General features: G+C 50.2%; 41 protein-coding genes (2 of these 41 cut by a window edge). 22 read left to right on the forward strand and 19 right to left on the reverse strand.

Translation table 11 applies throughout. The features are described from left to right. The 7 genes from ACTJJS_RS31030 to ACTJJS_RS31060 form a co-directional block, all read right to left on the reverse strand. Positions 1–1,207: the 5' portion of a SusD/RagB family nutrient-binding outer membrane lipoprotein gene (locus tag ACTJJS_RS31030; protein WP_440667691.1), read on the reverse strand. The gene continues 197 nt to the left of window position 1, outside the view; the window shows 1,207 of its 1,404 coding nt (coding positions 1–1,207); its start codon is at positions 1,205–1,207; its stop codon lies off the left edge, out of view. A gap of 11 nt (positions 1,208–1,218) precedes the next feature. Further along, positions 1,219–4,374 carry a SusC/RagA family TonB-linked outer membrane protein gene (locus ACTJJS_RS31035; RefSeq protein WP_440667693.1) on the reverse strand — a complete coding sequence of 1,052 codons (3,156 nt, stop codon included), beginning with the start codon at positions 4,372–4,374 and terminating at the stop codon, positions 1,219–1,221. Between the two features lie 327 nt (positions 4,375–4,701). Continuing rightward, positions 4,702–5,112 carry a nuclear transport factor 2 family protein gene (locus ACTJJS_RS31040; protein ID WP_440667695.1) on the reverse strand — a complete coding sequence of 137 codons (411 nt, stop codon included), beginning with the start codon at positions 5,110–5,112 and terminating at the stop codon, positions 4,702–4,704. A 57-nt stretch (positions 5,113–5,169) separates the two neighbouring features. Beyond that, the gene (locus ACTJJS_RS31045) at positions 5,170–5,748 is read right to left on the reverse strand and encodes a TetR/AcrR family transcriptional regulator (RefSeq protein ID WP_440667697.1); all 579 of its coding nucleotides are present in this window, start codon (positions 5,746–5,748) and stop codon (positions 5,170–5,172) included. Positions 5,749–5,938: 190 nt separating this feature from the next. Continuing rightward, on the reverse strand, positions 5,939–6,436 hold the full coding sequence (locus tag ACTJJS_RS31050) for a PH domain-containing protein (protein ID WP_440667699.1): 498 nt from the start codon (positions 6,434–6,436) through the stop codon (positions 5,939–5,941). A 47-nt stretch (positions 6,437–6,483) separates the two neighbouring features. Then, complete coding sequence (locus ACTJJS_RS31055; protein WP_168875058.1) at positions 6,484–6,780, reverse strand: thiamine-binding protein; 297 nt, start codon at positions 6,778–6,780, stop codon at positions 6,484–6,486. 240 nt (positions 6,781–7,020) lie between these two features. Further along, positions 7,021–8,535, reverse strand: a complete 1,515-nt coding sequence (locus ACTJJS_RS31060) for a GNAT family N-acetyltransferase (RefSeq protein WP_440667701.1) — start codon at positions 8,533–8,535, stop codon at positions 7,021–7,023. Between the two features lie 155 nt (positions 8,536–8,690). On the opposite strand from ACTJJS_RS31060, the gene ACTJJS_RS31065 reads away from it, so the two are divergent. Then, positions 8,691–9,896, forward strand: coding sequence for a glycosyltransferase (locus ACTJJS_RS31065; RefSeq protein WP_440667702.1), 1,206 nt, complete (start codon positions 8,691–8,693; stop codon positions 9,894–9,896). Here the strand turns inward: ACTJJS_RS31065 and ACTJJS_RS31070 are convergent. After that, on the reverse strand, positions 9,891–13,463 hold the full coding sequence (locus ACTJJS_RS31070; protein ID WP_440667704.1) for a PKD domain-containing protein: 3,573 nt from the start codon (positions 13,461–13,463) through the stop codon (positions 9,891–9,893). The genes ACTJJS_RS31065 and ACTJJS_RS31070 overlap by 6 nt on opposite strands. A 361-nt stretch (positions 13,464–13,824) precedes the next feature. On the opposite strand from ACTJJS_RS31070, the gene ACTJJS_RS31075 reads away from it, so the two are divergent. Next, positions 13,825–15,162, forward strand: a complete 1,338-nt coding sequence (locus tag ACTJJS_RS31075; protein ID WP_440667706.1) for a lipopolysaccharide biosynthesis protein — start codon at positions 13,825–13,827, stop codon at positions 15,160–15,162. A gap of 6 nt (positions 15,163–15,168) precedes the next feature. Continuing rightward, positions 15,169–16,020 (forward strand): beta-1,6-N-acetylglucosaminyltransferase, encoded by an 852-nt coding sequence (locus ACTJJS_RS31080; RefSeq protein WP_440667708.1) that lies wholly within the window; start codon positions 15,169–15,171, stop codon positions 16,018–16,020. A gap of 57 nt (positions 16,021–16,077) precedes the next feature. On the opposite strand, the gene ACTJJS_RS31085 is transcribed toward ACTJJS_RS31080, so the two are convergent. From ACTJJS_RS31085 to ACTJJS_RS31115, 7 genes are read right to left on the reverse strand one after another with little or no spacing between them, the layout of a single operon-like run. Further along, positions 16,078–16,845 carry a class I SAM-dependent methyltransferase gene (locus ACTJJS_RS31085; protein ID WP_168875052.1) on the reverse strand — a complete coding sequence of 256 codons (768 nt, stop codon included), beginning with the start codon at positions 16,843–16,845 and terminating at the stop codon, positions 16,078–16,080. Positions 16,846–16,851: 6 nt separating this feature from the next. Continuing rightward, entirely contained in the window at positions 16,852–17,979 is a 1,128-nt protein-coding gene (locus ACTJJS_RS31090) for a glycosyltransferase family 4 protein (protein ID WP_440667710.1), read from the reverse strand. A gap of 18 nt (positions 17,980–17,997) precedes the next feature. Beyond that, positions 17,998–19,899 (reverse strand): asparagine synthase (glutamine-hydrolyzing), encoded by a 1,902-nt coding sequence (gene asnB / locus ACTJJS_RS31095; protein ID WP_440667712.1) that lies wholly within the window; start codon positions 19,897–19,899, stop codon positions 17,998–18,000. Further along, on the reverse strand, positions 19,887–20,813 hold the full coding sequence (locus ACTJJS_RS31100; protein ID WP_440667714.1) for a glycosyltransferase family 2 protein: 927 nt from the start codon (positions 20,811–20,813) through the stop codon (positions 19,887–19,889). The genes asnB and ACTJJS_RS31100 overlap by 13 nt, the downstream gene beginning before the upstream one ends. Next, a complete protein-coding gene (locus tag ACTJJS_RS31105; RefSeq protein WP_440667716.1) occupies positions 20,797–22,011 on the reverse strand; it encodes a glycosyltransferase in 1,215 nt (404 codons plus the stop codon). Before ACTJJS_RS31105 ends, ACTJJS_RS31100 begins: the two co-directional genes overlap by 17 nt. Then, the gene (locus ACTJJS_RS31110) at positions 22,011–23,171 is read right to left on the reverse strand and encodes a sugar transferase (protein WP_440667718.1); all 1,161 of its coding nucleotides are present in this window, start codon (positions 23,169–23,171) and stop codon (positions 22,011–22,013) included. Before ACTJJS_RS31110 ends, ACTJJS_RS31105 begins: the two co-directional genes overlap by 1 nt. A gap of 35 nt (positions 23,172–23,206) precedes the next feature. Continuing rightward, positions 23,207–23,605 carry a response regulator gene (locus ACTJJS_RS31115; RefSeq protein WP_168875047.1) on the reverse strand — a complete coding sequence of 133 codons (399 nt, stop codon included), beginning with the start codon at positions 23,603–23,605 and terminating at the stop codon, positions 23,207–23,209. Positions 23,606–24,458: 853 nt separating this feature from the next. On the opposite strand from ACTJJS_RS31115, the gene ACTJJS_RS31120 reads away from it, so the two are divergent. From ACTJJS_RS31120 to ACTJJS_RS31165, 10 genes are all read left to right on the forward strand, one after another. Next, positions 24,459–26,615, forward strand: a complete 2,157-nt coding sequence (locus ACTJJS_RS31120; RefSeq protein ID WP_440667720.1) for an exopolysaccharide transport family protein — start codon at positions 24,459–24,461, stop codon at positions 26,613–26,615. Between the two features lie 23 nt (positions 26,616–26,638). After that, complete coding sequence (locus tag ACTJJS_RS31125) at positions 26,639–27,715, forward strand: acyltransferase family protein (RefSeq protein ID WP_440667721.1); 1,077 nt, start codon at positions 26,639–26,641, stop codon at positions 27,713–27,715. Positions 27,716–27,834: 119 nt separating this feature from the next. After that, positions 27,835–29,277 (forward strand): O-antigen ligase family protein, encoded by a 1,443-nt coding sequence (locus tag ACTJJS_RS31130; protein ID WP_440667723.1) that lies wholly within the window; start codon positions 27,835–27,837, stop codon positions 29,275–29,277. Next, entirely contained in the window at positions 29,274–29,999 is a 726-nt protein-coding gene (locus ACTJJS_RS31135; RefSeq protein ID WP_440667725.1) for a TolC family protein, read from the forward strand. The genes ACTJJS_RS31130 and ACTJJS_RS31135 overlap by 4 nt, the downstream gene beginning before the upstream one ends. 29 nt (positions 30,000–30,028) lie before the next feature. Further along, positions 30,029–30,829 carry a hypothetical protein gene (locus ACTJJS_RS31140; RefSeq protein WP_168875042.1) on the forward strand — a complete coding sequence of 267 codons (801 nt, stop codon included), beginning with the start codon at positions 30,029–30,031 and terminating at the stop codon, positions 30,827–30,829. A gap of 7 nt (positions 30,830–30,836) precedes the next feature. After that, a complete protein-coding gene (locus ACTJJS_RS31145) occupies positions 30,837–31,412 on the forward strand; it encodes a gluconate 2-dehydrogenase subunit 3 family protein (RefSeq protein ID WP_440667727.1) in 576 nt (191 codons plus the stop codon). 17 nt (positions 31,413–31,429) lie between these two features. Further along, positions 31,430–32,614: a glycosyltransferase family 2 protein gene (locus ACTJJS_RS31150; protein ID WP_440667729.1), complete on the forward strand. Its 1,185-nt coding sequence runs from the start codon at positions 31,430–31,432 to the stop codon at positions 32,612–32,614. 12 nt (positions 32,615–32,626) lie between these two features. Continuing rightward, entirely contained in the window at positions 32,627–33,676 is a 1,050-nt protein-coding gene (locus ACTJJS_RS31155) for an acyltransferase family protein (protein ID WP_440667731.1), read from the forward strand. Positions 33,677–34,080: 404 nt separating this feature from the next. Then, complete coding sequence (locus ACTJJS_RS31160; RefSeq protein ID WP_440667733.1) at positions 34,081–40,809, forward strand: fibronectin type III domain-containing protein; 6,729 nt, start codon at positions 34,081–34,083, stop codon at positions 40,807–40,809. Between the two features lie 139 nt (positions 40,810–40,948). Further along, the gene (locus ACTJJS_RS31165) at positions 40,949–42,649 is read left to right on the forward strand and encodes a GMC oxidoreductase (protein ID WP_440667735.1); all 1,701 of its coding nucleotides are present in this window, start codon (positions 40,949–40,951) and stop codon (positions 42,647–42,649) included. Positions 42,650–42,725: 76 nt separating this feature from the next. Here the strand turns inward: ACTJJS_RS31165 and ACTJJS_RS31170 are convergent, their stop codons facing one another. The 4 genes from ACTJJS_RS31170 to ACTJJS_RS31185 form a co-directional block, all read right to left on the reverse strand. Then, a complete protein-coding gene (locus ACTJJS_RS31170) occupies positions 42,726–44,147 on the reverse strand; it encodes a right-handed parallel beta-helix repeat-containing protein (protein WP_247655111.1) in 1,422 nt (473 codons plus the stop codon). Between the two features lie 519 nt (positions 44,148–44,666). Next, positions 44,667–45,923 carry a methionine adenosyltransferase gene (metK, locus tag ACTJJS_RS31175; RefSeq protein WP_440667736.1) on the reverse strand — a complete coding sequence of 419 codons (1,257 nt, stop codon included), beginning with the start codon at positions 45,921–45,923 and terminating at the stop codon, positions 44,667–44,669. 20 nt (positions 45,924–45,943) lie between these two features. Then, the gene (locus tag ACTJJS_RS31180; protein WP_343746518.1) at positions 45,944–47,302 is read right to left on the reverse strand and encodes a DUF4270 family protein; all 1,359 of its coding nucleotides are present in this window, start codon (positions 47,300–47,302) and stop codon (positions 45,944–45,946) included. A 52-nt stretch (positions 47,303–47,354) separates the two neighbouring features. After that, a complete protein-coding gene (locus ACTJJS_RS31185) occupies positions 47,355–48,173 on the reverse strand; it encodes a glycogen/starch synthase (protein ID WP_168875035.1) in 819 nt (272 codons plus the stop codon). 110 nt (positions 48,174–48,283) lie between these two features. Here ACTJJS_RS31185 and panC point away from each other — a divergent pair, with 110 nt between their 5' ends. The 9 genes from panC to amaB form a co-directional block, all read left to right on the forward strand. Continuing rightward, positions 48,284–49,147 carry a pantoate--beta-alanine ligase gene (gene panC, locus ACTJJS_RS31190; protein WP_440667738.1) on the forward strand — a complete coding sequence of 288 codons (864 nt, stop codon included), beginning with the start codon at positions 48,284–48,286 and terminating at the stop codon, positions 49,145–49,147. Between the two features lie 167 nt (positions 49,148–49,314). Continuing rightward, positions 49,315–49,659, forward strand: coding sequence for an aspartate 1-decarboxylase (gene panD, locus ACTJJS_RS31195; protein ID WP_133811105.1), 345 nt, complete (start codon positions 49,315–49,317; stop codon positions 49,657–49,659). A gap of 42 nt (positions 49,660–49,701) precedes the next feature. After that, positions 49,702–50,724 carry a lysylphosphatidylglycerol synthase transmembrane domain-containing protein gene (locus ACTJJS_RS31200; protein ID WP_168875033.1) on the forward strand — a complete coding sequence of 341 codons (1,023 nt, stop codon included), beginning with the start codon at positions 49,702–49,704 and terminating at the stop codon, positions 50,722–50,724. 247 nt (positions 50,725–50,971) lie between these two features. Further along, positions 50,972–53,143 (forward strand): polyphosphate kinase 1, encoded by a 2,172-nt coding sequence (gene ppk1, locus ACTJJS_RS31205; RefSeq protein ID WP_440667740.1) that lies wholly within the window; start codon positions 50,972–50,974, stop codon positions 53,141–53,143. Positions 53,144–53,281: 138 nt separating this feature from the next. Continuing rightward, positions 53,282–54,181 (forward strand): Ppx/GppA phosphatase family protein, encoded by a 900-nt coding sequence (locus tag ACTJJS_RS31210; protein WP_440667742.1) that lies wholly within the window; start codon positions 53,282–53,284, stop codon positions 54,179–54,181. A gap of 78 nt (positions 54,182–54,259) precedes the next feature. Further along, positions 54,260–55,075: a 3-methyl-2-oxobutanoate hydroxymethyltransferase gene (panB, locus tag ACTJJS_RS31215; RefSeq protein WP_168875031.1), complete on the forward strand. Its 816-nt coding sequence runs from the start codon at positions 54,260–54,262 to the stop codon at positions 55,073–55,075. Between the two features lie 557 nt (positions 55,076–55,632). Next, positions 55,633–56,703, forward strand: a complete 1,071-nt coding sequence (locus ACTJJS_RS31220) for a saccharopine dehydrogenase family protein (protein WP_168875030.1) — start codon at positions 55,633–55,635, stop codon at positions 56,701–56,703. Positions 56,704–56,745: 42 nt separating this feature from the next. After that, positions 56,746–57,636, forward strand: a complete 891-nt coding sequence (locus tag ACTJJS_RS31225) for a DUF1338 domain-containing protein (protein ID WP_440667743.1) — start codon at positions 56,746–56,748, stop codon at positions 57,634–57,636. Positions 57,637–57,659: 23 nt separating this feature from the next. After that, positions 57,660–57,671, forward strand: partial view of an L-piperidine-6-carboxylate dehydrogenase gene (amaB, locus tag ACTJJS_RS31230; RefSeq protein WP_168875028.1) — the 5' portion only. The gene runs 1,518 nt beyond the window's last position; only the first 12 of its 1,530 coding nucleotides appear in the window; the start codon lies at positions 57,660–57,662; its stop codon lies beyond the right edge, outside the window.

Below are 57,671 nucleotides of genomic sequence, written 5' to 3' on the forward strand. Positions count from 1 at the left end.
CATATTTCTCTTTTAGTATAAGCGCCAGCGTTAGATTGGCGGCGCCTACGCCTACCGCGGGGTTAGCAAGGTATGCATCCCGGCGGGCAGCGTCCACACCCAGCTTATTCATATTAACGGTGATACCCTGCAGATAAGCCTGATAAGCCTGGGTTTTGTCGCCACTGCGGAAAGCCGCTTCGGCCTGTATGAAACGCGCTTCCGCATTGGTGGCCACCAGCAGCGGGGCGCCGGGTTTGGAATAGAAGCCTTTCTGCGACAGGTAACATTCTTCGCGGTTGGTGCCCGAGCCCACCCTGCCGGCGCCGTTGACGGTGCCGCGGTAGTCACCAAAACGGGTGGTGTCTGTAATGAGCGGGAGCCGCGGATCAAACACGCCGAAGGTATTGCCGTTGAGCGCATTGACGAAATGGGCGCTCAGCCAGCCGTCGAGCAGATTATTGACGTTGTTCACGGCGGCCTGGTTCCACGGACTGAGGGACTGGAACCGTACCAACTGCGCATCATCTGCATTGTCCGTATACCCATTGGCGAGAGCCGCCAGCACAGCTGCCGGGTCATAGTTGGCTTTACGGGTGAGATGATTCAGCAGCCTGGCTTTGATGGTATAGGCCGTTTTGATCCAGGCTGCCGGCTTACCGCTATGGAGCAGGTCTTTAGTGGCGTCCAGCTCATATTTGGAAGTGGTGCTTTTTAAACGGGCAATACCATCGTCCAACAACGCGATACATTGCAGGAACACGCTGTCGTCGGGTGTATACGCCGGTTGCAGGAAACTGGTATTAAAAGCCTGTGTATAAGGCACCGCGCCCCACATGTCATTTAACGATTCCAGATTGATGGCCATCATCACTTCAGCTGCGCCTACGTGGTAGTCGGCGCCGGCACTACGGGCCTGGGCAATCAGGTCATGCAGGTCTGTCATGTTATCGTACAGTGCTTTCCAGGTGCTGGTGTAGTCTGTCACTTCGTAGGTGTCGCTGGCGCCGTTGGCATTGGGCGAGGCCAGGTATTGCACAAAGTACGACGTGGTGTTGCCCGTACGGTACAGGTTATACGCAGTAAAATACGTAGTGGACGCCAGCAGCCCGTTCATAGGAGGCACCACCGCCTGATTGGGGTTGTCATTGATGTCCAGCACTTTTTTGCAACCCGTGGCAAGCAGGGCGAACAACGCTATATATAATATGGTGTGTATACTTTTCATGATCTATCGGTTTAGAAGGTAACATTCAGAGAGGCCATATAACTACGTGTAGTCGGGTACGTGAAACCGGCGAAGGCATCTATATTGCTGCCGGCGTTCAGCGAGCTGGACTCCGGATCGAAGCCGGTGTATTTCGTATGCAACCATAGGTTATTACCGGTGAAAGTGAGGCTGGCCGCCGAAATCAGGTGGGTGCGTGAGAGGAACTTCTGCGGCAGCTGCCACGAAAGGCTCACATTACGCAGCCGTATCCAGGAGGCGTTTTCCACGAAGTTCTCTGTTACCCCGCGATAGATGTTGCGGTAAAAGCCACCGCCATAATTACGGCCATCCGGTCCTTTGGCCTGCTGCAGGTACACCACCTGGCTGTTGGGCGTGCCGTCGGGCAGTACTCCGTTGAAAACCTTGCTGGTGAACCGGTCTGCGGTGACAGCCGATTCTCCGAAGGCCGCCATGAAATTGGCCAGCTGGTTATATTTTTTAGCGCCCTGGCGGGTGTCTATCAATACAGAAAGACTAAGAGGCCCGTAGCTGAAGGTGTTGGTGATGGCGCCAATCCACTTGGGCTGGGAATTGCCCAGGTATTTCTGGCTGGAATTGATCATCGGGAAACCAGCCAGGCTGCCACTGGCCGCGATCTGTATAGGCCGGCTGTAGTCAATCAGGATGCTGTTGTCCGGCTGTCCGCCCATATAACGCTGGTAACTGGTGCCGAAGATGGCCCCTACCGGGTAACCGGGGATGTATTTCATGGTAGCAGTAGAACCGGCATAACCAAACTGGTTGCCTACCACTACTTCGGAAAGCCCTTTACCTAAACTTAATACTTCATTATGGTTAGCGGAGAAGTTAACGCGTACGTCCCACTGGAACTTCGTCTTTTTGATGGGTGTGGCATTAAAAGCTATTTCCACGCCGGTGTTGCGAATGGAACCTGCATTGGTGTAAAAATCTTCATAACCGGTAGCACTGGATAACTTCACAGGGATCAGCAGATCAGTGCTTTTGGAAGTGTACCATGCAAAGTCAACGCCTATACGATCATGCAGGAAACGCAGTTCGGCGCCTGCCTCAAAGGTATTGGTGAATTCCGGTTTCAATTGAGCATCGCCGTAGCGGTTGGCACGGGTCCAGCCGATCACGTTGTTATCGATGGGGCCATCGGTCAGCGGGATGTAGCCGGAGCCGGTATTGTAAGGCAGCGCGTCTTTGCCCACCCTGGCCCATGAGGCGCGCACCTTGCCATAGGAAAGCACGTTCTCCGGTATCTTCAGGTGTTCGGTAAAAAGATAAGACATGCTCACTGACGGATAGAAGAACGCCCTGTGGCCGGCAGGCAGCGAGGAGCTGATGTCTGTACGGCCGGAAAGCGTAAGGTACAGCCAGCGGTCCCACGACAACGTCCAGTCGCCGAATACCCCGATGAGATAATAGTTTTCGAGGTATTGATTGGAAACGATTTTTTTGGCGTTCTGCATGATCAGCAGGTCGGGGATATCGAGGGTGTCCCCTTCTGTGGCCAGGCGTTTGAGATGCCGGTCGAACAGGTCATGTCCCAGTTTCAGGTCAGACGTCAGTTTGGGCGTGATCTTGTTTTTGAAATTCAGGATGAGCGTGGAGCTGAGGGAGCGCTGGTTGGTCATGTATTCGTCCACAAAACCGAACCCATTGTCTGTATTGACCACCTCCCCGGTGATACCTTTTGGACCGGGGCCGGTATGACGGCGGTTATCGGTGTAGAAATCGGTACCGGCACGGTACAGGATATCGAGCCATTTGAATGGTGAATAGGTGAAGTTGATATTTCCGATAAGGCGGTTCACGTTATCTCCATAACGGTTGGTGTACAGCGTATAGATCGGGTTGTCTGTAGCGCCATAGGTCTGTTGGGTGCCGTCGGGTTTGAGATAGTCCCGCATGTTCCAGCGGGGCGACCAGTAGATCATCTGTTCGCCGTAGCGGTCAGCGTTGGCGCGGTTACCGCCGGAGTTGATATAATTGAGGGACACGCCCATTTTCACTTTTTCGCTGAAGCGGATATCTCCGCCCACCCTGGCCGAGTAGTTCTGATAATTGCTGAACGGGATAACGCCGTTCTGGTTAAACTGCGATAACGATGCCGTATATACGACTTTTTCAGTGCCGCCGCTGATGGCCAGTGTATTGCGATATTGAGATCCCGTGTTATAGGCTTGTTTGTAGTTATTGTACAGGGAAGCCGGATGGCTGGGGTCCAGTTTGCGGGCCTCTTCCACTGTGGGCCCCCAGGCGGGCCAGAAGCTCTGGTTATCATACAGACCGTTGTTACCCTGGCTGTATTGTAATTGTACGTCGGGGGTTTTGCCTACCTTATCAAAGCCTGCGGTAGTGGTGAAGCTCACGCGGGTACGGCCGGCTTTGCCGGATTTGGTAGTGATGATCACCGCGCCGCTGGCAGCGCGAAGGCCGTACAAGGCGGTAGCAGCGCCTCCTTTCAATACCGAGATGCTTTCAATGTCATCGGGGTTGATATCAGATGCGCGGTTGCTCATGCCGCGGGTGTCGGCGCCACCGGCGTTGCCAATGTCCGTGTAGGTATTGTTGTCCATAGTGATACCATCGATAACAAAAAGGGGCTGATTATCCCGGGTAGGGTCCAGTGAATTGATGCCGCGGATCAGGATACGTGAGCCCTGGCCGGGCGCGCCGCCGCCGCTGGAGATCTGAACGCCGGCCACTTTGCCCTGCAGGGCGTTGACCACGTTGGACTGTTTGGACTGTGCGAGGTCAGCACCTGAAACGTCCTGGATGGCATAACCGATGGCCCGCTTTTCCTTTTTGATGCCCATGGCGGTAACTACCACCTGGTCCAGGCTGCGGGTATCAGGTTGCAGGATTACATCAATGGTGGACTGGCTGCCGATGGGCACTTCCTGTGTCAGGTACCCTATAAAGCTGAATACGAGGATGCCGGGACCAGCGGATACTTCAATACGGAAACTGCCGTCGGGGCCTGTAGTGGTACCGCGAGCGGCGCCTTTAATCTGGACCGTTACGCCGGGTAAGGCGGTGTTGCTACCGGCAGCTGTCACGTGACCTTTTAGCGTACGGGGTTGGGCGTGCAAATGAGAGCAGGGTAATAACAGGAAAGCGCCCACCACCAACATCAACGTGTGGATTGATCTCATGGTGTTTAGTTTAGACTTTGGTTTTATAAATGTGCAATAAAAGAAAAGATACAGCAAGGAAAATCGAAAGTCAATGCGACTCGCCCGCATTTATGTCTTTTTAAAACATAAAATTTAATGTTAATTATATACTACTGTGGATTAACAATCTATGATTTATTATTGGCAGGCTTTAAGAGAGAAGTATCGTGAAGGGCTAAACGAAATACGAAGGGGGGAGATTAGCGGAGAAAAAATTGCTGTGATGACATGGCCCTGAACAAGAGGGCCATTGTTTACAATACAGGAAGGCTGACCGGTGCTCATTTGCGGCCAGCCTTCGTGAACTTACGCTGTCAATGCTTCCACCAGGTTATAGCTGTCTTCCAGTAAAATGTACCGGGTGATCAGTCCATCTGTCACGGTTACCAGGATGGTGAAAAGGCTGTCGAACAATTTGCCGGTGCTCAGCATGCGGGACACCAGGTGGCCGGTTACGACAGCTTGGTCGCCATCATAGAATTTACCGGTTATTTCGAAGGAAACGCCTTCCACATAGCGGAACAATTCCTCATAGAAACCCACGGCTTCTGCTTTGGTATTGCGGTCCCTGATCCAGGGCGCCTTTGCCTTGTTGCCGGGTATGCGCCATTCCACATTGTCAGCAAACAGGCTGGCATTTGCCTGATAATTTTTGGACGCCATGTTGTTCAAATACGCTTCTACTGTCTCTTTAGTCTTTGTTGTCAGTGATTCCATATATCTGTTTTTTTTGTGATTGTTTTAAACCGATCGTTCCAAAATGAGGCAAAAAAATTATTTACGCAGGGAGCTGATTAAAATATTGATCATTTCGTTGACTTCTTTTTTACTGCCAGTGAGGACGTACCGCATATAGAAGCTGCTGCACGATGTGAGTATATAACTGGCAAGCATATCCGGAGCCGCTTCATTTTTCAGGTCTCCTTCGGCTTTTGCCCTGATGACCAGGTCCCTGAAAATAGACTCCAGCACTTCCGCGTTCTTTTTGATAAACGATGAAATGGCAGGCTCTTCATTGCCGAGTTCAAAGATCGTCCGCACGATCAGGCAGGCCTTTCTGTCCGTCACGGTTTGCTCCACCACATCCCGGATGGTAAACGCCAAAGCCTCAAAAGCGGAGGATGCATTTTTGCCGGCACGGCGGTATTGGGCGGCTTTGAGGGCTGCATAGTTTTCCAGACATTTCAGAAACAATGCCTGTTTGTTTCCATAGGAATTGTATACACTGCTTCTGTTCAGTCCCATCCTGTCCACAATATCGTGGATGGACGTGGCGTGATAGCCCTTTTCCCAGAAGAGGTCCCGGGCTTTCTCCAGTTTCTCTTCGTACTCAAATTCCTTATTCCTTGGCATGCTGCGAAGTTAAATATTTTAAACCGATTGTTCCAAATCAATTTACCGGGAGATAGAACAAGTAGTTTCTGAGAGCGGTCCAGGATGCAGGAGGCTGGCTTTCGGGGCGGGTAGAGGTCTGGCGGAGCGCGGGTTTTTCAGGCAGGGGAACCGGCAGGCCTGAAGACAGGGGCCTTCAGGCCGCGGGCATTTATTTAGCGGTATTGATGATACCGTTCATCGTCTTTACAAAGTCGTCTGCTGCGGAGGGGCTGATCACCCACTTCCGCGATTGTGATTCAATCAGGACAAGGTTTTCGCGGTTGGTGCACCAGCGCTGGTACTTGCCGATTTCGGCAGAGCGGTAGGTGCCCAGGTAACCGAAAATACCGCCGATGCCCAGCATACGGCTGCTGGTGCCCAGTTCTTCCTCCGTGATGCTGCGCAGCCGCACAATGTCATCGAAGAGAATGGTGATGGGAAACAGTGCTCTCTGGATCACCAGGCCCTCGGCCGTAATTTTATAGTACCGGGGGCTCAGGCAGGCCGCCACGAGGATAGCCGGTATCAGTATGATCAACAAAATGCTGGTCTTCACTGCCTCATGGCCTACATCGGTGATCTGCCGGCATAAGATGATCAGGGTAATGATGATGATCAGATTAGTAATGATTTTGGAGTTCCCATCCAATGTTGCGGCATACCTCATAAGTCCTGTCTTTGGTTTGTCAAGAAAGATAATGAAATTTAATTATATCAGGAATCGTACTTCCCGGTTTTTTCTTCGATCGTTACGTCCTGATCTTTTTTTATCTGCATTTTTATATACACTAACAACTGCGATGCACCCGCTTTAAAACATACTTCCTGGGTTTTGCGCACCACCTCCATCAGCTCATCGTAGGTGCCTTCCATTACTGTTTCAAACGGGCATACCCTGTATTTTACACCGGAGTTATGGATCACGGCAATGGCCTCGTCCACCACGGCATATACCTGTTCCGAGGGCACGGAAGGCAGGATCTGAAGCGCTAAATTAATCTTATTATTCATCTTTTATTCTTCATTTTAAAATTGATTATCAATTCATTACAGCAATTAACTATTGTGTGGCTTGAAGCAAAACAAACACTAAGCTAAACAATAATTGGAGGAAGTGCTCAAAAATCTATTGAAAAAACATAAACCATCACTTCAACAAAAAAACATAAATATCTATTTATCAACAAAATACAAAAATAGACATAAAGTGATTATCTAATTAAAATCATGGTAAACCGACTATCATCTCTCCTACTTTTTAACCACCTGATAGAGATCATTTCGTATATCCTTCATCGTTTGTACGCTGCCAAACGTATGTAGTTCTTTCAACAACACCAGGTCAACATCTGCCACTACCACCATCTCGGTATTGGGAGTTGACTCTGCCTTTATTCCCGTTACCGGGAAGTTAAAATCAGAAGGTGTGAATACACAGGATTGTGCATACTGCAGGTCCATATTATTAACTTTTGGCAGATTACCCACACACCCCGCAATAGCCACATAACATTCATTTTCGATGGCCCTGGCCTGCGCACAGAAACGGACACGGTTATACGCATGCTGGGTATCTGTCATAAACGGCACAAACAAAATCTGCATGCCCTGCTCCGCCAGAATCCGGGACGGCTCAGGAAATTCGACATCGTAACAGATCTGGATGCCTATCTTTCCGCAGTCGGTATCAAACACCTTGATTTCGGAGCCGCCCTTCATCCCCCAGGCATACACTTCTCCGGGCGTGGGATGGATCTTGATGTACTGCTCCCAGGTGCCGTCCCGGCGGCAGAGGTAAGATATGTTATGCAGCACCTCATCTATGACGATAGGCATACTGCCGGAAATAATGTTCACATTATAGGACACAGCATGCTCGAGGAACCGGTCACGGATGGTCTCTGTGTACTTCGCCATCCCGCGAATGGCCCCTGCAGGGTCCAGCTGGTTGAACTCCGCCATCAATGGCGCATTGAACAGCTCGGGAAACACCACAAAGTCAGAACCGTAATCACTCACTGCGTCAATGAAAAACTCCACCTGTTGCATGAAGACCTCCAGGTTACCATAGTCCCGCATCTGCCATTGCACCAGTCCAATCCGTACGGTGGACTTATTATACCGAATGGTGTCACTGTCTTTCTCGTAATAAATATTGAACCACTGCAGCAAGGTGGCAAACCCTTTGGACGCCTCATCATTGGGCAGATAGTTTTTCAGTATCTTCTTGACTGTAAAGTCATTGGAAAACTGGAAAGTCAGGGTTGGATCATAAATCTCCTTATCCTGCACTTTCTCAATGTACTCCCTCGGCGTCATCCTGTCAGCATACTTTTCATAGTTGGGAATGCGGCCTCCGGCCACAATCCCTTCCAGGTTCAGCTGCTCACAAAGTGTTTTGCGGGCGTCGTACAGTCGTCGCGCCAGCCGTCTTCCCCTGAAATCAGGATGTACAAATACCTCTATCCCATAAAGAATGTCCCCTTTCGGGTTATGGGTATTAAAGGTATAATAACCGGTGATCTGTTCATAAGTGTGCGTGTCCCCAAACTTGTCATAGTCCACAATGATCGACAAGGCGCAGCCTACTACGCGGCCATTAACGGTAATGGCTATCTGTCCTTCGGGGAACAATTTTATCAGCCGCTGAATGGTGGCCTCCCCCCAATAACTTCCTGCCATATCGGGATAAGCAGATACCATGGATTCCCGAAGATCAAGGTAATCGGCGGCCGTAATATTTCTGATTTCAACTGTTTCTGACATATGTAATGATTATACTTTGTATTAATTTAACCTTTTCAGGCCGGATAAAGTTTATTTGTATGAACGGGCAGATTTCCCTTACTTTGCATTCCATCTAATTTTACCCATCCCTCCTCTGGACGACCTCCCCTTTTTTATTACCTACTGGTATTGTTATGATGTCTGTTTATAACCGCGATATAGTTATTGTGGGCCTGCAACCCTGGTACACAAAAATTGGCAGCAACTGCAAAAGCCTTGCGGCCGAATTCTCCAAACATAACAGGGTGTTGTATGTCAACGCCCCGATAGATCGCCGTACATCCTTCAATCGCCATGCCGGCGAGGAAATCGACCATCATAAAGAGGTCATCCGTGGAAAAGCCCCTTCATTGGTGCAGATCAGTGACAATATGTGGAACCTTTATCCCACCGCTGTTATTGAATCGATCAACTGGCTGCCGTCCACGGCTTTGTTTTCTGCCGTAAACCGCATCAACAACCGCCGCTTTGCGCGTAATATCCGTAAGGCTGTCCGGGAACTGGGTTTTAAGGATATTATCCTTTTCAATGACAATGATATTTTCAGGAGCTTCTACCTGAAAGAACTGCTGCAACCGTCGGTGTATATCTATTACAGCCGGGACAATATCCTGGCGGTGGATTACTGGCGCAAACACGGACAAACGCTGGAGCCGCAACATATCTCCAAGGCGGATATCGGCGTGGCCAATTCACTGTACCTCGCCGAACGGCTTAAAAAATACAACCCCCAGAGCCACTACATCGGCCAGGGCTGCAACCTGGAACTGTTCAATCCCGACAGGCCCATGGACACGCCGGCAGACACCGCCCATGTGAAAGGGCCGGTGATCGGTTATGTAGGCGCGCTCACCAGTTTAAGGCTGGACATCCCCCTGCTGGTCAACCTTGCATCGGAACAAAAAGACTGGAGCTTTGTGCTGGTGGGACATGAAGATGAAGATTTTAAAAAGTCGCCGTTGCATGAACTGCCCAACGTACATTTTACCGGCGGCAAACCCATGACAGAACTTCCGGCCTATGTAAAATCCTTTGATGTATGTATTAACCCACAGACGGTCAATGACCTGACTATTGGCAACTATCCGCTGAAGGTGGATGAGTACCTAGCGATGGGCAAACCGGTGGTCGCCACCCGCACTCCTACCATGAAGATGTTTGAGGATCATGTGTACCTGGCAGATGATCTCACTTCCTGGCTGCTGCAGCTGAAGGCCGCGCTGGAAGGCAACCGTCCCGAACTGGCGGCCGGCCGCAGGGCCTTTGCGCTTACCCATACCTGGGAGAACTCGGCCGCTGCGGTATATGAGGCTATCCAGGCCTATGAAGCCCGTCTATAATTTTATGAAACGTTTCACTGATTTATAGTCAGTGTCTGTACCCCTGATCTCCACAAAGTAGACACCGGTGCCCAACGCACTAAAATCGAGGCTGGTGGTAAAAACAGCGTCCATCAGGAAAGCGAACTGTTTTACGGTGACGCCGTTGCTGCTGTATATCGTGATCCTGCCGGACCGGAGGGAGCTGTGTTTGATTTTCAGCATGGCGCTGCCGCTGCCTGTTATCCTGTTGGGATAAAGGCTTACCGCTTCCGTGCCGTCGTCTGGTATGTCAGGGTCCACCACGGTGACTGTCTTCACAGCACTGGCAGTCAGTCCGCCGTTGTCTGTCACGGTTAACCGGAACGTATATACGCCTTTTTGCAGGCCTGTTGCTGTAGCCTTTACCGCATTGGGGCCGGCGATATTTGCGGCGGCGGGACCGTTCACCTGTTCCCAGCCGTATTTTACAATGGAGCCGTCGGGGTCATAGGAGCTGGAGCCGTCCAGAATTACTACAGACACTACTTTTTCATCCGGGCCGGCGTTGGCCACCGGCGGGCGGTTGTCGCCGGGCTGCGGCAGAACAGTTACGGTTACACGTGCTGAGGCAGTGGCGCCGGCATTGTCAGTGACCGTCAGCTGGAACACGTAAGTGCCAGGTGTGAGGTTGGTGACAGCGGTGATAGCCGTAGCGGGACTGCCGATAGTACCTGCCGCGGGGCCGCTTATTTTCTCCCACTTCCAGGCGGCGATGGAGCCATCCGGGTCCGCGGACGCGCTGCCGTTGAGCGTTACGCCGGCGGCTGGCGCCGTGATGGTCTGATCTGCGCCCGCATTGGCCACAGGCGGTTGATTGGTACCGGAGCTGCCGGTTACCGTCACTGTTACGTTAACGATGGCTTTTGTGCCGGCGTTATTCGTGACGGTTAACTGGAACGTATATACGCCCTGCACCAGTGAGCCGGCGGAGGTATTGCTGGAGATGTTATCTGCCAGTACGCTGGAAGAAGGACCGCTGATCTGTTTCCACTCATAGCCGGCGATAATGCCGTCGGGGTCATAGGAGCTGCTGGCGTCCAGCTGAACGCTGTTGACCGGCAGTTTGACAGAGATGTTCGTATTGGTAACGATGACCGGTTGCCTTGCCGCGGTGGCCAGTACCGTCACTGTCACCAGGTCAGACGCACTGAGGCCGCGGTTGTCTGTTACGGCCAGCTGAAAGACATAAGTGCCTGCCGCCAGGCCAGACACATTGGTAATGGCTTGCCCCGGGGCGGCGATTGTTCCAGCTGCAGGGCCGCTTACTTTTTTCCAGCTGTAGCCGGTAATGGTGCCGTCGGCATCAGAAGAGGCCGAACCGTCGAGTTTTACAGTATTTACCGGCAGGGAAATGAACAGGTCTTTGCCTGCATTGGCAGCAGGGACAATATTATTGGTACCGCTCCTGAACTCATAGGCACCTACGTCATATTTACCGTCCTGGGGGCGGGAGGTGTTTTCCAGGTCGGTAGTCAACCCCAGGTCGGTCATGTCGCGGCCTGCGTCAATAGCTTTGGAGCCAGCCACCAACCGGAAATTGCCGTTCGGCGCGTCCCCTATTCCTGCATCTGCCGGTGTTTTGAAGTTCAGATTGTTGGAGAAGTCAAACTTGATCGGATTGGCGCCTTTGATGTAATAACCTGTCTGCGGATAATCCCACTGGGTGCCGTTGGCGATCACAAGGTTGTTATATACCTTGTGCCCGACAGTAGTTTGGTCCGCATAGATTTTGATGCCATTTACCCCGGTATTGTAGACCGTGTTATTATAGATATATGCGGTGGCTGGTTCAAATACAATTTTATCGATTGCATTGATGCCTTCATAAGTAATGTTGGACACCACGTTATTGTAAACGGTATTAATTCCGGAGCCAAAGATCTGGATACCGGGATTGTAGCCTTTGTCAACGCGGTTATTGTAAATATTGAGCGTGCTGCCGCCACCGCTCATAATGCCATATCCGTGCGCGCTGTTGCGGGCGACGGCATAGTTTACCACACGGTTGTCGTGTATCTTATTGGTGCCCAGGTCGGCCATGGAGATCTGGATACCGTCACTGCCCATGTTCTCCAGGTCGTTATTATAAACTTCAAGGTCCTGGATATGATGGGATTTCATGTTCTGGCAGCTGCCGCTGGAGTACAGATAATGGGTGTTGCCGATATAGAAGCCTTCCCAGGTGGAGTTGCGGCAAAGCAGGTCATGGATTTTAATGTTTTTCATCAGAAAGGAACCCTCCCACCACTCGGGGTGGTCGCAGCTTTGTAACGTCTTTGCCTGTACGAACATACTGGCGTCATGCACGTAGACATGATGCACGTCAAAGTCAGTAGAGCCGTCGCCGAAGAAGAGGCCGAACATTTTTTCCCCGTGCTGGTTGGTACCGTTCACATCGAAGCCGTATGGCAGGTTGGCATCGCCCGTACCTTCCAGTTTAAAATAGCTGCAGGTGGAAAACACAAAGGCCGCAGCGGTGGCAGTACTATTGACGCCTACCCTTACCAGGCCGCCGCAGTTGGTGATCACGACCGGCTTATCGTTGGTGCCTGCCAACTTGCTGAATTGGATATAGTCATAATCGCCTGCCGGAATACAAAGCGTGTCTCCCGGATTGACGTTCAACTGTTTCATAGCGTCCGTATAGTAGATACCGTTACCCCGGTTGGGTTGCACCACAATGCGCTTGTTGGCCGGCGGCGGTGGCGTGGTGGCATTAAGCGAATAGGACAACATCCACTCGTATACGTTCTGCCCGGTGACCGGATCTTTATAAGCAGGGCTGTAGGCCTGTGTCCAGGCGTCATGGCCGCTGACATTGAAGATGGTCATTTTTGCAGGTGGCACGGGGGCAGGCACGGAGCTGTTGATCTTATTGACCCAGTCGATGGTCCATTGCGGGTCCACATTGGGGTCGACTTTATTATGAAATGCCCATACCGGCGTGTGGTTGGCAGCAATGACAGCCGGCAGCTCCGGACGGTCGTTGACGTTATAGGCGCCGCATACTATGGCCGCTGCAGCGTATTGTTTGGCTTTGGTGCTGTTTTCCGAGATAACGCCCCAGGCCACGCCGCCTCCCATACTGATCCCAGTGACATATATTCTGTTAGGGTCTATACGGTATTTGGTTTGCAGGTAAGCCAATAATTTGTGTACATCGTCTGACCCGGGCCATCTGATGAAAAACGGAGAGATGACAATAAAGGAATAGTTCTGGCCATTCACGGAGAAGGATGCAGGAAACTTCCCTTCCTTTATCAGTTTAGGGATACCGTTGTTCGCCACGCCTGAAATAGGCCTGGGAACGGTGGGATTGTTCGCGTCGTACTGCAATTCTCCTACCCCGTGGCAGAAGATGATCAGCGGGTATTTGTTGGTGTTGCTGTTATAGCCCTGCGGTAATGCTTCCAGATAGCCGGCAACGTTATTGACAGTTTGGGCAGGAAGGGTCACCTCCGTTTGTTGAGCGGAGACTGGTAATACAAGGGATAAAAAGAGCAGGCATACAATTGCCTTGCAGAATAGTGTGTAGCGTTTTTTCACCAGACAACGGCTTTTCGTAAAAAATGGTTGCCTATTGCATTTCACGGGGCGATGATTCCATAGTTATCTCGAGCGGAGACCTAGCAATAGTATGGGCGCAAGATAAAAGAAATTGAACAACAAATATAAAAATTATTGTATATCTATTAATTTTAAAATTAAATTATTAATAAACAATTCTTGTAGCAAATTGATTTACAGATAAAACTTTCTTTTTTCGTTGCGCTGCTACTGTTTTATTTAACAAAAAATGTATCTTGCAGCCGAATTACACCATACCCGCGTCGGACATTGTTTCTGACATCTTCACTTTATCTGTATCCTGTTAAGAACCAACATACATTGATTTAATTGTTGATTCATGGGATTTAGTCTATTGGCCACTTTACGTAACCGACATTTTCACTCTCTGCTGGGCAACCTGGTCACCGCATTTTTTAATGTATTGTCTTTTGCCATTCTGGTCAGGGTGCTTTCCCTGAACGCCTTCGGCGAATGGGTACTGTTTATTGCCACCTACAATATAATGGACCAGATACGCACCGGCTTACTGCAGTCCGGTATCATCAAGTTCTACGCCGGCGTAGAGGAAGATACGGCGCGGGGCGTGGCTGGCGCGGCCTGGTATATTTCCCTGGCGCTGACGCTGGGTTATGTATTGTTGTCCGCCATCGTATATGCGGTGGCGTATGACCGGTTCAACGATACCTGGCACCTGTTTATCGGCTGGATCGGCATCCTCACATTGCTGTCACTGCCCTGGAACTTTGCCTCCTGGATATTGCAGGCGGAACACCGGTTTGATAAAATTGTACAGATACGGCTGGTACAAAACGGCTCTTTCCTTGTCCTGTTAGGCATTCTGTTTGGATTGCATCAGATTTCCCTGCCAAATGTATTATATGCCTACGGCCTGAGCATGGCGCTGGCCAGTACCTATTGTTTCCTTTTCAGATGGACCCGCGTGCGCACCATGGTGTTCCGCACCCGTGAGCATAAAACGGCGCTGTTCCGCTTTGGCCGCATGGTGGTGGGCAGCATGGTTTCATCTTCCCTGATCAGTTATTCCGACAACCTGGTCATCCGCACCATGCTCAATCCTGCTGCTGTGGCTATTTACAGCATCCCGCAGAAATTCATGGAAGTGATCGAGATCATTCTGCGCAGCTTTGTGGCCACCTCCCAGCCTACGCTTTCCGCTGCGGCCAACAGAAAGGACTATGCCGGCGTAGCCCGCGCCTTTTGCCGTTATACCGGCACCGTCAGCATCCTGATCATTCCTTTTATCATTGTGCTGATCGTGCTGACGCAGCCACTGATCATCATCCTGGCAGACAAAGCCTATCTCGGCGCCACCGATATAGTACGCATATTCCTGTTGTCAGCCATCTTGTGGCCGATAGACCGCTTCATAGGCGTCACGCTGGACATGATCAATCTGCCGGACATCAACTTCTACAAGAATTTTCTGAAACTGCTGCTCAACATTATATGTGACGTAGCATTTGTGTACTTCTTTGCCGATGTAAGGTCTGTGGCGCTCTCCTCTTTGCTCAACGTAGTATTTGCAGCCGCCTTCGGATATTATTTCGTCAAAAAACACCTGGACGTGAGCATCCGCGACATCTGGAACTATGGCTGGCTCGAATGTATGGTCATGCTGGACAAACTGCGGAACAAGCGCGCTGTCACCAAATAACCACCCATGAGAATTGCATTTATCATACAGGTACATAAACAACCGGCCCAACTGGAACGGTTGCTCAAAAGACTGGCCCACCCGCAGGTGGACTGCTACATACACATCGACGCCAAATGTGCGCTGGCCGAATGGGAACAGGCGATTGCCCTGCCACAGGTATATCTGGTGAAAGAACGCGCCAACGTCACCTGGGCCGGCTGGGGCATTATACAGGCGTCGCTCAATGGGATGAACGCCGTGTTGCGCTCTGGCATTGACTACAGCTGGGTGACCCTGCTCAGCGGACAGGATTATCCCTTGCAGCCTGTCGATGATTTGATCTGTTTTTTGCAGCAACAAACGGGGAAACAATTTATGAACGTCATCAGCGAAGAAGCCCTCCGGCCGATGATGAGCAAAATGGAACACTATCACTTTGTGGAATATAATTTTCCGGGAAAATACAAGCTGGCGCAACTGTTGACCGCCATGCTGCCCCGCCGGAAAGCACCGCTGGGGCTGAAGCTTCACTGCGGCTCCGCCTGGTGGACGCTCACGCTGGACTGCGTACGGTTTTGTGTGGAGTATGAACAACAGCATCCGGCGCTACGCCGGTATTTCAGGCTCACCTGGGGCGCTGATGAGTTTATTTTTCAAACCATCCTGATGAACCATCAAGACTATCGTTCACAGGTGACAGATTATTTGCATTACATTGACTGGTCTGCCGGCAAGGAACATCCGAAAGCACTGGGACTGGAGGATATGGATGCGCTGTTGCAATCGGGGAAATATTTCGCCCGCAAATTTGACTATGGTTCGCCCGTGCTGGACAAGATCGATCAGCTATTAAACAACACTGTTGGCAGTCATTAAAGACATGCCAACAGTGTGTACTAAAGCTGGGCAAAAAGCTAGGATTTCTTTGGTATGTTATCTGTTTTTCTTCCACAGTGTATTAAAGCCGCCGGTAAAGCCCACCGGCAATAATTCCGCAATGCTGCAATCCAGCGTCTGCAAGGCTTTCACCCGTTTGGTAACAATAGAGAACGGGAATACGTCTTCCACAAAATTTGTTTTCGCGAAACGGACAATATGAAAATCGTTGGCCAGCGCCAGTGCTGTAAGGTCTTTACGGGTAAAGAACTGCACATGGTCCAGGTTATCGGCCTGTGACTGTACGGTAGTGCCTTTGAAGCCCAATCCTTTTTTCACTTTATTGATAAACGACCACAGGCCCGGATTGTTACGTGCCTTCAACATTGGTTTGGTCACACATACTTCGCGGGGTCCCATGCCGTTGGGCACTGTCACTACCAGGATACCGTTGTCTTTCAGTGAGGCATAGATGGTACGCAGCAACACCTCGGGGTGATGCAGATGTTCCAGCACTTCGCTGCAGATAACCGCATCGTACTGTTGACCTTTGGCTGTCAGCTCTTCTGCGCTGATAGCCTCAAAGGCCACATTCGGCAATTTGTTTTTGCTGCGGGCCACGTCAATGGTTTTCTGGCTGATATCGATGCCCAGCACGTTATAGCCGAACTGGCCAAGGTGCCTGCTGATAACGCCGTTTCCACAGCCCACGTCCAGTACATGCGCGTTGGCCGGAATTTCTTTTTGCAGGCTTTCCGTAATAAAATTCAGACGTTTGATATCTGCAATCCTTTCGTATTCGTAGGTGATCACTGGCTGTGTCATGATGATTTATGATTTAAAAAGCTGGTGATAAACCGCTTCTATTTTTTTGGTAACCGCTGTCACGTTGTACCGGCTGCGTATAGCCGTGGCAGCGCTGAACTGTAAACGCTTGCGCAGCGTGGGGTCTTTGGCCAGCCTTACAATGGCCGAAGCCAGCGCACCAGGATGGGAAGCTGGTATCAGCAGCCCGTTCTCTTCATGGGTAATGGCTTCCCGGGTACCGTCCACATCAGAGGCGATCACGGCCTTGCCCATGGCCATAGCTTCCAGCACGCCGATCGGAAATCCTTCCCAGAGAGAAGGCAGACAATATATGTCGGCAGCATTCAGCACGGCCGGCACATCCTGCCGGAATTTATCGAAGATCACATGACCGGTAATGCCCAGTTCCTTTGCCGTATCTTCGGCGGCCTGCTTTAATTCACCTTCTCCTACCATCAGCAGCGTGATCTTTGGCACCTGCGCGAGCACCTGTGCGAAGGCCCGGAGCATAGTCACCGGATCTTTTTGTAAAGTCATCCGGGCAATATAACAAACCACCAGGTGGTCTGCCGGAATACCATAAGCAGCCTTCACATCTGGATAGACGCCTTCGGCATTGAATTTCTCCAGGTTCACCCCATTGGGGATCACGGTGGCCCTGAAAGCGCCAAACGCCTTCTGGCCGGTGTTGCGGTTGGAGTCCGACACACAGATGTTGTGTTGGACCATGCGGGTGATGAACTTCTCAGCAGCCACCCTAGCCCTTTTGGCCAGTGGATGCAGCCCTTCATGAAAAGACCATCCGTGGATGGTATATACTACCGGGATCCCAAGGCTTCGGGCCGCCCACAATATGTTTGTGTTGGCCCTGGTGCCATGGGCGTGTACGATGTCAATTTGATGCGAACGGATAAACTTTTTTACGGCCATCCATACAGACAGATCAAAGGCTTTGCTGCTGCCGATCACCTGCACCGGAATGTTCATGGACTGCAGCGCAGTGACCATTGGTCCGTCAGTGAAAGAAAGCACCACTACCTCAAACTGTGTTTTGTCCAGTGACGCCACCAGGTCCAGCACATGGCTTTCCCCTCCCCCTATCTTGCCCTGGCGGATCGTCTCCAATACCTTTATCTTTCGTTGTTGCGCCATTGATGCTTCGTTTGTTCCTTACAGTTTTGCTATCCACCGGTTATACCAAAGCTGGAAAACCAGAATGTTCCATAATTTCTGATGGCTCACCTTACCGCCTGACAGATATTGCTGCAACAGCTGTTGTATATGCGGGGCATGGAACAGGTTGGTCTTGTTCAGTCTTTCCGGCGACAGGTAATACTGCATCTGTTCTTTCAGATCGTCGCGGAACCACTCCTGCAACGGGGCGATGAACGGACGTTTGGGCCTGTCCATCAATGCCGGCGGGATGTACTTGTGAACGATCTGTTTGAGGATGTATTTATTGGTATTGTTTTTAACTTTCAGTGATGCCGGCACCTGGGCCAGGAACTCCACCAGGCGGTGGTCCAGCATGGGTTCTCGGCCTTCGATGCCAACGGACATAGTGGCCCGGTCCACCTTTACCAGGTTGTTATCTGCCAGGAAGGTTTTGTAATCCACGGCCAGTAAGCGGTTCAGCGGATCATTCACCCCCGTCAGCTCTCCGTTGAGATCGAAATTGGTTTTGTAATTATCCGGCTGCCTGCCGGTGTAGCGGGCCACTTCACTTTCCGTGAGATATTGCGCAATGTATTTCATAGCCTCCTGCGGCTTACCGGAAGCCCATATCAGCTTCATTTTTTCATACCGCGAAGAGAAATTGTATTGCTTGTTAAAGTACGGAATAACCTCCGGGTTCACCCAGCCCATAACGGTGCTAAGCACTTGCTGTATACCTCGTGGCAGTTGACTGGTATATGACAGGGACTGATTGAACTTATTGTAACCTGCAAAAATTTCATCGCCGCCATCGGCAGACAGGGCCACTTTCACCTGCCGGCTCGCCAGTTTGCTGACCAGCGTAGTTGGCACCGTGGAGTTGTCGGCAAACGGCTCGTCATAGATCTCCGGCAGCTGTTCCAGCACACCTTTTGCATCTTCAGGGCCGATAATCCATTCATGATGGTCTGTTCCCAGATGTTGCGCGATCTTGCGTGCCTCTGCCGATTCGTCCCACTGTTTTTCCTTATACCCAATGGTAAAGGTTTTAATACGGGAGGACGAGCCGTGCTGCAACATAGCCGCCACACTAGCGCTGTCATAACCGCCGCTGAGAAACACTCCCACCGGCACATCGGCCACCATGCGGTATTGATAGGCGCTTAACATCAGCTCTTCGGTCTTTTCCAGCACTTCATTTTCATGCAGGGTGGTCAGTGGCTGATGATAGGCATTTAATACATTCCAGTATTCTTTTTCTGTCGTCACCGCATTGCTGAGCGATATCTCCAACAGATGGCCGGGCCTCAGTTTGCGGGTATCGGTATAAATGGTGTAAGGACCGGGTATGTAGCTGTACTGCAAGAAAAGCGACATACTTTTCACATCGATCTGCCGTGGAAAAAACGGGCATTCACAGAGGCTTTTGAGCTCTGAACCGAACAACAGCGTACTGCCGTCCCAGTAGTAATACAAAGGTTTTACACCGGCGCGGTCCCTGCAGAGGACCACTTTTTCTGCATTGCGGTCCAGCATTACAAAGGCAAACATGCCGATACAACGGTCCAGCACTTTTTCTTTCCAGGCATGGTAACCTTTAATCAGCACTTCGGTATCAGATGAAGACTGGAAGGTGTAGCCCAGCTTCTCCAGGTCAGCCCGGATCTCTTTGAAATTGTATATCTCCCCGTTAAAAACCAGGGAAAGGTGGGTGAAGTGCATCGGTTGATGGCCCAGCGCGCTCAGGTCCTGTATGGACAAACGGCGTTGTCCCAGGCCGATGCTCGCGGCACCATGTTCCATCACTTCATATCCTTTATCATTCGGCCCGCGATGTGCCAGCACGTCTGTCATCCGATGCAGCATGTCTGCATCGGCTCTTTTTTTGAAGTCAATAAATCCTGCTATGCCGCACATGGGTCAGTATTACGTTTTAGGTGTGTAAGGTTCCACATGATTCCTTTCCAGAAGGCTTTGAGATGGGCCGATTCCCTTTTCAGTATAAACTGCAGGGTATTTTTGGGCACCGTCAGCAAGGAGAAATAAGCCATAAACACCATTCTGGCAGGCAGTTTCACGTTCCTTCTCATAAACAGCAACCGGTTACGGGTGATGTAATATGTTTTCAACGGACTGTTTTTGCCCGTTGTCATGGATTCTTTATGATAAATCAGTGATTTGTACTGGTAATAGATTTTATAACCCTGGCGCTTGAACTGCTCGCACCAGTCGAACTCCTCGTAGTAGAGAAAATACAGCTCAGGCATCAGTCCCACTTTTTCCAACGCAGCGCGGGATATCATCATGGCGCCACCGTGGGCGTAGTTGGTCTCTGATATTGTGTCGTATTGTCCTCTGTCCTCTTCCCTGCAGCCGATCATGCTGTTACGTCCGGTAAAGATGTCCACCGCGCGGTAACCGGCATATTCCAGCGTGCCTTTATGAAAGTAGTAGTGAAATTTGGGGCTTACCACGCCTGCGTCCGGATACTGGTCAAATATTTCCAGCAGTCCTTCTATGAGGCCCGGCGTAAACTCCGTGTCATTGTTGACCAGGAAGAGAAACTGTCCCCTGGCGGCTTTCACGCCGAGGTTGTTGCCGCCGGCAAAACCCTTATTGACCTGGCTGCAGATCACCTGCACCCCGGGATAGGCGGCTTCAAACAAAGCTGTCGGATTTTCTGTCGAGGCATTGTCTACCACGATCACCTCTGTATGGCGATAACTGTTTTTCGCCAGTGAATGCAGCAGGTCACAGGTCACCGCACTGTTGTTGTAGTTGACCGTAATGATAGACACCAACGGGGACGATATGTTATTTTCTGGCTGCATCTAACAAAGGATTATCGATTTCCGTTTTTGTATGTTGCGTGTGAATGAAAGTATTGTTGGCCCCTTTCAACCGGAACATCAGCGACACCATGATCCATACCGCTTTGGGCAGTCCTGTCAGTGCGGTGAAGAAATAGCGGGTAAAAAACAGGCGCGGTAACGGCAGCAACAGGCTGAGGATGTTGAGCAGAAAAACAACGGCCCACCACCACGCAGGTATTGACAATGACCGTTGCAGCAGGAAAGCCAGCGCTGTGCAGCACAGGAGGCCTGCCAGCAGGATCATTCTCGGCAACAAAATATTCTGGCATACGGCCAAGTTAAAGTAATTGACGTTGCCTTTCCAAAGCTGCGCCCAACCTTTGCCCCAATAGGTGCGCAGGTAAACGAACTGGCTGGACACCCAGCGTTTGCGCTGGTTCTGGAATGCTTCGGAGCTTTCCACTTTTTCATCGAAGATGCAAGCATCTTCCAGATAATAAACAGGATATCCTTTTTCTATCAACAGCAGTTGCAGCACCTTGTCAAAACCGCCGGTAGCCTGAATTTCCTTCAGGACACTTTTCGCCAGCGGATAGTGAAAGGCCATACCGGAGCCTATCACGGAAGAAGAAAGCCCCAATACATTGGCCCCTTTTCGGTACAGATGATTGGCCACGATTTCGTTTACCGCGTCCAGCACGGCAAACGGGCTGTCCATGTTTTTAGCTACGCGGCGCCCCTGAATGGCATGGTGGCCTTGCTGGTAAGCCTGATTGATCTTCTCCAGGAAAGATGTTTCCAGTACGTTGTCCGCATCGCAGATCAGCGCTATATCATAATCATCGCCCAACTGCTCAAACGCGGCGTTGAGTGATTTTGCCTTTGTGCTTTTATCGAATGACACCTCGACCACGCTGATGCCGTCCTGTCTCAACTGCCGCACCGTGGCAGGCTGCAGCGAATCTGCCACCACAATCGTCTCAAAGCTGGCGGCAGGATATGACTGTTTCGCATAGCTGCGGGCAGTAGACAATATAATGGCGTCTTCCCGGTAAGCCGGCACCAATATCGCGATACGCGCGTAGCGGACGTCGGCAGCCTGTGTGGCCAGGTTCTTTTTCCGGGCCAGGCGGCCGGCCACAGACAGCACAAGATTATACAGTACACATGCAGCCAGGTAAGCAAACAGTAAAATTTCTATGAGGTGCAGCAACATTACACGTTATCTTTTTGTATCAGCGCTTTCGGTGTGTTCATGATCAACCACATATCATAAGCGAATGAATTGCGGTATGCGTAGTTGATGTCCAGTTCTATCCTTTCTTCGGCAGACATTTCTTTTTTACCGCGTTTGCTGATCTGCCACAATCCGGTGATACCGGCAGGCGCGATGAAACGTTCCGCCCACTCGTCGGTGGTAAGGGTGGCTGCTTCATACAGCGGCAGCGGCCTGTTGCCCACCAGCGACATGTCGCCTTTCAATACATTGAACAGCTGCGGTATCTCGTCCAGGCTGGTATTGCGGAGAAAATTGCCAAGGCGGGTGATGCGTGGGTCGTTGGACACCTTGTAAAACACCGCCCCTTTATCATTATTGCCGTACTGATTAAGATGTTTCAGTTTGGCCAGCTGTTTGTCGGCATCCGCCACCATGGTACGGAACTTATAGAACTTGAAGATCTTGTAGTTTTTGCCGGCGCGCGGAGAGGCGTAAAACACATTGCCTTTGGATTCCAGCTTGATGGCTATTGCTATCAGCAGCATCACCGGGCTGGCGATCAGCAACAGCGAGGTGGAGGCTATGATATCAAAAGCACGTTTCAGGAAATAGCCCCAGCGGTTGCTTTTCTGCGCCAATACCGGGAGCGCGGGCTCCTGCTGCACTGGCGGCAGCTGTTGCATATTTTTAAACCTGGTGACGAACTCGATTTTACCGGGAAGATCGTTGAATGTTTCCCGGGTAATGACATCGTCTACAAACGGAAACTCTTTTTTCAGCGAGCGGACACGGTCCGTCACCCTGTCTGTCAACAGAAAGAATGGCACCGCAGTCATCGCCGGCTGAAGCGTGAAGAATTCCTTCCATTGGGACAGCCCTGTTTCAAAACCATTGTTCACCCGGAAAACGATCGCAGCAGGCAAACGGCGGTACAGCCGTTTTAATTCAGTGATCACTTTCTCCGCTCCTGCCACATTGCTGACCAGCAGGTTTCTGAAATTGGGCATGTCATCCGACAGTTTGTGCTGGAATTGTCCAACCATCAACACGGTTTTCTCATTTACCAGATCGCGAATAACAGCGCCGGTAGTCGCTTCCACATTCGGTACATTCTCACAGACAAAGGGTTGCAAAGTAGGTGTAGTAAGTTTATCCATTTTTTCGGGATTATATAACAGCAACATGATTTTGGTTATCCGGCAATAGCCACCAGCTGGCGGTTAATAGCCTGGCCCACCGTTTCCAGTAACCGCATCGGGTCAAATGGCTTTTGTACAAACGCATGTACATTATGGTATTTGTGTCCCAGCTCAGCATTGTGCATTTCCACGTCCGGCTGACTGGACAACACCACTACCGGTATATTCTGATATAAGCCGCTGCCGGAAAGGTATTCCAACAGTTCCCATCCGTTGATATTAGGCATCTGCAGATCGCTGACAATGCAATCCACTGCATTACCTTTACCAAGCCAGGTAAGTGCTACAAATCCATCAGCAGCCGATACCACATTATATTCCTTGCTCAACATTGCCTCCAGCAGAAATCTGATTGGTGCGCTATCATCAATTATCAATATTGTCTTTTTCATGACCTTATATTAAGAGACTACTTATCAATTTTTTTATACTGCACGGGTGCAGCATGGTAAATAAACATGATGGCTTTAAATGGGATAAGGTCAGGTGTCAGGTTAATCAGGTTAAGCGGTCTCTCAGGAGGATGTAGGTGAATTACTACTGCGACTCTAATCGCTGGCTATGGTGTATGTCGATAATTGTAATCGACGGGTGTAAAATTAGAATAATCCTTTTATCTCTAATCTATAATTTGGTAAACGGTAGTTTTTTCCCTGTAAAAGTCAGAAATTTCACTGTAAACGAAATTCATGTGCAACAAAAGCAACTGACAATGAAGAAATGAAACAACACACCATATATTACCGCAGGTGATTGTTATATAGTATATCATCAATTTAAGGATCACCAACAACCTTAACTGATTCAGTTTCTCAGTACTATGAAATATTTTCAACCCGGATTTTTAATCGTTCACCAACAAAAAACTGCATTTCGCCCAAAAAAAAGACTTCATAAAAAATTGCCTCGTAATTTAGCGCCGTAAACCGGATATGCCACAGGCCATTTATTACATGTCGGAACATATGCCGCACCCCGTAATGTCGCCGGTTTTTCACCTACACACCTATCTGACCACATCCTTCGACAAAACCAACTAGACGCTGGTTGGATTAATTTCTTACCCGTTTTATTTAAAGCAGACCCGCTGGAAAAATGCCAACACATTTTCACAGCAAACTCATACCAATTCGATTGCTGCGCTCAACCGGCGCGGAGATCTGGCGGTATACCGAACATGATTAAATGGATAAATGATAAAATTTCATAATTAATATGGATGTAATATATTTTATAAAGGCATTAATGAAGAAGAAGTGGTGGATCATCCTCAGTACCCTTGCTGCGGTAGTACTTGCCTTTGTGTTTACCATGGGAAGGCAGCACCTGTACGTGTCCAACGCGCAGATGTCCACCGGCTTCACCATTAAAGACCAGATCACCCTGAGAGAAGAGAACACCAATATATATGAAGCAGACGTGAAGTTCGAAAACGTGGTGCAGACTATCAACTCTCCACTGGTAATCGGACTGCTGCAATATCAGTTGCTCATCCACGACCTCACCAGCAACAAACCCTTCGTACACCTCACGGAGAAAGATTTTAATACGCCGGAGTATAAAGCGTTCAACAAATCCGAAGCACTGCAGATCTGCCGCAATCATTTGGACTCCCTCCAGATGCTGAGCTCCTATCACCCGGATGAACGTCGTATCCTTGAGTACATGAAGCTGTGCAAATACGACTATGAGTCCATCCGCAAAATGCTGAATGTAGGCCGCCTTTCCCGGACCGACTATATCGATATTTCCTTCCGTTCGCCCAACCCTGAACAGTCGGCCTTCGTGGTAAACACGCTGTACAGCGAGTTTATCCGCTACTACCGCAGCCTGCGTTCCGAACGCACCGTGGAAAACGTATCTACCTTCGAAGAGCTGGTCAACAAAAAGAAACAGGAACTGGACGCCAAAGTGGAAGCCCTTCGTATGTATAAATCTTCTGCCGGCCTGCTCAATGTGGAAGCCGCCAGCACCAATGAACTGTCGCTCATCAGCCAGCTCGAAAAAGGACTGCTCGACGAACAGGCCACCAGCAACACGCTGACCGCCTCCCTGCAAAACGTCAATGCACAGATAGCCGCCGCCAGCCAGGGCAAAACCACCTACAGCAGCAACAATGATATTGTTTCCCTGCGCCGTCAGATCAATGACCTGAACGACGAATACCTGCGGACCGGCAGCAGCAACGACGCACTCGCCGAAAGGATCAAAGCATTGCGGAAACAGCTGCAGAACGCATCTTCCATCAGCTCCACCCCCACCGGTGCGGCTGTCAGCAAGGAAGAACTGCTGCAGAAAAAAGCCGGTCTGGAATCAGACCTGAAAGCATCCAATCAAAACATCGCCAACCTACAGGCCAAAATCAGAATGCTGAAAGGTTCAGTAGGCTCATACGCCAATAAGGAAGCCACCGTGAGCACCCTGCAACAGGAAGTGACACTGGCACAGGACGAATACAATAAACTGAAAGAAAAGCTCAACTCCGCTATCGACAACCGTACCGCACCGATGGACAACTTCCGTCAAACACTGAAAGGCCAGCCGGCCTTCAAACCGGAGTCCTCCAAACGGATCATCATCATGGGCATGTGCGGACTGGCCATCTTTATGCTGACCACCATCAGCATCCTGTTCCGTGAGTTCTTTGATTCTTCCATGAAGTCGCCCTCTATTTTTGAAAAAAACGTAGACCTCAAACTGATCAGCACCATCAACCATGCTGACCTGAAAAAATACAGCATTCTGGAAGTACTGCAACAGAAAGAAGAGAACTATGACGCCGTACGGAAGCGCCAGAACAGTTTCCGCGAATTCCTGCGCAAGCTGCGTTTCGAAATAGAAAACAGCGGCAAGTCCATCTTCCTGTTCACCAGCACCGAACCGCAACAGGGTAAAACAACGCTGGTACAGGCGGTGTCCTACAGCCTCAGCCTCAGCAATAAAAAGGTGCTGATCATCGACACAAACTTCTGCAACAACGACCTTACCCTGCAATTACAGGCCAGGCCGACGCTGGAAACGTTTTCTGTCGCCCCTGAGGAATTCAGCATTGAAAAAGTAAAGGAGATCGTTACCACTTACAGTGTAGAAAATATCGAAGTAATTGGTTGTAAAGGTGGCGACTATACGCCCGCTGAAATACTGCCTAAAAACCATCTGCTCAACTATCTTCCTCAACTGAAGCAATACTATGACTTCATTATCATGGAAGGCGCTCCGCTGAATGACTATACAGACAGTAAAGAGCTGGAACAGTACGCAGAAGGCGTAGTAGCGGTATTCTCATCCAAACTGTCCCTCAAACAGAATGACAGGGAGTCGGTCCAGTTTCTGGAAGGGCTCAATGGTAAACTGCTCGGCGCTGTGCTTAATAACATCAATGAGGATTACCTGGACCTATAGCATTCTGCCCCAAAAAAACACTAATGAAACTGACAGAAGCCATTCATTACATTTTTTCATTTCGCCCCCAAACATCGCGGCGTTACGCCTGGGTTGACTATGCGAAAGGCATTGCGATCATTTTCGTGCTGTACCGCCATGTGATTTATGGTTTGCTGTACACCGGCGCCAATATCAACCAGCTGATGATGGAGGCCAATGAAATGCTCTATGGCTTCCGGATGCCGCTGTTCTTCTTTTTGTCCGGGCTGTTCTTCGCCTCCAGCGTAAATAAGCGGGGACCGCAGAACTTCCTGATATCAAAAATCAATACGCTGCTGTACCCTTATCTGCTGTGGTGCATTATCCAGGTCACGCTGCAGATTTTATTTACGAATTATACCAATCACAAACTGACACCGGAAAATTACCTGGACATTCTTATTCATCCGAGGAGTATGCTCCAGCTGTGGTACCTGCTGGCACTGTTTAATGTATCGGTGCTTTACCTGTTTACCTCCTGCGTACTGAAGCTTCACCCGGTAGTCCAGGTGTTGCTGGGGCTGGCAATGCTGGGCCTTAAATCGTATGCCGGCGATATCAGCACTATCTCCGACGTCATGATTTACTATATATACTTTGTGTTGGGACACCTGGCCGCGCGTTACTTCTTTTCCGAGCAGGTACAACGGCAGCTCACTTCTCCGCTGAAAGCGCTGGCGCTGGTGCCTGTGTTCCTGCTGGTGCAATATTACTGTATGTCACATGCCAACATGAGCATCTACCTGTTTTCACTGCTGGCCATGCTGGGTGGATTGCTGGTGATCATGATCGCCTTCATTCTCGCAAAATATGAAAAGCTGAAAATGCTGCAGACCATCGGGCATTATTCATTATACATCTACCTGCTGCACCTGGGAATTATATTCCTGTTGCGGGTAGCAATCCTGAAAACGGGCATTCTCACCAACGTCCCGGTGATCACGACCGTTCTGGTGGCGGCGGGCCTCTTTGGCTCCATCATCCTGTACCGGTGCTGCCTGTTGCTGCGTATGAAATTTCTGTTCACCGGCCCGTTGAAAGAACGCGAAGTAGTGGCCGATGCAATGCGTACATCATGAAAAAAGAAAAAAGATTCATCAGCGAGGGATTACATCAGACACTGATCATTCTGTTTGCGGGCGTCATTATACTCCTGCTGCTGATCAAAACAATATTTCTCTAAAATCAGTCAGACCGAATGTTTGCGATTAAAAAAAATATTCTCCGCCTGTTGGTGGTGTTGCTCTGGATCGTGCTGATACCGGTGCTTACCTACGTGGCCTCGCTGGACCTGAAAATCGGGGTGGCCATGGTGGTAGGGATTATAGGCATGGCCATCTGTCTGATATGTGTGATCAACTACAGGCTGGGATATTATATTTTTATCACCATTACCCTGATACTTCCTTTGCTGGAAAGGATTTCGGGTTCCAGCCAAAGCGTTGGCGTGGTGATGGACGGGCTGCTGATAAGTACGTTGCTTGGCTGTATTCTCCGCCGGGGAGACAAGAGCGTTAAAAAGGTGCAGTTTATGAAAGACGCCCTGCTCATCTCCTTCTATCTCTATGCCATCCTGTTGATTATTCAGATCGCCAATCCTGCCGGTCACCGGGTATTTGCCTGGTTCATCTTCTTCAGGGTTTTTGTGCGGAACATGATTTTCCTGGGACTGGGCCTGCATGTATTTAACAGTATGAAGGACGTGCGTACCTTCTTTAAGTTCTGGATAGCCATATGTACCGCAGCTGCAGTGTATGCCTGCCTGCAGCAATGGTTTGGACTGATGCCTTATGAAAGAGCGTTTATCGCCAAATATCCCAAGATGTTCACCACCACCATGATCATCTCCGGCATCCGCATTTTCTCCTTTATGTCTGATGCAGCTTCTTTCGGTATCATCATGGCCTGCAACATCATTATCTGCCTGATACTGCTGACCGCCAAAATGGTCAACCTGGACCTGAAAAGAAAAATACTGCTGATCGTCTCTATCGTGTTACAGGGGCTGGCGCTGGGCTATTCCGGCACCCGTACGGGTTATGTGATGCTGCCGGTGGGACTGCTGCTCTTTTTACTGACTACCCTGCGCAACCGCAATACGATACTGATCGCCATTGCCTTCGGGTTTACAGGGCTGGTCATCCTCTTTGGCCCTTTTCACAGCAATGGCACCATCATCCGTATCCGTACTGCTTTCCTCGGGAAACAGGACGCTTCCATGGACGTAAGGGATGAAAACCGTCACCGTATACAGCCCTATATCTACGACCATCCGTTGGGCGGCGGCGTAATGACCACCGGCGGTAACGGACAGTTGTTCTATCCCGGTCATCCGTTAGCTAATCTGCAGACAGACAACGGCTACCTGCGCGCGGTGCTGGAAACCGGTTGGGCGGGCGTTTTACTCGTAGCCGCCAATTTCTTCCTGCTGATCGCCATTGCCATCCGGAACTACTTCCGGATAGACGGGGAAGTCAATAAACTGCTCATGTTGGGCATCGCCGCCTCCATGCTGGAGATGGCGCTGGCTCAATATGCCCAGGACGCCTCCACCCTGGTGGAATCCTCCATTATGCTGAATGCGCTCACTGCTATCGCTATAAAAGTAAAATATCTATACGCCTTAAATACTGAATCATGAAAAAAATGCTAACTACCGTTCTGGTAATGTGTATGAGTATCTTCGCCTTTGCACAGCTGCAGAAAAAAGATACTGCTGTGTTGTTAAAACTGCCGGCGGACCCCGTTACGGTAGCCCGGTTTAAAGAGAAGCTGGTGGAACTGGCACTGCAAAACCCCGACATCAGCCAGTATGCCATCAAAAAAGAGATCAACAAATACGAGAAGAACATGGCGGGAGCCGCCTGGCTGAACCATTTCACCGCTGCGGGCAACCTCAATGAGTTTACCATCAAAGGCAACAGCAACAACAACATTAACACCAACTACTACCCCCGCTACAACTTCGGTGTAATGCTGCCGCTGGGCAATCTCATCAAAATCCCCAACGACATCAAAAGAGTAAAAGCGGAAGGCCGGCTGCTCGACAAACAGCGCGAAGCCGAGGCAATGGCCCTGAAAGGCAAAGTGCTGGAGGCTTATGAAGAATATGCGGCCAACAAAAAACTGTATGAACTGCATATGCCATTGATGGAAGACGCGCTGCAGAACTTCAATCAGGCAGAAGAAAAATTCCGCGCCGGCGACCCTGCCGTACCGATTGAAATTTACAAGTCTTCCTACAGCGCCTACAATGGTGAAATGGTGAAACACATTCAGCTGGAAAAAGTGCTCCGTCAGTCCAAACTGATACTGGAAGCGCTGGTAGGCACCACACTGGAAAATGTGATGGCGCAGTTGTAATCGTTGTTTTGTATCTAAAAAAAATTGTTATGTATCGGAGAATAATGACTCTCATGGGCTGCTTGCTGACAGGGATCATGGCTGCGGGTCAGGATTATAGCCCGATGCGCAATACAGAAGTAAAGATCAGCCCCTGGCAGAAGAGACTGGCGCTGATCTATACGCCCGAAGAAAATGTGCCCGGTAAAAAGTACCCGCTGCTGATCTGTTTTCATGGGCGCAGCATTGCTGGCAAAGACCTCAGCAAAATTTTCCGCGAAGGCGTCACCCGCCAGCTGAAAGAAGGGAAAAAGATAGAAGCCGTCAACAAAAAAGACGGGCAGCTGTACAAGTTCATCGTACTGGCGCCGCTGGCGGAGAGCTGGTCATTTGCCCCGCAGGACGTAAGCGCCATGCTGGATGACGTTATCAAAAATTACCCGGTAGACACCACACGGATGTACCTCACCGGCTACAGCGCCGGCGGATGGTCGGTGGAATCCGCCAAAACGCATGAAAGGGAACTGTCAAACCGTATAGCCGGCTGCGTGACCATGTCCGCCGCCAGGATAGACCCTCCCTATCTGAAACGCTATAAACTGGCCGCCGAAGCAGACATCCATACCTGGTATTTCGCAGGCGACAAGGACGACTATTTCCTCAACAATGCCAAGGAAGCCATCGACAGCATTGGCAAATACAAGCCCCGGCTCAACAAGCTGACCGTTTACCCGGGCGCCCATTGCTGCTGGCATTCCTTTTATGACCCGCGCTACCGCGAAAACGGGATGAACATTTACGAATGGCTGCTGCAATACCAGAGCTATAATGCCATGAAGCGAAAAAAATAGGAACCTGATGAACAGACGGAAGGCTATTGCAAGATTACTGTTGTTTGGAGGCGCCGGGGCCGCTATCGCCGGCGGCGCCGGTTACCACTACTTCAATAAAAAGCCCGATCTCGGGGACCTCGACCAGTACCTGCCATTGATCGCAGAACTGGCGGAAGTGATCATCCCCGAGACCGATACGCCGGGCGCCAAAAGCGCCGGCGTACACGACTTTATCGCGACCATGATACGCGACTGTTCATCGCGGAAAGTGCAGAACCGGTTTCTGTACGGGCTCGATGATGTGGCCTCTTATACGCGGACAAAGTACGGAAAATCGTTTGTCCATTGCCGTAAGGAAGAAAAAGAGGCTGTCGTAGCGCATTTTGAGAAAAAAAGCAGGCCGTGGGAAGGACTGATGGGCAAGGTATCGTCACGGCTGTTCGGCGACCCGTTTTTTGTGACATTGAAAAAATACACCGTCATCGGCTACTGCACCTCCATGCAGGGCGCTACCAAAGCCATGGCGTACGAATACATTCCAGGCCGTTACAAAGGTTGCATCCCGCTGCAACCCGGGCAGCGGTGCTGGGCAACAGAATAGGCATCTATTAGCGAACTATGATGATCACTGTCTACCTCATATTCTTTACCGCATTTTTTATCCTGTTCTACAACTACATCGGATACGGGATGCTGTTGTACGGGCTGATTAAAATCAAACGCCTGTTCTGGCCGGAAAAGGGCCCCGCCGCTCCTTTCGAGCCACCGGTCAGCCTCGTCATAGCCGCCTACAATGAAGCCGGTTTTATTGAACGGAAGATCATTAACACCCTTCAACTGGACTATCCGTCCGAAAAGCTGGAGATCATTTTTGTGACCGACGGTTCCACCGATGAAACGCCGGCCATCATTGCACGCTACCCTTCCGTCACACTCCTGCACCAGCCGCAGCGGCGTGGCAAAACAGCCGCGATCAACCGGGCCATGAAACAGGTGCAGCATCCTGTGGTGATCTTCTGCGACGCCAACACACTGCTCAACCCCGGCGCTGTAAAGCATATCGTGAAGCACTATGCCGACGAACATACCGGCGGCGTGGCCGGCGAGAAAAAAGTAATAGACGCCGGCGCTGCCGGGGCTGCCGCCACAGAAGGCATCTACTGGAAATATGAGTCCTTCCTGAAAAAGATGGACGCAGAACTGTACAGCGTGGTAGGCGCCGCCGGGGAACTCTTCTCCATCCGCACCGCCCTGTACGCGCCAGTAGAAGAAGAAGTCATTCTCGATGACTTTATCATCTCCCTCCGGATCAATATGGCCGGCTACCGCATAGCCTATGCGCCTGACGCCTATGCGATGGAGACGCCCTCTTCTTCCATGGAAGAAGAACATAAACGAAAAGTCAGGATCAGCGCCGGCGGCTTCCAGTCCATCGTAATGCTCCGCCCGCTGCTCAATATATTCCGTTACCCACTGCTGTCGTTTCAATATATTTCGCACCGCGTATTGCGCTGGACACTCAGCCCCCTGAGCCTTCCGCTGCTGCTGATCAGCAATATCATATTGGTATGGGCCGGCGCCGGACTATTGTACCAGGTGGTACTGGCCGGACAGCTCTGCTTTTACCTCGCCGCGCTCACCGGTTATCAGCAAGCCAAAGCACATCGTAAATCAAAACTGTTTTATATCCCATTCTATTTTCTTTTCATGAACATCGCAGTATACCAGGGTTTCTTCCGGTATATCGCCAAAAAACAATCGGCCGCATGGGACAAGGCCCAAAGAAGTACACAAACGCTCTAAACAGGAACTGATATGGAAACAACATCTGTGGCGGACGAAACCGCTGTCAATAAACCCAAAAAGAAATTTATCGGCTACATCCACCATTTCAGAGGCATCGCCATCATCTATGTGGTGGCCGCGCACATTCTGGTACGGTGGCCGGACGATTCTGTTATCCACCGGATACTGGACCTCATCTGGCAGAACTCCACTATCCTCTTCCTGTTTATTGCGGGTTATCTGTTCCAGCACCTGTCGCACAAATTTGAGTACCGGGATTATCTGAAAAAAAAGTTCCAGAACGTTATCTCCCCTTATCTGATCCTGTCATTGCCAGTGATCGTCTACCGCCTGTATACGCTGGACGTGCCCGGCTTTACCACAGACCTGCACCCCGATTTCGCCACCTGGCCCCGCTGGGAACAGGCAGGCTATTATCTGTTGCACGGCGCGCACCTGCAGCAACTGTGGTTTATCCCAATGATTTCGCTCTATTATCTCATTGCTCCCCTGCTGATATACATGGACCGTCATCCAAAGTGGTACTATCTATTGGTCCCGCTGTTTATTATCTCCCTGGTGATAAAAAGAAGTGTGTTGAGCGATACCCTCGTGATGGCCGTACACTTCCTGTCTGTCTACGTCTTCGGGATGTTCCTCAGCCGTTATAAAGATGAGTTTCTCGAATTCGCTAAAAGAAACGTATTGCTCATCACCATACTGCCCCTTGCCTTTATTATCGCCAATTACTTCGTACCCGAATGGCTATACGACCGGTTTGACTTTACGCATAAGGTGCTCTTCTGCCCCTTCTATATTTATTGGTTATGGCGCTTTGAAAAATATGTGCCCAAATGGGTAGACACCCTGGCCGTATTGAGCTTTGGCCTCTATTTCGTGCATTATTTCTTTGTGCTGTTCCTGAGGGGAGTGAGCATGAAACTCATGCATGACGAAATTCCCGGCAACCTGCTCACCTGGACGCTCTCTTTCTTCTTTGTGATGATGTGCTCAGTCGCCGCCCTGAAAATCGCCAAAAAAGTCCTGGGCGATAAAAGCAAGTATTTTGTGGGATGCTGATTGCATTGTCATAATATATAATTTATTTTTTTGTCAACTGTAACGGCCTTGAATGCACTTTTTCATTCAAGGCCGTTTTCTTGTACTTCACCGATTGTTTTATGGTATTCACGAATTTATTCCCCGAAGAATGTGCATTATTTTCTATTTTGCGGGCCGATTGAAACATCTACTGGGATAACTACTATGTCAATGTGTGAATGCCCAGGCTTTAATGTGATTTACCATCTCCTCTGCTGAAACCGTAAAGGTTTATTTACTGTCGCAACATTTAAACCAAAAGTTGCCTTGTAATTACTCCGTTAATTTTTTTGACCAGTCCCCTGCGAAGCCAACTAACATTATACACGTCCGTTTCCGGATGCGTATAGCTAATCGATGTTCCTAATACTTAATGGGTATATATGAGAAAAATCTACTCTCTGATTACACTGTTCATGCTTATCAGCATGCAGTTCCTGATGGCGCAAACAGGCGTCCTCGACCCCAATGATCCGGTAGTGGACTATAATGCGTCCGCTCCGCCCACCCAGCCCGCCTGGAACCAGGTAGGCAAGTGGGTAAGAACAAAGCGGGTAAGCTTTACCTCCACGTCTTACAAAGCATACATCTACAACGGTATGCAGTTCCGTCTGAAATGGCCGAAAAATTATGACCCTGCCAAAACGTATCCCATTATCATTTTCTTCCACGGCATCGGAGAAAAGGGAACGATCTATGACAACGAATATCAGTTGTACCACGGCGGAGAACTGTTCATGAACGCTGTAGACAACGGCAGTACAGACGCTTTCCTTTTCTATCCCCAGAACCTTTCAGGGTACTTCGGTCCCAGCTACTATGATTATATAGTGGACCTGTTAAACAAATATTTCATCCCACAGCTTCATGTTGACCCATACCGTATTTTTGTTCATGGTCTTTCCGGCGGCGGTAACGCCACCTGGGACTTTATCCAACGCTATCCCAAACTGGTAGCCGGTTCCACGCCTATCAGCGCGGCCACCAGCGATCTGGCCAACACCATCAACACCTGGAAATACACGCCCATCTGGTGGTTCCAGGGAGGCGCCGATGTCAATCCTCCTCCACAGATCGCACAATCTGTCTACAATCAGGCCATCGCCGCAGGCGCCAACGTCAAACTGAAAATCTTTGATGGACAGGGCCATGGCGTTTGGTACAATGCCTGGCAGTACCCTGGTTATTTCGACTTCGTCAACGCCATCTATAAGTCCAACCCCTGGCCGCTTTTTGGCAGGACTGAATTTTGTGTGAACGATCCCATCAACGTGACGCTGGGACTGACCGCGGGCTTCAACAATTATGAATGGCGCAAGGACGGCAACCTTATTACCGGCGCCACCTCCAATACGCTGACCGTTACCGGGATCGGTACCTATGACGCCAGGGTGTACAACGGCACTACCTGGTCTGACTGGTCCCATACGCCGGTAGTGATCAAAATCAAGACAGCTACTATCAGTCCCGCTATACAGATAGCAGGCCTTATGAGCAACGTGATCCCAACACCGGAAGGCAAGGACAGCGTAGTACTACAGGTGCCCGCCGGATACGCCAGCTATCTCTGGAAAAAATCGACCGACAATACCACCCTTGGCACCAACAATACCTTCGCCGCCAGACAAGCCGGTGATTATGTAGTGAAAGTAACAGAGCAATACGGCTGTTCCAGTGATTTCTCTGATCCTTTCCGCGTAGTGGCCGCCAATGGCACCAACGTACCGGATGCTATCTCCGCGCTCCAGGCTACCGCCGCCTCCAGGACACAGATCACGCTCAACTGGAGCGACAAGCCTAACCCTGCCTACAATGAAACGGCCTTTGAAGTATACCGCACCATCACTCCCGGTACTGGCTATACGCTGATCGCCAAAGTAGATGCAGATGTGTTAACCTATACCGACAACAATTTAAACCCGAACACAAAGTATTACTATATCATACGGCCCGTTAACAACAACGGCGCCGCACCGGTGAGCGCCGAGGTGAATGCCACCACCATGGTGGACAGCCAGCCTCCTACCGCTCCCACCAACCTGACCATCACCGGCTCTACCTCCTCTTCTGTGTCACTGTCCTGGTCTCCATCTACAGATGATGTGGGCGTAGACAAATACGATATCTATGTGAACGGCGCCAAGTCATACACGGTCAACAGCGATCAGACGACCTTCCTCGTAAGCGGCCTGTCTGCCAGGACCATGTACGCCTTTACAGTAAAAGCCCGCGACCTTACCGGCAACGTGTCCAATGCCAGCAACCAGGTGACCGCAAGTACTGTTCAGAAAGGGTTGAACTACAAATACTATAACGGTACTTTCAGCACCCTGCCTAACTTCAGCACCCTGACACCTGTTAAAACAGGCATCTCCGCCACACCGGACCTCTCCGTACGAACACAGGATGTCAACTACGCCATTCAGTGGCAGGGCTATATCACTATCCCTGTGACCGGCAGCTATAAATTCGAGACCACTTCCGATGATGGCAGCAAGCTGCTTATCGGCAACACCACCGTTGTCAACAACGATGGTCTACATGGCTCCACTACTGTGACCGGCACCATCAGCCTGAACAAAGGCTCCTACCCCATCACCATCAGCTTCTTCCAGCAAGGTGGCAGCGCTGCCATGCAGGTATTCTGGAGCAGCACCGCAGCGGGTATCAGCAGAACGGAAATTCCGGCTTCTGCCTATGCCGATACGATGACTATCGCCAATCCGCCTGCGCCTGCCACCAACGTAAAGGCCACGGCCGTATCTTTCAACAAGATCAATGTTACCTGGACCGACAACAGCAGCGATGAAACCGGATTTGAAATATACCGCTCCGAAAGCCAGGTAGGTCCTTTCCAGATCATAGCCACTACCAAAGCTAACGTCACCGCCTATACGGATAGTCTGCTGGCGCCGCAAACTACTTACTACTATCAGGTGCAGCCCATCAGCCGTAATGGTAACGGCGGTTCCAGCCTGTCTGACATCAGCGGTCTGAGGTACGATTACTACGAAGCGCCCAGCTATTCCACTTTACCGGCGTTCACCGAAACACCGGTAAAATCAGGCATCACCTCGGCAGTAACCCTGGACATGCGCAACCGCGACGCCAACTATGCCATCAAATATTCCGGCTATATCAATATACCGACCGCCGGCCAGTATACCTTCTATACCGCGTCAGACGACGGCAGCCGCCTGTATATCGATGGCTTTGGCACTACTTACCAGCTTGTCAACAACAACTACGTACAAGGCACCACAGAACGCGCTTCCAGCAAAAAAACACTGACAGCAGGCAAACACCTGTTCTACGTTACCTATTTCCAGGGAACCGGCGGACAGGAACTGCACGCCAGCTGGGCAGGCCCCGGCATCGCCAAACAGGAAATACCTGCCAGCGCTTTTGAAAACACCAACATCAAAGCCACTACCCTGGCACTGCCGGCCAAACCGGCAGCACCGTCCGGCCTGAATGCCACCGCGGTATCTCCTAATACTATTAACCTGAAGTGGAACGATAACTCCGCCAACGAAACCGGCTTTGATATCTACCGCTCCGCCAATACCAACAACAACTATGTACTGCTGACCACCATCGGTCGCAGCGACAGTGCATACGCTGTGTACAGCGACACCGCGCTCACAGCCAACACCACCTTCTTCTATAAGGTAAAAGCGAAAAATGAAGGCGGCATCAGTGATTTCTCCAATGAAGCCACTGCCGTCACCCTCAACACTGTACCCGTATTCCCGGCGCTCGCTGATAAGAAGATGCGTTTTGACGCGCAGCTCAATGTGCCCATCAATGCTACCGATGCGGACGGCGATGTACTGACCATCACCACCGCCAACCTGCCGGCATTCGGCGCGCTCGCGGTAGCTGGCAACGGTACCGGCAACATTACCTTCACACCCTCCATCGCTGATCTGGGCACCTATCCGATACAGGTGACCGTAGCCGATGGACACGGTGGCACCGTTACCCGGTCATTCACCCTGATCGTGGAAAACAACTACCCGCCAGTGCTCAGCAACATCTCCAATGTAGCGCTGGCAGAAAAAGGCACCAATACCATCAATATTACAGCTACCGACGCCAACACATCGGACGTGCTTACCTGGAACGTGACCAACCTGCCTGCTTTCGCCACCCTCACTACCAACGGCGGTAACGCCACCATCGCACTGGCGCCAGCCTATGGTGACAATGGCAGCTATCCTGTCACCGTTACCATCTCCGACGGCAACGGCGGCTCCGATACCAAAACATTCACCATCAACGTGACTGCGGTCAATCCCAACTACAAGCTCTCCATTAACTTCACAGAAGGATCTTATGTAGCGGCTTCTCCGTGGAACAACACCAATAAAAAACCAGCGCTCAACGATGTATTCGCCAACCTCATCGACCAGTCTGCCCGCAACACCGGCATCAGCATGACCGTGATGACCCCCTGGCAGAACATCAATGGCGGCACCAACACCAACAACCAGGGATATAATTCCGGCAGTAATTCCGGCGTATTTCCCGACAACGCCATGACCAGCAGCTGGTGGACCACCACCGATAAACAAACGCTGAAATTCAGCGGCCTGGACACCAACTATAACTACACCTTTACTTTCTATGGCAGCCGCATAGGCGTCAGCGACCCGCGTATCGCCGCCTATACGATCAATGGCAACACCGTTACCCTGAACGCCTCCGGCAATACCGGCAACACGGTTACGCTGAATAACATGAAAGCCGCCGCTGACAGTACGCTCAACCTTGATATCGCAGCTACCGGCGGTACCGGTTACGCCTATATCAACGCCATGACAATAGATGCCGTTTATAACGACGGTAAACCACCTGCCAAACCAGGCAACCTGACCGCCCGCAGCACCGCCAATGGCGTACGGCTCAACTGGGCAGACAGGGCGTTTAATGAAACCGCTTACGAAATATACCGCGCCACCGCACAAACAGGGCCCTTCCAGCAATTGACACCGAATGCCGCGGCTAACGATACCGCCTATACGGACCCGAATGTGACGGGCGGCACTACCTACTATTATGTAGTCCGCGCCATCAACAGCCTCGGAGGCAGCCCGTCCGATACCGTAAGCATTGCATTGCCCAATATGCCGCCGGTAATCGACAACATCGCTGATATCAGCATGAAAACAGATGCTGTGCAGCAGGTGAATATTCACGCTACCGACGACCCAAGCGATGTCATCACCATTTCCGCCACAGGCCTCCCGGTATTTGCCACCCTGCAAAATACAGGCAACGGCACCGCCGTACTGAACCTGAACCCCGGAGCCGCCAACATCGGCATCTATAACATTACCATCAACGCGCAGGACAACAAAGGCGCACAAAGCAGCCGCACCTTCAAGGTACAGGTAACAGATAAAAACACCACCTCCATCTTCGTTAACTATAACCGCTTAGAACCAGCACCGGCGCCGTGGAATAACTTCAACAGCGCTCCGTTTGCCAATGCCGCGGTTACAAACATCAAAGATGAAACCGGCGCCACTACCACCATCAGCGTAACACTGCTGGACGCGCTCACCGGCGACAACAACGTCGGCGCAGTGACCGGCAATAACACCGGCGTGTTCCCGGACGTAGTAATGCATACCTTCTACTACGACCAGAGCGGTACCGCCAAACGCCTGCGTATCAGCGGCCTCGCTGCTACACTGAAATACAACCTCGTGTTCTTCGGCAGCCGTGATGCAGTAAGCGATAACAGAAATACCATCTATGCTGCGGGCGGCCAGTCTGTGACCCTCAACGCTGCCAGCAATACCCAGAACACCGTTCAGATCAACGGCCTCTCCCCTGATGCGAGCGGTAACATCGACTTCACCATTCAGCAGCCTTCTGGCTCCTTTGCCGCTTACCTCGGCGCCATGGTGATCCAGTCGTATGTTGACAACGGTATTCCGCTGGCACCTGCCAATCTGGCCACAGGCGCACAAACCACCAACAGCATCCAGCTGACCTGGGCCGATAAGTCCAGCAATGAAACAGGTTTTGAAATCTGGCGTTCTACAGACCGCAACGGCACTTTCAGTAAAATCGCCACCACTGCGGCCAACGTCACCTCTTACACCAATACCGGGCTGGCATCCAATACTCTCTACTTCTATAAAGTAAGGGCCATCACCGCCACCCAGCAGTCCGACTACAGCAACATCGCTGCCGGCGGTACGCTCGCCTATGGTGTGTATATCAACTTTAATACGGTCAATCCGGCACCGGCGCCATGGAATAATACCAATGCGCTGCCGTTCCTGAACCAGACCATGAACAATCCGAAAGACGACGCCGGTAATCCTACCAGCTTCAGCTGGACCATCGTCGACAACTTTACCGGTACCAATCCTGCCGGTAAACAAACCGGCAACAACTCCGGCGTGTACCCTGACCTGGTAATGGCCGAATCCTACTACGTAGAACCAGGCGATACCGCTAAAATGCTCTTCACCGGCCTCGATCAGTCGAAGGAATACTCCTTCACCTTCTTCGCCAGCAGGGCCAGCGGCGGCACCAGGATCGGCGGTTACTCCATCAACGGAAGGACCGTGACGCTGGACGCTAACGACAACACCACCAACACGGTAACGCTCGATCACCTGTCGCCCGACCAGAACGGCCAGATGCTGCTCACCATCTATGTGGTGAACGCCTACGGCTACCTGAACGCCCTCGTGATCAAAGCCTACCCGAAAGAAGTAACGCAGACGCTGGCCAAACTCGGTGGCACCAATACCATGGCTACTGCCCCTAAAGGCAGCATCAGCACCGGTAGCAATACCACCGGTAGCAACACCACCGACGTTACCCTTTCTCAGGTATATCCAAGCCCCTTCACCAGCTTCGTGAACGTAGGTCTCACGCAAAATGGCAAAGGTAGCACCCGGATGGCCCTGAAACTGCTGGACCTCAACGGCCGCATCGTCAATATGAAAGACCTCGGCCTGGTAGCCCCCGGCTCCTACCAGTTCAGAATGGACATCACCGGCCGTGAACTGACACCGGGCATCTACATCCTCCAGGTAGTGGCAGACAATCAGACGGTGAAAACAGTAAAACTGGTGAAACAGTAAAACATCACTCCATATTAACTTTGAAAAAAATCCGGTTTAAAAGCCGGATTTTTTTCAATATCACTGATAGGAAAAAATCATACTTTATAGGACTTTTACATAACCAATTCATTTTTTTGTTAACACATAGCAGATAACCGTGGCAAACCTGAACATCAAAGCAACAAACGGCCATACATACGACGCGATCGTCATAGGCTCCGGCATCAGCGGAGGCTGGGCGGCGAAGGAACTATGCGAGAAAGGATTAAAAACACTACTGCTCGAAAGAGGCAGAAACGTGGAGCATGTAAAGGATTACACAACGGCCACGCTGCACCCATGGGAGTTTAAACACCGCCTTAACAACCCCGAACAGGACAAACTGGAAGATCCCATACAAAGCGGCGCCTACGACGAAAGCAGCAAACACTTTTTTGTACGTGACAAGGAGCATCCCTATATACAGGAAAAGCCTTTCAGCTGGATAAGAGGGTACCAGGTCGGCGGACGCTCCCTCACCTGGGGACGGCAATGCTACCGGCTCAGCGACCTCGACTTTGAAGCCAACGCAAAAGACGGCCACGGCGTGGACTGGCCTATCCGTTATCAGGATATTGCCCCCTGGTACGATTATGTGGAACAGTTTGCCGGCATCAGCGGCCAGGCAGAAGGACTTCCCCATCTGCCCGATGGACAGTTTCTTCCGCCAATGGAGCTCAACTGCCTCGAGCAGCATGTACGTGAACAGCTAAAACAAAAATACAACGACCGGCTGCTGACCATTGCCCGTGTGGCCAACCTGTCGCAAAGCCATAATAATCGCGGGCCCTGTCAGTACCGCAACCTGTGTCACCGCGGCTGTCCTTTCGGCGGCTATTTCAGCAGCAACGGCGCTACGTTGCCCGCCGCTATGGCCACCGGCAATCTTACACTGCGTCCATTCAGTATCGTTACGGAGATCATCTACGATAAAAATACCCGCAAAGCCAGCGGCGTACGCATCATCGATGCCGAAACCAAAGAGAGCATGGAATACCATGCCCGCATCATTTTCCTCAACGCCTCCACCATCGCGTCTGCAGCCATCCTGCTGAAATCTGTTTCCGACGCCTTCCCTAACGGCCTGGGCAACAACAACGATATGGTGGGCCGCCATCTCATGGACCATCACTTTAAAGTCGGCGCCATGGGAGAATACAAAGGGTTCAAAGATCAGTATTATGCAGGCCGCAGACCGGCCGGCATCTATATTCCCCGCTTCCGTAATGTGAACGAAGCCACCCACAGAACAGACTATCTACGCGGTTTTGGATACCAGGGCTATGCGGAAAGGGAAGCGTGGATGGATAACTTTAAGATGCCGGGTTATGGGGACCAGTTTAAAAAAGACCTGACCAACCCCGGCAAGTGGGTGATGTGGCTTGGCGCCTGGGGAGAAATGCTGCCCTATGCCGATAACCGCGTAACCCTCTCCCCTTCTGACACGGACAAATGGGGCCAGCCGCTGGTACGTATCAGCTTTGATATCAAAGACAATGAAAAAGCCATGCGGAAAGATATGCGCAGCAGCGCGGAGGAAATGCTGGAGATGAGCGGGCTTACCAATATTTCAGGATTTGATTACAACTACACAGGCGGTGAATGCGTGCACGAAATGGGCACCGTGAGAATGGGACATGATCCGAAAACATCCGTCCTGAATAAATGGAACCAGCTTCACGAAGTGTCGAATGTGTTTGTCACCGATGGCAGCTGTATGGCCTCTTCTGCCACACAGAACCCGTCGCTGACCTACATGGCACTGACAGCACGGGCCTGCGATCATGCCGTACAACTGCTGAAAAAAAATGAATTATAATTTGTCGTTGCCCGATAAAAGAAAAGACCAAAGCAGACAAGTGCTTTGGTCTTTTTTTATGTAAATAATAATCTCGTTATTTTTTGCGGAAACCGGTCACTCCCAGTGCAGAACCGGCTTTGGGCGCAAAATAATTACCAACGTCCACACCTGCGGCGTCCAGCGTGGGGAAACGGCTATTAGCCTTGTCTCCCGTGCCTTCAATAGCGCCACCGCCATTTTCCGTATATACGTAGGAGTTATAGGTGATGGAGCCGCCGCTCATACGGGGTTGGATAAACGCGTTATCAGTAACCGTCAATGCGGCTGTCATGCCCTTTTCACCGTTGATGCGCAGGGAAACGCCTCCTGTAAGCGCCACGGTGTTGTTGCTGATGGTCACCGCCGCCCGGTCGGTGCCTCTGAAGCTGATGCCGTCATTACCGCCCTGGCTATTGTTCACAAAAAGATTGTTGCTGATAACGTGTTTGGAACCGTTTTCACCGGAACCATAGAACTGCAGCAGCTCTCCCCAGCCATCATGCACGTAGTTGTCATGCACATAGGTATTGGTGGCACGGCCTCCGATGAGGATGCCGCCGTTGTGTGAACTGTTATGTTTCATGCCCCAGTTGGTCACGGTATTGTTGAACACTTCCAGCTGATCGATGGCCGCGGTCTGTATGCCATCGGCGCCGCCGTCCTGTACGGCGTTGTTATAGATTTTTACATTATGCCATTTAATGGGCTGTACGTACTGGCTGCCGGGCGTAAAACCGGAGGCGTCGCCATAGTACGAGGTATTGGCCGTCAGGTCCCAGTAGGTGGCCGTATGCCCGATGTACATGGCCTCGTTGTTGGTACCGCTGATGGCCACATCATGGATCAACAGGTTTTCCATCTGTGAATTGGGATAATAGGTGGTGGCGTCGCCTTTCACCGGGTCTGTCTTGGCCCATATGCCCGTACCGCCGTTACGGATCGTCAGGTTCCTGATTTCAATATTGTCGGTATGTTTGCTTAATACAAGGTTAAAATACGCATCTCTCGCGGGGTGGACAGAACCATCGATGATGAAGTCTGCGCGGGAGGATTCACTGCCTACCCTGATGTAATGGCAATTGATCAGGCTCAGTGCTTCCGCCCAGGAACCACCATTCCAGTCGGGGTTGCCTATTTTTACCGAAGTACCGTCGAAATTACGGATGGTGATCGGGTTGCCTGGAGAACCATTCAGATTGGTAATGTTCACCGAATAAAACCTTCCTTTCAGATTGAGGGCGTCGCCACCTTTATAGGGGCTTTTGGCGCCGTCTATTACGAGGCGGCCATTAGCGTCCGGCAGCAGGGTATATTCCTTTCCCTTCACCGGCGGATTAGGCGTAGACGGCTGTTCCGGCGTGTCCTCATGAGGCTTCTCCGGTGTAACAACTGTTTTATTGCAACTTCCGAAATAAATAATCACAATGAATGCAAGCTTCAACATAAGCAGTTTGGAAGTAAGGTGGTGCTTCTTCATGGTTCTTCAAGAAATAATGGTATAAATTAATCCCGCCAAGGCGGTTGGTTTGCTGGATACGGTCGGGCAGGCAATGGAGAAAGAGGGCCACTATAGCTGCATGCAGGCGATACAAAGCCTGATGTTTTTGTTTTTCAGCCGTGAAGATCAAAAATTTTTTGATAGAAAAATACCTGACGGGCTGCAGCAGTAATGTGGCTGAACGGTTAGACAATTTTTTTGGGACATATGCACCCGCGAAATGGTAGGTTAAAAAATGCACACCCACTCCGCAGACCCTTTCCTGCGCTGAAACACAGGACCACAAACCATATTAAATTATTTCATATATATATATAGTATAAATATATAAAAAAATTTGAAGATTTTAAAGATTTTTTTTGCACCTGGTGAAAAGGGATAATGTTTCTGAAAATAGTCGCCTGGTCCTTTTAACCGGCAATGTAAAAAGCAGGAGGCGATTGATAACATGTTATCAATCGCCTCCTTATTATTTTGTACCGTAGGTAGTAGTGTGCTTTACAGACCGAAAGCAGATTTTACTTTGTCCACGTAGTCGAGTTTCTCCCAGGTGAACAGTTCTACTTGTACTGACTTTTCATTTTTCTTGCCTTTGTTGAACACTTTGGTGATCACCTGCGGATCGCGGCCCATGTGACCATAAGCAGCAGTTTCGCTATAGATCGGGTTACGCAGTTTCAGGCGTTGCTCGATAGCATAAGGACGCAGGTCGAAAATTTCTTCCACTTTCTTAGCGATCTCACCGTCACTCAGTTTCACCTTAGCGGTGCCGTAAGTGTTTACATACACGCCGCAGGGTTTAGCCACGCCGATAGCGTAAGATACCTGTACCAGCACTTCATCGCACACACCGGCAGCCACCAGGTTTTTGGCGATATGACGGGTAGCGTATGCAGCGGAACGGTCTACTTTGGAAGGATCTTTACCGGAGAAAGCGCCACCACCGTGCGCACCCTTACCACCATAGGTGTCTACGATGATTTTACGGCCGGTCAGACCGGTATCACCGTGCGGGCCACCGATCACAAATTTGCCGGTAGGGTTGATGTGATGTTGAATATCGTAGCCGTCGAACAGTTTTTGCAGCTCTGGTTTCAGTTTTGCTTTCACGCGGGGGATCAGGATATTGATCATGTCCGCCTTGATCTTCGCCAGCATTTCGGTATCGTCAGCGAAATCGTCGTGCTGGGTAGAGATAACGATCGTATCGATACGAACAGGTTTGTTGTCATCGGAGTATTCGATGGTCACCTGTGATTTAGCGTCGGGGCGCAGGTAAGTGATGTCTTTATTCTCGCGGCGCAGGGCAGCCAGTTCCAGCAGGAGCTTATGGGCCAGGTCCAGTGCCAGTGGCATGTAGTTCTCTGTTTCACGGGTAGCGTAGCCAAACATCATACCCTGGTCGCCGGCACCCTGTTCTTCCGGGGAAGAACGGTCCACGCCCTGGTTGATATCAGGAGACTGCTCATGGATAGCGGAGAAGATACCACAGGAGTTAGCTTCAAACATATATTCACTCTTGGTATATCCGATTTTACGGATTACTTCACGGGCGATGTCTTGTACATCCAGGTAAGCTTCTGACTTTACCTCTCCCGCCAGTACTACCTGTCCGGTAGTTACCAATGTTTCACAAGCTACTTTGGAAGACGCATCATATGCCAGAAAATGATCGATCAGTGCATCAGAAATCTGATCTGCGACTTTGTCAGGATGTCCTTCTGAAACTGATTCAGACGTAAATAAATAAGGCATAAAAGTATGGATTAGCGATTTTAAGGTTTGGTATAAATGATTCGCAATTTAATGTTATACTGAGACAGATTGCTGCCACCAGCTTTTAAACGGACAATATCCGCAAAGCTTGTGCGAAGCGCCTGCAGTCGGAAACCAGAATTGGTTTCTTGTTTTTTAATTAACATTTGCAGGAAGGTACCAACATTGAAAGAGTACTGGGATACCTGTACACCGCCGAAATTGGTGATCACTACTTTTTTGCCACCGAAATAATCATCGCCGCGAACGGTCTGGTCAATGACTTTTTTGAGGGTGTCGCCTACGCCGCTGTATTGCGATAACATAAGCCTGTCAGGGTCCGGGAAGACATTGTTCATATCGCCGGAGCCAACAGTGATCTGGGTAATCACCAGTTCTGCCTTGTTGATTACAGCGTTGGGGAAATTTTCCAGCCCGGGGATCAGCAGGTTGGTATACAGTCCCGGCGTACCTTGCAGGAACAGGACACTGTCCCCTGCCGCATTACCGGTATTGATAAATCTGCTGGCTTCCGAACCGTTATAGTTGCGTGCAATAAAATTAGCATGGCCGCTGTTGGCGCCAAAACCAAAGGTGGCGCGCAGCGAATCATCTGTTGAGTTCTTATAAAAAACGGTCAGCTTGGTGTTGGCGCCGCTCATGTCGAAGTATAACATGTTGCGGTTGGCACCGGAAGTGGTGTCAGGCACCAGGGCAAAACCTTTCAGATAAGCACGGAAAGTGGAGTCGTTGGTAAAAGCGCCATCGGATTTCTGTTGCAGCAGATCATTACCAAAAGCGTTGGACAGCTTGATACGCAGCTGGGCTGTTTCTTTGGTGCCGTATACACTGACAGAATCACGTATAGCCAACGGCGTTACTGTGGCGGTACCCAGCAATTCACCGGGGTTGTATTGTAACGGTTTGTTGTAAGCATAGTTGGAATCCCTTCTGAATCCCTGCTCAGACATTCTGTAAACGCGGAAAGTCTGTGCAGTGGTGGAATCTCCCTTGTAGCCAAGATACGCCAATGACAATACCACGGAATCGAGGGTTTGTCCGGTACCTGTAAAAGTGAAGGCGCTGGAAGGCAGGCCTACCTGCATGAACACAAAAGCATGGGTCTTGCCAAAAACAGGGTCAGTGGTAATGGAGCCGAGTGCTTTCTCGTAGAAGTTATATCCGTTAAAGAACAGGGAGTCGTACTTGTAGATATTGTTAGCAACGATGCCGTTGATGGTCGTATCCTGCCCGTTCACAAAGTCGCCCGGAGGAATAAGCCCCTTTCCGAGGATAGTAGACTCGTTGCATCCGGAAACACCGTACAACAGCGCAAAAGAAGCGGCTACAAAGCTAAGGTTCCTGAAATTAATCTTCACGCGTTAAGATTGTAAGTTTAAATGAAGTTGGCGAAAATTCACCAAATATAGGTTATTTACCAAGCAGTTGATTGTAAAGTGCCAGGTAATCAGCAAGATCATCATTGTCTTTTTTGTAAGGTAAGATGATTTTGCCTTTTTCCGCCTTCAGTTCATCCACAACTTTTTTCTCCACCTTCTCTCCGGCCAGTACCACTGCGTCAGCATACTTGCCGGCCCCTCTGTTTAACGCTGTATTGGTGCCCTCCTTAAAGAGCTCCAGATCTTTTTCCTTGATCTGGTTGCTGATGGTTGCCTTCTTGATAAAGGAAGCTCCCAGCTTTTCCTTGAAGCTATTGGGGGACAAAGAATAAACAATTTTCGAATGAGCGAAAACCGGCTCCTTCTTGTATGCTGTTTTCAGATACATCGGGATCAGGGAAGTCATCCATCCGCTGCAATGAATAATGTCCGGCGGCCATCCGAATTTTTTAACGGTTTCCAGGGCGCCTTTACAGAAGAATACAGACCTTGCCGCATTGTCATCAAAAAACTCGTCATTTTCATCTGCAAATACGGTCTTCCGCTTAAAATAATCCTCGTTATCCAGGAAATACACCTGCAAACGGGCATTGGGCAAAGAGGCCACTTTGATGATAAGCGGGTAATCATCCCCGTCTATCACAATGTTGATTCCGGACAATCGGACCACCTCGTGCAAGCGGTGTCTTCTCTCATTAATAATTCCAAATCTTGGCATGATCACTCTCACCTCCAGGCCAGCCTCATTGGACTTAATTGCCATTTTATTGACCATCGCCGCATAATCACTCAGTTCCAGGTATGGCGACATCTCTTGGGCAATAAAAAGAATTCTTTTCTTTGTGGACATTTAACGCTGATTATTAATGCAGTAATTTTTAATTTGGCTTGCAAAATTACGGATTTTTTACGGAATATTGGCCAATCTGTCAGTTTTAACATCCTTTTAAGCAATGTTTTATGTATCTATTTAAGCGCAGTAATGACCTGAAGAAGCACCTGGACCTGGTAAGAAAAAGCAGCAAAAGCATTGGTTTTGTGCCTACTATGGGAGCCCTTCATAACGGGCACCTGTCACTTATTCAGGAGGCGAAAAAAGAAAATGACGTGGTCGTCTGCAGCATTTTTGTCAATCCGACACAATTCAACGATCCCAAAGATTTTGAAAAATATCCCATTACTATCGAAGAGGATATTAAGAAATTAAACGATGCGTCAACAGATATACTTTTTCTGCCATCTGTAGAGGAAATGTACCCGGAAGGACTGGCAGGCGGCGAACATTATGACTTCGGCGACCTGGAAACCATTCTCGAAGGCAAATTCCGACCCGGCCACTTCCAGGGGGTGGGTCGTATCGTACACAAATTACTGGATATTGTGCAGCCTCACAAGCTTTTTATGGGGCAAAAAGATATGCAACAATGTCTCATAATACGTAAATTACTGCAAATCACTAATTCAAAGGTAGAATTGGTCGTCTGCCCTACCCTGCGCGAACCCTCCGGCCTAGCCATGAGCAGCCGCAATGAACGCCTCTCGCCTGCAGCCCGCAAAAAAGCCGTCGCCATCTATCAGGCACTGCTCAAACTGCGCAACGAATTCGGCAAAGGCCTCTTTCTCCTCGAAGCTGCCCGCGAAGCATTCGATGACCTGAAACAACAAGGCTTCGAACCGGAATATGTAGACATCCTCCTGCTCAAAGACGGCCACCTCGGCCATATGGACGAACCACCCGGCGATCATACCGTCATTGCGGCCGTAGCCGCCTGGCTCGATGGCGTCCGGCTGATCGATAACATGGTCCTCCAGGGTGATATATAATTTTCACTACCATAAACACAAAGGAGCAAAGGTGCGTACCTTTGCTCCTTTTCTTTGTACGCTTCGCCCTGCCACCCGCTGTCTCTTTGCGTAAAACCCTTTGCCGGAATACTTTTTTTACATAGCTTTGCGAACTGCTGATTTAGCAATTATAGTTCAGAATAATCATGCAAATAGAAATATTAAAGTGTAAGATCCACCGCGCGGTTGTAACAGAAGCTAACCTGCAATATGTTGGAAGTATCACAATAGACGAAGACCTGATGGATGCCGCCGGCCTGATCGAATACGAGAAAGTACAGGTGCTGAACGTCAACAATGGTGAAAGGCTGGAGACGTACGTAATCAAAGGCAAAAGAGGCTCCGGCGTTATCTGCATGAACGGCCCCGCCGCCCGCCTCGTTGCTCCCGGTGATATCGTGATTATTATTTCCTATGCCACAATGGACTTTGAAGAAGCAAAGAAATATACACCTATTGCCATTTTCCCCAAGGAAGGGAACAAATTGTAATCCCTTTATCATAACATATCGCTAACACCCTAAAATCTTTGGATGATGCCCAAAACGCTTAAGAACGTCATTAAGTTTATATGCTTTTTCGGCATCGGGGTGCTCCTGATATGGCTGGTCACCAAAGACCTCACACCGGAACAATGGGACCAGATCAACGTCGCTTTCCGCAAAGCCAACTACTGGCTGGCCATCCCCGCCGTGGTGATGGGCCTCGTCAGCCACTGGCTCCGCGCTACCCGCTGGAAGCTGCTCATGAAACCACTGGGGCACCAACCCTCCACGCTTAACACGTTCTTCGCCGTTATGGTAGGATACCTCGCCAACCTGGCCGTTCCCAGGCTTGGGGAAGTGACCCGCTGCGGCATCCTGGCACAATACGAAAAAATACCGGCCGATAAACTTGTAGGTACCATGATCGCGGAAAGAGCTGTCGACATGGTCTGCCTCCTGCTGCTGATAGCTGTCACCATCCTCACCCAGATCGATGTCCTGGGCGCCTACGTCCATCACGATATCTACCTGCCCATTGCGGCTAAAATAGCCAATGCCAACGGTACGCAGCTCCTGCTGCTGGCCGCTGCGGTGATGGTGTTCATACTTGCCCTCCTCTGGCTGCTGCGCCGGTTTGCACGCTCTAAAGCGGCCATCACTGTTAAAGCACTGGCCAAAGGCGTCATGGAAGGCATCTTGTCCATCGGCAAAATGGAAAACAAATGGTCGTTCATCCTGCAAAGCATCCTCATATGGGGCTGCTACCTCTCCCAGGTATATATCGGCTTCTATTGCCTGCAGGAAACCTCCCATCTCGGCATCAGCGCCGCCCTCGCAGTGCTCATGATCGGCAGCATCGGCATGATCGTCACCCCCGGCGGCATCGGCGCCTATCAGGCACTGGTACAGAAAGCCCTTGAACTCTATGGCATATCCTACGTGATCGGGTACGCCTTCGGCTGGATCATATGGGTGGTACAAACACTGCTCGTGGTCTTCGTAGGCTTCCTTAGCCTGGTGGCCCTGCCCATCCTCAATAAAAAACAAACAGCGGCTCCGGCCAAATCCTGATCCATACCTGCTGCATTACACCCTTATAACAGCTGTGTATAAACGCAGTCGTGATGATCATGCTGTGCCTCCATATCATGCCCGTCCTTTTATTTCTGCACACTGCGCTGGTTTGACAGCTTTTTCTTAACTTTAAATTAATGGCATCACATCTGCGAAAGCTGTATTATCGTGGATTGAACAACGTGAATTTTTTGAATGTAAACCTGTTTGTATGAAGATGCCGCATACGGAGAATCTGGAAATTATGACACCAACTATAGTATCAAAGAAAAACACCGGCAAAAAAAATACGGCCAAAAAAACATCGGCCAAAAAGACCCCGGTCAATAAAATCCTAACCCCTGCCGCCCCGGTAATCCCCACCAAAAAAATGATTCCCAGGGATATCAGCTGGCTGTCGTTTAACGCTCGCGTGCTGCAGGAGGCCGCAGACAGTACCGTCCCCCTGCGGGAACGTATCCGTTTCCTCGGTATCTTCTCCAACAACCTCGATGAATTTTTCCGTGTCAGGGTAGCCACCCTAAAACGCATGATGTCTATCAACAAGTCCAACAAAATGCACCTGGAAGAAAACCCGGGGAAAATACTGGACGACATACAAGCCACGGTAATAGACCAACAGCGCGAGTTTGACCGCATCTGGAAAGACATCGCACAGGAACTGGAAACAATGCATATCTTCCTGCGGACCGAAAAACATCTCAACCGGGAACAACAAAAATTTGTGCTCAACTACTTCAATGAACAGGTGCGCACCAATATCATCCCGCTGATGATTGAAAGCATCCAGCAGTTTCCCATCCTGCGAGATAAATCCATTTATCTCGCCGTAGTACTGGCCCGGCAGGACAACTCCGTGCGTCAGAAATTTGCGCTGATTGAATTACCCTCCAACGTATTGCCACGGTTTATCATCCTCCCTTCCAAAGAAGGCGAACATGATATCATCCTGCTGGAAGACCTGATACGCTTCTGCCTTCCGCATATCTTCTCCTACTTCGGCTACGATAAGTTCTCTTCCCATATCATCAAGGTGACCCGCGATGCGGAACTGGACATCGACAACGATATATCCGACAGCCTTATCCATCAGATTGAAAAAGGCCTGAAAGACCGGCGCAAAGGCAAGCCCGTGCGGTTTGTATATGATAAGGACATCGATCCCCTGCTGCTCGAATACCTGATCCGCAGAATGGGCCTCTCCGGCAAAGACAACCTCATTCCCGGCGCCCGTATCCATAATTTCAAAGACTTTATGGATTTCCCGGAATCCATCTTTCCGCCACATACGCACCGTAAAACCTTTATCCATCCGCTGTTTGCCGACGCGCCCAGTGTGATGCACGTGATACAGCGCCAGGACGTGATGCTGCATTTCCCCTATCACTCTTTCGATACCATCATAGACCTGCTGCGGGAAGCTGCTATCGATCCGAACGTGTCCTCCATTAAAATTACGGCGTACAGGCTTGCCCGTAATTCCAAAATAGTCAATGCGCTGGTAAACGCGGCCCGTAACGGCAAACATGTGACGGTAGTGCTGGAACTGCGTGCCCGCTTCGATGAAGCGGCCAACCTCGACTGGAAGGCACGTCTCGAAGATGAAGGCGTAAAAGTATTCCTCGGCATTCCTGATACGAAAGTGCATGCCAAGCTGTGCGTGATCAAAAAAAGGATCGGCACCAAAACCGTGCAGTGCGGTTTCGTCAGCACCGGCAACCTCAACGAAAGGACGGCCCAGGTATATGGCGACCATTGCCTGTTGACCGCCAACCGCTCCGTGATCGCAGACATCAACCGCATCTTCTCTTACCTGGAAAGTCCCCGCCACGATGTCAAAATCCTGGAAGGCTGTAAAACATTGCCAGTAAGCCCGCTCAATATGCGTGATACCTACATCCGCCTGATAGACCGCGAGATCAAAAACGCCAAAAACAAAAAGAAAGCGGGCATGGTGTTGAAGATGAACTCCCTCTCCGACTCCCTGCTCATCGGCAAGCTCTATGAAGCGGCCAAAGCCGGCGTAGATATCAAGATGGTGATCCGCGGTATCTGTTGCGCTTACACAGAAAACAAAAAATGGAAAAAGGACATCACCGCTGTGAGCATCGTGGATGAATACCTCGAACATGCGCGCGTATTCATTTTTCACCATGGCGGCGCCGAAAAAGTGTACATTGCCTCCTGCGACTGGATGGTACGTAACCTCGACCACCGCGTGGAAGCAGCAGTGCCTATAACGGACCCGGATATACGTAAAGAACTGGTGGACATCATGAACATCCAGCTCAGCGGTAATGTAAAGGCCCGTATACTGGACAACGAACAAACCAACCAGTACAAGAAGGAAGGCGATAAAAAAATCCGTACACAAATCGAGATTTATAAATACCTGCACGACAAGCAGTACAAATAAAATTTTTGGATTTCTGATTTTCGATTTATGACTTATTTGAAGCAGCCATTTCATCGAGTCTCAAATCCCTAAATCGAAAATCAGGAAATCCCAAAATGAAAAGTGTTATTTTTGTGTCTTAAAACAGACTGATAATTAATGAAATTAGCTGCGATTGATATTGGTTCCAATGCTGCCCGGTTGCTGATCTCCGAAGCGTCACCTAACGGTGCGGGAACGATGGACTTTACCAAAGTGAACCTGATAAGAGTACCGCTGCGGCTCGGTTTCGACGTGTTTGACCATGGCTCTATTTCAGAAAAAAGGGCCACTCATCTGATAGACACCATCAAAGCATACAAACTGCTGCTGGACGTTTATGAAGTGAAATACCTGAAAGCATGCGCTACCTCTGCCATGCGTGACGCCTCCAATGGCAACATGATTTTACAGGAAGTAAGGACACAGACCGGTATTGATATCCAAATCATCTCCGGCCAGGAAGAAGCGTCCTATATTTACGAAAACCATATTGCCGAACATCTCGACAAAACAAAGTCATACCTGTATATTGACGTAGGCGGCGGCAGTACCGAGCTCACGCTCTTCAGCGGCACCCGTCTCGTTTTCAAAGAATCATTCGATATAGGCACCATCCGCCTGCTGCATCAGCAGGTGCCCGACAGTGCCTGGCAGCAGCTGAAGGATTTTCTTAAACAGCAGCTCAGGACCATCGGGCCGGTGATCGCCATTGGCTCCGGCGGCAACATCAACAAAATATTTTCTCTCTCCAAACGCAAGGAAGGCAAACCGCTTTCGCTTGATACACTTAAAGATTACTATAAGGAATTCAGCGCATTTACAGTCGAGGAACGCATTCACCTCTATAACCTGCGGGAAGACCGTGCAGACGTGATCGTACCGGCCCTTCAGATATACATCAATGTGATGCGCTGGGCCGGGGCCGAAGAAATATACGTGCCCAAAATCGGTCTCGCCGATGGGCTGATACAGGCGCTGTACCGCGAAATAGCCGTTCCGGCCAATGGTTTCCAGTGACCACACATAAAATAATTTTCCTTTTTTCTTTTTATATCATAACCTTTGGGGGAATTTTTGGTATAAAACAACATTGCTATGTCTGTTCATAAGGACGTAAAGCGTATCACTACGCATGTTTTGCAGAAGATGAAAGTCGACGGAGAAAAAATCTCCATGATCACAGCTTATGATTTTTCCATGGCCAGGATTTTTGACGATGCCGGCATCGACGTCATCCTGGTGGGCGACTCCGCTTCCAACGTGATGGCCGGTCATGAAACAACCCTGCCTATTACGCTTGATCAGATGATTTATCACGCATCATCTGTTATACGCGCCATCAAACGCTGCTTTGTGGTGGTAGACCTTCCCTTTGGCTCCTACCAGGGCAATTCCAAGGAAGCCCTCAGTTCAGCCATCCGCATCATGAAGGAAACAGGTGCCCATGGCATCAAAATAGAAGGCGGCGAGGAAATCATTGAATCCGTAAAACGGATCATCTCCGCCGGCGTTCCGGTGATGGGACATCTGGGCCTCACCCCACAGTCCATCTATAAATTTGGCACCTACGCCGTAAGGGCCACTGAAGAGGCAGAAGCCAAAAAACTGATCGCCGATGCCAAACTGCTCCAGGACGCCGGTTGCTTCGCTATCGTACTGGAAAAGATCCCTGCCTCTCTGGCCAAAGAAGTGGCCGAGGCGGTACATATTCCGATTATCGGTATTGGCGCCGGTAAACATGTAGACGGACAGGTGCTGGTGATGCATGATATGCTTGGTATCAACAAGGAGTTCAAGCCCCGTTTTCTCCGCCGTTACCTCGATCTTTACACAGAAATTTATGGCGCCACACAGGCCTATATCAAAGATGTAAAAACGAAGGATTTCCCGAACGACAACGAACAGTATTAGCCATACTACCTGCCCTGACACCGCGCCAGCATTGTTTTAGCAGGTAATACCGGCACGCCGCAGGACTTTGGTCATCTTCCCTGTACAAAGGGAAAATTGTCATAGGCCTGCGGCGTGTTTTATTGTTGCTTCCTCCGAAACCAGCGCCCCTCCGCCTTGTCAGCTATATTTTTATCCAGCCTTCGAAAAACTTTACCCGCTTTATGCTGCTGTTCGGCAATTTTTCCCTATATTAGCTCTTTCATTATCATCAATGAATTACCTGTTAAACATACAACTCTCTCTTCTCTCCTATCTGCGGAGCACCTGCTCCCATGTGCCATGAGTTGGAAAGGCAGGTAATATTTTTTCCCTGAACATATTTTTCGTAGGTCCATCCCTGTTAGGGGTCCCTGTTGCGCTGTAACGGCCGCACCGGTATTAATTTTATTTAATACCGATATTATGCCCTGCAAACTTGGTAAATTTTACCAGGTGCTGTCCTCTTGTATAAGAGCGGGCATACTGTGCTTACGTTTCGGCCAGTATCTCTGTATTATTAATAATTCCAATAGATTATGAAACGTGTAATGATTATCGGCGCCGGCAAGATCGGCGAAACAGCTGCATTCCTGTTACAACAGTCGGGTGACTATCAGGTAACGCTGGCAGACAGTAACCAGGCATTGCTGGACAAATGTACTGATACCGGCATCGGCAAAACCAGACTGGACGTAAACGACGCTACAGCGCTGGAAAAAGCCCTGGAACCGCAGGACATGGTGCTGAGCGCCTGCCCTTTCTTTCTGAACGTGAAAATCGCGGCGGCCGCTGCCAAAGCGAAAACACACTACTTCGACCTGACCGAAGACGTGGCCACCACCAACGCCATCCGCGAAATCGCAGCGCAGGCGGATGTGAGTTTTATGCCACAATGTGGACTGGCGCCGGGTTTCATCAGCATCGCCGCTTATGACATCGCCAAACAGTTCGATACCCTCGATTCGGTAAAGCTGCGCGTAGGCGCCCTGCCACAGTTTCCGACCAACAGCCTGATGTACAATCTGACCTGGAGCACAGACGGCCTGATCAACGAATACTGCAATCCATGCGATGCCATCTATGAAGGCGAACGCAAGGAAGTAATGCCCCTCGAAGGCTACGAACGTTTTGCCCTTGACGGCGTGGAATACGAAGCCTTTAATACGTCCGGCGGCCTTTCTGCCCTGGCGGAAATACTGGATGGCAAAGTATACAACCTCGACTATAAAACCGTACGGTATCCCGGCCATTGCCAACTGATGAAAATATTGCTCAACGAGCTGAAACTCAATAAAAAACGGGATGTTCTGAAGGAAATTATGGAAGATAGCATACCTTTCACCCCACAAGACGTGGTACTGGTATTTGTGTCCGTATCCGGCACCGTGAATGGCCGGTCGGTACAGCGCTCCTACTCCCGTAAGATCTATAACCAGGAGATAGGCGGCAAAGACTTTACGGCTATCCAGCTCACCACCGCCGGTGCGGCCTGCGCAGTGATAGACCTCCATGCCAAAGGCCTGCTGCCGGGCAGTGGATTTGTAAAACAGGAAGACGTGATTTTCAAAGACCTGATCAGCAACAGGTTTGCTCAATATTATAATTAGCAGTCAGCCACAGGCTGGCCGCAGGAAGCTCAAACAAACGCCATGTTACAAGAAGTATTAAACGGCCTGATGAGCCGTTACCAGGAGCGGGTGCCGGACGTGTCAGCAGTGATCGCTGCCATGGTCAGCAACGGATTAATCGGGAAAGCGGACGATATCGAGAATGACCATATCGCCTTCCGTACCATGGGAGTACCGCAACTCGGCGTACAGTCGCTGGAGAAAATCTTTCTCCATTACGGCTATACGAAAATGGACCACTACTATTTTGCCTCCAAAAAGCTGGACGCATGGTGGTATGCACCGCCATTGCCGAAGTACCCGCGCATCTTTATCAGTGAGCTGCGGGTGACTGACCTGAGCCAACAGGCACAGGACATCATTACCAGTTATACCGATGAAGTAAAAGCGGACCCCGTCACGCTCCTGGACCTGGACGACAGCAAAGCCGTAGACACCTTCCTGCACAGTGGCCTCTGGCGTACGCCTACCCTGGCGGATTTCCAGGCGCTGGCTGCTGAAAGCGAATACGCGGCGTGGGTGATTTACAACCGCTATTACCTGAACCATTTTACGGTGAGCGTACATAATCTGCCCGCAGGATACAACACCATTGCGGAGTTCAACCAGTTCCTCGAACAAAACGGTTTTATCCTCAATGACGCCGGCGGAAAAATCAAAACCAGCCCCGATGGCAAACTGCTGCAAAGTGCTACGGTAGCAGGTATGATACCAGCCACCTTCGCCGGTGGCGAAACCATGAAAATAGCTGGTTCCTATGTGGAATTTGCGGAAAGGAAAGTACTGCCCGAATTTGCAGACCTTCCGGCCGGCGCTGTCCGTCGCGAACACCGCCGGGAAGGCTTTGAAGCAGGCAATGCCGACAAAATCTTCGAAAGCACGTACTCCACCCAAACGAAAAAAAGTTCCTAATTTAGTTTACTAATACACCCACCATGGCAGATGAT

This window comes from Chitinophaga sp. 22308, from assembly GCF_052045305.1.
GTDB lineage: Bacteria > Bacteroidota > Bacteroidia > Chitinophagales > Chitinophagaceae > Chitinophaga > Chitinophaga varians_A.

What these genes read in the sequence shown, in the direction of transcription:
- ACTJJS_RS31055 (WP_168875058.1), bottom strand. Translation starts at nt 6,780, where the DNA reads ATGAATAATAAGATTAATTTAGCGCTTCAGATCCTGCCTTCCGTGCCC.
- ACTJJS_RS31185 (WP_168875035.1), bottom strand. Translation starts at nt 48,173, where the DNA reads ATGTCCACAAAGAAAAGAATTCTTTTTATTGCCCAAGAGATGTCGCCA.
- ACTJJS_RS31035 (WP_440667693.1), bottom strand. Translation starts at nt 4,374, where the DNA reads ATGAGATCAATCCACACGTTGATGTTGGTGGTGGGCGCTTTCCTGTTA.
- panC (WP_440667738.1), top strand. Translation starts at nt 48,284, where the DNA reads ATGTATCTATTTAAGCGCAGTAATGACCTGAAGAAGCACCTGGACCTG.
- ACTJJS_RS31170 (WP_247655111.1), bottom strand. Translation starts at nt 44,147, where the DNA reads ATGAAGAAGCACCACCTTACTTCCAAACTGCTTATGTTGAAGCTTGCA.
- ACTJJS_RS31125 (WP_440667721.1), top strand. Translation starts at nt 26,639, where the DNA reads ATGAAACTGACAGAAGCCATTCATTACATTTTTTCATTTCGCCCCCAA.
- ACTJJS_RS31130 (WP_440667723.1), top strand. Translation starts at nt 27,835, where the DNA reads ATGTTTGCGATTAAAAAAAATATTCTCCGCCTGTTGGTGGTGTTGCTC.
- ACTJJS_RS31060 (WP_440667701.1), bottom strand. Translation starts at nt 8,535, where the DNA reads ATGTCAGAAACAGTTGAAATCAGAAATATTACGGCCGCCGATTACCTT.
- panD (WP_133811105.1), top strand. Translation starts at nt 49,315, where the DNA reads ATGCAAATAGAAATATTAAAGTGTAAGATCCACCGCGCGGTTGTAACA.
- ACTJJS_RS31120 (WP_440667720.1), top strand. Translation starts at nt 24,459, where the DNA reads ATGAAGAAGAAGTGGTGGATCATCCTCAGTACCCTTGCTGCGGTAGTA.
- ACTJJS_RS31100 (WP_440667714.1), bottom strand. Translation starts at nt 20,813, where the DNA reads ATGCAGCCAGAAAATAACATATCGTCCCCGTTGGTGTCTATCATTACG.
- ACTJJS_RS31140 (WP_168875042.1), top strand. Translation starts at nt 30,029, where the DNA reads ATGTATCGGAGAATAATGACTCTCATGGGCTGCTTGCTGACAGGGATC.
- ACTJJS_RS31050 (WP_440667699.1), bottom strand. Translation starts at nt 6,436, where the DNA reads ATGAGGTATGCCGCAACATTGGATGGGAACTCCAAAATCATTACTAAT.
- ACTJJS_RS31160 (WP_440667733.1), top strand. Translation starts at nt 34,081, where the DNA reads ATGAGAAAAATCTACTCTCTGATTACACTGTTCATGCTTATCAGCATG.
- ACTJJS_RS31225 (WP_440667743.1), top strand. Translation starts at nt 56,746, where the DNA reads ATGTTACAAGAAGTATTAAACGGCCTGATGAGCCGTTACCAGGAGCGG.
- ACTJJS_RS31045 (WP_440667697.1), bottom strand. Translation starts at nt 5,748, where the DNA reads ATGCCAAGGAATAAGGAATTTGAGTACGAAGAGAAACTGGAGAAAGCC.
- metK (WP_440667736.1), bottom strand. Translation starts at nt 45,923, where the DNA reads ATGCCTTATTTATTTACGTCTGAATCAGTTTCAGAAGGACATCCTGAC.
- ACTJJS_RS31150 (WP_440667729.1), top strand. Translation starts at nt 31,430, where the DNA reads ATGATGATCACTGTCTACCTCATATTCTTTACCGCATTTTTTATCCTG.
- ACTJJS_RS31155 (WP_440667731.1), top strand. Translation starts at nt 32,627, where the DNA reads ATGGAAACAACATCTGTGGCGGACGAAACCGCTGTCAATAAACCCAAA.
- ppk1 (WP_440667740.1), top strand. Translation starts at nt 50,972, where the DNA reads ATGACACCAACTATAGTATCAAAGAAAAACACCGGCAAAAAAAATACG.
- ACTJJS_RS31110 (WP_440667718.1), bottom strand. Translation starts at nt 23,171, where the DNA reads ATGGATAAACTTACTACACCTACTTTGCAACCCTTTGTCTGTGAGAAT.
- ACTJJS_RS31105 (WP_440667716.1), bottom strand. Translation starts at nt 22,011, where the DNA reads ATGTTGCTGCACCTCATAGAAATTTTACTGTTTGCTTACCTGGCTGCA.
- ACTJJS_RS31040 (WP_440667695.1), bottom strand. Translation starts at nt 5,112, where the DNA reads ATGGAATCACTGACAACAAAGACTAAAGAGACAGTAGAAGCGTATTTG.
- ACTJJS_RS31210 (WP_440667742.1), top strand. Translation starts at nt 53,282, where the DNA reads ATGAAATTAGCTGCGATTGATATTGGTTCCAATGCTGCCCGGTTGCTG.
- ACTJJS_RS31080 (WP_440667708.1), top strand. Translation starts at nt 15,169, where the DNA reads ATGAGAATTGCATTTATCATACAGGTACATAAACAACCGGCCCAACTG.
- ACTJJS_RS31085 (WP_168875052.1), bottom strand. Translation starts at nt 16,845, where the DNA reads ATGACACAGCCAGTGATCACCTACGAATACGAAAGGATTGCAGATATC.
- ACTJJS_RS31115 (WP_168875047.1), bottom strand. Translation starts at nt 23,605, where the DNA reads ATGAAAAAGACAATATTGATAATTGATGATAGCGCACCAATCAGATTT.
- ACTJJS_RS31135 (WP_440667725.1), top strand. Translation starts at nt 29,274, where the DNA reads ATGAAAAAAATGCTAACTACCGTTCTGGTAATGTGTATGAGTATCTTC.
- ACTJJS_RS31220 (WP_168875030.1), top strand. Translation starts at nt 55,633, where the DNA reads ATGAAACGTGTAATGATTATCGGCGCCGGCAAGATCGGCGAAACAGCT.
- ACTJJS_RS31065 (WP_440667702.1), top strand. Translation starts at nt 8,691, where the DNA reads ATGATGTCTGTTTATAACCGCGATATAGTTATTGTGGGCCTGCAACCC.
- panB (WP_168875031.1), top strand. Translation starts at nt 54,260, where the DNA reads ATGTCTGTTCATAAGGACGTAAAGCGTATCACTACGCATGTTTTGCAG.
- ACTJJS_RS31090 (WP_440667710.1), bottom strand. Translation starts at nt 17,979, where the DNA reads ATGGCGCAACAACGAAAGATAAAGGTATTGGAGACGATCCGCCAGGGC.
- ACTJJS_RS31200 (WP_168875033.1), top strand. Translation starts at nt 49,702, where the DNA reads ATGATGCCCAAAACGCTTAAGAACGTCATTAAGTTTATATGCTTTTTC.
- ACTJJS_RS31145 (WP_440667727.1), top strand. Translation starts at nt 30,837, where the DNA reads ATGAACAGACGGAAGGCTATTGCAAGATTACTGTTGTTTGGAGGCGCC.
- ACTJJS_RS31075 (WP_440667706.1), top strand. Translation starts at nt 13,825, where the DNA reads ATGGGATTTAGTCTATTGGCCACTTTACGTAACCGACATTTTCACTCT.
- asnB (WP_440667712.1), bottom strand. Translation starts at nt 19,899, where the DNA reads ATGTGCGGCATAGCAGGATTTATTGACTTCAAAAAAAGAGCCGATGCA.